The sequence below is a fragment of the Pseudovibrio flavus genome (assembly GCF_009711345.1).
Taxonomy (GTDB): Bacteria; Pseudomonadota; Alphaproteobacteria; order Rhizobiales; family Stappiaceae; genus Pseudovibrio; species Pseudovibrio flavus.
The window spans coordinates 1-57671 of record NZ_SMMA01000066.1 but is presented as its reverse complement, the minus strand read 5'-3'; the positions used below and the strand labels follow the sequence as shown (position 1 = coordinate 57671).

The window sequence follows — 57671 nt, the reverse complement described above, 5'->3', positions numbered from 1 at the left end:
CGGTTAAGCCAAGTCAATAAAGAATTTATTGATTAAAAACGGTTTTCCCGTTTAAGGACTTGACGCTGGCAAGCAGGCAGCAAAAATGCCTGCCATGTTCAAGCTCGCTCATATCTCTGACCCGCACTTGGGTCCTCTTCCGGCTGTGAAGCCTCACCAGCTGCTGTCAAAGCGCATTCTGGGCTACATCAACTGGCAGAAGAATCGCGCCCGCACCCTTACCAACACCTACTTGGAAGGGCTCGTCGGAGATATTCATGCCCACGCTCCCGATCATATCTGCGTCACAGGCGATCTGGTAAACATCGCCCTGCCAGATGAAATTGTGGCTGCGGGTAAGTGGCTTGAGCAACTTGGCACACCGGAAAACGTTTCCGTTATTCCGGGCAACCACGATGCCTATGTGCCCGGCTCAGTAAAAAAAGCGCAGGTGTCATGGTCCGCTTACATGAGCGGAGACCAAAACGACGACCTGCCTTCGCTAAACCAGCACCCGTTTCCCTATATTCGCTATCGCGGCAATGTCGCTATCATCGGCCTCTCCACTGCCCGTGCGACTGGACCGTTTATGGCAACAGGCCACATGAGCAACGCGCAACTGCGTGCGTTGGAAGACGCACTGAAGACATTGAAGGATCAGGGGTATTTTCGCATTGTCATGCTGCACCACCCACCAGTGGATGGCGCAACTAGCTGGTACAAGCGCTTTGCTGAGGCTGGCAAATTCAGAGCGGTTATTGCGCAGAACGGGGCTGAGCTTATTCTGCACGGCCACACGCACCTAGATACCAAGATGGGAATCGCAGGACCAAACGGAAAAGTGCCAGTCATCTGCGTTCCCTCAGCCTCCAACAGCCCCGGACATCACAAGCCGGCGGCTCGCTACAACCTCTTTTCCATCAGTGGAGAAGCAGGAAACTGGCAGTGTCAGCTTACCGAGCGCGGCTTTAAGGACGAACACTCCGGCGTCGTCACCATTGGCGAGCAAAGCCTAGCCATTCCCAACAGCTAATCATGGGCAGGCGAAAGCCCTGCCCTAAACAACAGCAGAGCGCTATCTACCATTGCAACATAGCGCTCTGTCGGCACGCCAAATAAGCCTCTGTGCAATACCAGACCATCCAGCATTGCCGCCAATGCACGACCTAGCTGCGATGGGTTATGCTGCTTCGACAGTGCCCCTTTTGTCTGCAAATGCGATAGGTGCTCGCCATAGCACTCACCCAGCGTTTCAAAGAACTTAGAAACCTGCTGGGAGAAAGCATCTGTCGTAAAGCTGGGCCCAAACACCTCGAAGAATACGGGAATAGAGCGTGCCTCTTCCTCTCCAAAAGAAAGTGCCGTTCGCAATCCTTCGATGAACTCGTCGAGGCTTTCTGCTGGTTGCTCCGGCATAAACCGCAGCTCAATTTCGCGAAAGTAACCTTCCGCCAACGCGGCCGTCATCTCTTCCTTGCTCGCAAAATAGAGATAGAGCGTGCCCTTCGCCAAACCAGCTTCGGTTGCCACATCGCTCATACGTGCGGCGTGATAGCCCTTGGCCTGAAACACGAGTAAAGCAGCCTGTAATATGGCTTCGCGCATAGCAGCTTTATCGACGATCTTTGGCACGAAATCGGCCCTTTCCTAGCTTTGGTGAAGCTAGACCTAGCAGGTCAACGCCAGTTTCTAAAGGCACTCCCACTTAAAAATGACTCGTTAGTCAGTAAAAAATATTATAAATGACCTAGCAGTCATTTTAAGGAGGGATTCGCCATGGCAACTACCATAACTACCGAAAGCAACCCGAGCGCTCACCAAAGTAGCGCATTCAAAACCGCATCCACCTTGCTCCTCATTCTTGTAGGCAGTTTCATAACGCTGGTCCCGGGCGGCCCAATCGAAACACGCAGTTTTGTTGATCTGGGGCCAATCGTTTTCTGGGGCTTCAATGCGTTTTTGATTGCCCTAGGCTTTGGCGCAATTGCATCTGCGCTCGTTATGAGGTCGGGGAACAGGGTAGCCGCGTGGGGCGCTATCATCGCCTCGTGGGGTTATATCTTCGTGGTTCTGCTAGACCTTGGGCACGTCTTCCCAACAACGCCTGACCCTATACCGCTTGCACTAGGGATAATCGAAATTCTCGACGCTATTCTTGCGGGTTACATCATCGTTCTCAGTCACCGCGCACTCGGGCATATCTGATTTCGGTAAATGCATTGAGGAGGGTCTTCGTTTGAGTAAGGCCCTTCCAAGGAGACCGCTTCGCATCTTGCAGACTGTAATGCTGGATTCCGGCTCAAGGCCGGAATGACACGCAGAGTATGCCGCCCAAGATGCTCTTAACGCCCCATGCCGTCATGCCGGACAAGCCGCAGGCGAAGATCCGGTATCCAGCCTACCCCCCCCTCAACTCACCAAGCTCAGTTGTAAGGATGAGCATTCCGGCGTCGTCATCATTGGCGAGCAAAACCTAACCATTCCCAACGGCTAATCATGGACAGGCGAAATACCTACCCTAAACAACTATAGAGTTTTTGCACCTAACGAACCGCTGTGACTGCCACCCAATGCGTCTGCCTCTGGTCGTACCCAGTACCTAGCCAGCTTTCCAGTTCCACTGCTGCCCAAGGAGCCGCCGCCGTCATATAACTCGCGAGACGCTCGTGACCAATGAAGTTGTAGTGCCGCCCATACCTGTCGTTGTCTTCACGGCAACCTGCTTTAAAACTGGCCCAAAATACCCCGCCCACTTTAAGTGAGGCGTAAACCTTGGAGAAAATGATAGGTAGTTCGCTTCTCGGCGCATGGGTGAGAGATGCATTCGCGTATACGCCGTCATAGGCTTGCACGGCGGATAACTCCATGAAACGCATTACCCTTACTGTCTGCCCAATACGGGTTGACGCAATTTTTGCAAGTTCAACGGACCCATCCGTGGCGTATAGCTTAAAGCCTTGGGATAGAATTTCTGCTGCCTCAACACCTGCGCCAGCACCTAGCTCTAAAATATCGCCTTCAGGTTTACACTTTCCCAGAAACGTCAAAAGCCTTGAACTCGGCTTACTGCGAAACATCGCATAACGCTCCGCATGCCGCTCATAGAATTCCAGTGTTTTGCTGCTCATACTACACCGTATCGCCAAAGCTGCTTCGCGAGAGCCAAAGTCAACGCAACTACGCATACTAAGCACCTCTAGACACCGGCTCAAGGCCGGAATGACGAAAGGAGAATACCGCCCAAGGCTCTCTTCACGCCCATGCCGTCATGCCGGACAAGCTAAAGGCGCAGATCCGGCATCCAGACATGTGCCGCGCAATATCGCAGAAGAAAGCGTTCAGGGAATGCCGAAAATATCACCGCTTACAAAAGCGGGTTAGCGAACCAAGCAAGGCCGATAAGCAGCAGCACGCCTACCAGTAGACCGAGACAGAACGTGAGAATACCGAACGGCGCAGAGCTGCGACGCTCCACCTTTTCTTTCTCTTTGTTCTTCTCAACAAGCGTGTCGATTGCTTTGGTGTGGCGATTGTCCTGCAAACGCAGGCGGCCAACCAACCAGTCGGCTTCCAGCGCTTTGTCCCGCTCCAGAATCCGCTCGGCAATGTACTCGGTAATATAGTCCGCCATATCGTCAACCGAGTTGCTTTCCAGCAAGGTTGCGCGGCCCAAACGGGTATCTTTCACAAAGCGGTAGGTCTGGCGGTCACGCGCCATCACCACATGGCTGGTGATATCAATCCAAAGGCGCGGTTGGGTGCCGGTAACGATCTGAAACGAGAACTGGTCGTCGTCCTCTGGCACTTCCTTGAAAACATCGATGAGCTCATCGCCAAGCATCTCTAGGCGGGCTCGCTCGCTTTCCTGCAAGCCCACGACCACATCTGCCCGCTCAACATCGGACATCCGCACTTTGCGGATCGCATCCCGCAGTGAGCGAACCCGAGAATGTGGAATTACGTTGTCGCGCGCTTCAGCCATAGTCCCCCCGGAGGTGCATCAGGTATGGCGTTTTCCGGCTGCTCCAGCCCTTCACATCAAGCGCAACCGTTGCGCATTGCGTGAATAGCGAGGAAAGTTAACGCGCCATACCCATAAATACATACAATTTTAAGTATTTTGATGCAACCGCCGCGAGCCCTATTACTTACGCAAACAACACATAAAATCAGGCAGATAAGATTTAGAGGAGCGGCATGTGTGGGCCAGCGCTCATTGGCAGAATGCCGGAATGGCGCGGGTCATCAGCAACCTCGATAGAGCGTTTGTAAGGCTTGTAGCCGCACTTCTGGTAAAACCCGAGCGCCTGCGGGCTGTCACCTGTGCAGGTGTGCAGCATCAAGCACTTGGTTCCTTCACGTGCAAAGGCAATCTCGATTGCCTGCTCCATCAACCAGCGGCCAGCACCGCCGCCAACAGCATCGGGAACCAAACCGAAGTACATCACCTCAACCTCACCGTTCTCAAGGAAGGTAAGCTGAAGGGTGCCAATGCGCTTGCCATCGCGGTTAGCGTAGAAAAGGCCGGTTTCCGGCGCGTTCAACTGGGCGTGCAGCGCATCACGGTCCTTAACAAGCTGGCCGAACCATAACCACGGGCTACCAACAGCGCGGAACATTTCCAGATACTCGTCCACGTCTGCGTTGCCGGAAACATCTTCCAGAACCAGATCATCCCGTTTGGATGCTGCCTCAAACGGTTTTTCATCCATGCGCAGGTGCGTAACAACAAACGCAACCTTGCCTGCTGGCAGCTCGGTATAGCCGTTGAGATCAAGCGAGATGGAGTTGGAGGCAGTTTCGGTCATCGGGTTCACTTCATAAAAAGGCAATTAAGGCTTACGTTTCTACTGAGCTAGCGACGCGCCTGCAACACCCCACCCTAGATAGAACTGATTGTTTTCAACCGAACCCTTGGGTGAACCTCGTTCTGGCTCATAACAAACGTCTGCGCGCGGAACCGTTCGACGATAGAGCGCACAAATGGCCGTGTCTGGGCAGAGCAAAGCAGCACCGGCACCTCGCCTGCTGCGCCTGCCTGTTCAAAGGCATCGCGCACCTTCTGTACAAACTCCTGAAGCTTGGACGGTGCCATGGCAAGCTGCTTGTCGTCACCATCACCGACGATGCTTTCCATGAAAGCACTCTCCCACTGGGGGCTAAGGCTGATGAGCGGCAAATACCCGCCAGCAGGTGAAAGGTGAGAAGCACAGATTTGCCGCGCCAAGCGGGTACGCACATGCTCTGCAATCATGTTCGGGTTGCGTGTGGTTCCAACAGCTTCTGCAACGCCTTCCAAAATCGTGCCAAGGTCACGAACCGAGATGCGCTCCTGAAGCAGAGCCTGCAATACGCGCTGAATGCCAGAGATGGAAATCTGCGTTGGCACAATATCTTCAACCAGCTTGGCCTGCTCGTCATTCAGCTCTTTCAGCAATGTTTTGACATTGGCATAGGAAAGCAGCTCGGCAATGTGGTTCTTGATGGTCTCGGTCAGGTGCGTGGAAAGCACCGTTGCAGGGTCCACCACCGTATAGCCCAGCAGCGTTGCCTCTTCCCTGTGCTTGCCCTCAATCCACGTTGCAGGAAGGCCGAAGGTCGGCTCCGTCGTGTGCGTACCCGGCAAGCGAACCTGCCCGCCGCGTGGATCCATAACCATGAAGTGTTCAGGATAGAGCGAGCCCATTCCCGCCTCTACTTCTTTCACCTTGATGGAGTAGTCGTTCGGCTGAAGCTGGATGTTATCGAGAATACGAACAGAAGGCATGATAACGCCCATATCCGCAGCGACCTGACGGCGTAGCGCTTTGATCTGCTCGGTTACCTGATCGGTCTCGTCCTTGTTGCGTCCGTTGATGATCGGTAGCAGCGCATAGCCCAGCTCTATCTTCAGCTCGTCCATCTTCAGGCTTTCGGCAATCGGCGGCTCTTTCGGAGGTTCTGGAGCTTCGGCAACCGCCTTTTCAGCAATCACCCGCGCCTCTTCCTCCACCTTGGTCTGCGATGCCCGCCGCGCCATGTAGCCAGCAAGGCCCGCAAGCGCCAGAAACGGCAGCATCGGCATACCCGGCAAGAACGAAAGCACCACCATCACAAAGGCAGACATGCCCAGCGCCTTCGGATAGCCGGAGAACTGCTTCACCAGCTCCTTATCAGCAGCCCCCTGCAAACCGGACTTGGAAACGAGAATACCCGCAGCCGTGGAAACGATCAGCGCCGGAATTTGCGACACCAAACCATCGCCAATGGTCAGCAGCGTGTAGACCTCAAGCGCCTCACCAAAAGAAAGGTTCTTCTGCATCACGCCGATGACGATACCGCCAATAACGTTGATGAACGTGATCATCAAACCGGCAATAGCATCACCGCGCACGAACTTAGATGCACCGTCCATCGCGCCGAAGAACGTGGATTCCTGCTCCAACTCCTTACGGCGTGTACGGGCTTCATCCTCGTCAATCAGACCAGCGGATAGGTCCGCATCAATCGCCATCTGCTTGCCCGGCATCGCATCAAGGGTAAAGCGGGCAGCAACCTCCGCAATACGGCCAGAACCCTTTGTAATAACGATGAAGTTCACGATAACAAGGATGGCAAAGACGATAATGCCGATAACAAAGTTACCGCTCATCACAAAGCTGCCGAAGGCGGCAATCACGTTTCCGGCTGCGTCCGGCCCCTCATGGCCATTGGCAAGGATCAAGCGGGTCGAAGCAAGATTGAGCGCCAGCCGCAGCATGGTCGCGATCAAGAGAACCGTTGGAAACGAGGAAAACTCCAACGGCTTTTGAATGAACAGGCCGGTCATCAGCACCATCACCGAAAAGATGATGGAGACCGCAAGGAACAGGTCCAGCATGACGGCAGGCATCGGCATGATAAGCATGACGAGAATAACCATCACGCCCAGCGCTAGGCCAATATCGCCCTGCTTTATTGTCTGCCACAGCCCTTGTGCGGAGATGTTAGAGATCGAGCCAAACAAGCCTCCACCGGCGGATGGACGGCCTGTGCCTCCCCCTCCTGACGGGTCTTGTGGTCCTGTTGGCTCAATCTGCGCCATGCCTTGCCTCTATGCTCCCTTATGCCGAGGCAGGAGAACGCGCATCCCCCGGCGCGGCAATCGGCACGCCCTCATCGGAATACTGGTTCAACTTGTTGCGCAGTGTACGGATGGAAATACCGAGGATCTTGGCAGCATGGGTGCGGTTGCCAAGGCAGTGGTCCAGCGTTTCAAGAATAAGATCACGCTCCACATCCGCTACTGTGCGGCCAACCATGGTGCGGTTCACCGCTTCCGCCGCAGAGGCTGCCCGTGCCACAGTCTGGTTTGCTGCCGCATTCCCGGTAATAGGCGAACCGTCAGGCATGCGGATCGCTTCCTCGGTGATCTCACCACCACCTGAAAGCAGAACTGCGCGGTGCATGGTGTTTTCCAACTCACGCACGTTGCCCTTCCAGCTATTAACGGTCAGTAGCTTGCGGGCGCCTTCACTCATCCCCATCGGCTTAAAGCCGTTCGCCTTGGCATAAAGCTCGACAAAATGAGCCGAGAGAGCCAGCACATCAGCAGGACGTTCCCGCAGCGGAGGCAGCTTCAGGTTCACCACGTTAAGGCGGTAGAGCAAATCCTCGCGGAATGTCCCTTCCGCCACAGCATCAGCCAGATTGCGGTTGGACGTTGCAATGATGCGGATGTTGACCGGAACAGGCTTGGAACCACCCACACGGTCGATCACCCGCTCCTGAATGGCGCGAAGCAACTTGGCTTGCAAACGCACATCCATTTCAGAGATCTCGTCCAGCATCAAGGTGCCGCCATCGGCCTCTTCAAACTTGCCGATACGCCGTGCAACTGCACCCGTAAACGCGCCCTTCTCGTGCCCGAAGAGTTCGGATTCCAGAAGGTGTTCAGGGATAGCTGCACAGTTGATGGAGATAAACGGTTGCGAAGCGCGGGAAGACTTGCGGTGTACGTGACGAGAGATAACTTCCTTACCCGTACCGGACTCGCCAGTAATCAACACAGAAGCATCAGATGGCGCGATTTGTTCGGCAAGGCGCACAACCGCTGCCATTGCCTGATCGCGGTAAATCAGGTCGTCCCTATCCTGCGTGACCGCTTCCAAAATAGCAGCAATCAGCTCAGGGTCCGGCGGCAGAGGAATATACTCTTTCGCCCCAGCGCGAATGGCATTCACAGCAGCGCGTGCATCGGCTTCCAAACCACAGGCAACCAGCGGAACGTGAATACGCTCATCTTCAAGGTGTGTAACCAGTGCGCCAATATCTTCGCGCACATCCACCATCACAAGGTCCGCGCCCTTTCCGGAACGCAGCACAGCCAGCGCCTCGGTAATACTTTGGGCATGCACAACAGCAGCACCGCGATCCATCGCGATCTTGCTAGCTGTTGAAAGCTGTCCGCCAAGCTGCCCGACAATCAAGAGGCGCATTTATTTAGTCTCCCGCTTTTCGCTCCGTGCACTGGGCGAAAACAAAGTATTAGCGTTCCGATTTGATGATTTCAGTCATGGTGACGCCGAGCTTATTCTCCACCAGAACCACCTCACCGCGCGCTACCAGCCTGTTATTGACATAGATATCAATGGCCTCACCAATCTTGCGGTCTAGCTCCATGACACTGCCTGTCTTCAAGTCCAGCAAATCGCTCACCTGCATCTTGCTGTGCCCAAGAATGGCGGAAATCTGCACCGGAACATCAAAAATCGCTTCAAGGTCGCCCGCTGTTTTGCCGCTGGCATTCGCGTTTTCATCCAGCGGGCTCTTGCGCGGCGCTCCGGCGTGCTCGTCAAAGACCAAGGAGTTGTCTGCATCATTACCGGTGCTCATGGCCTATTCTCCTTATTAAGCGCAGAACCCTCACCTGCGCCCTTCGCACTTGTGCGGGCAGCGAAGTGGGACTCAATGACTTTTTCAATCTGGCGGACCGTGTCTTTCTGATTGCGGATAATGCCCCCTTCCGGCCATTCAATCCGGCAGTCTCCGCGTTCCAGATCTTCAACCCCAACGAGGTGGATACGCCCTTCAAACGCATGCTGCTGGATCATCGGGGCAAGCAGCTCATCAAGCGCTTCCTTATCCTGCTCCGGAACCTCAATGCGTACCTGCACGGCTTTGCGCAGCGGGGTAAGACATTCTGAAAGCAGCGCGACAACTTCCGCCAAAGGCTCGCGTTTAATGAGATGGGCGCACAAACGGCGGGCAATCAAAAAACACAGCGCCACTTGGCGGTGTTCCTGCTCCACCTGTGTCTGGTCCATTGTAGAAATGATGTGTTGAAGCGAAGCACCAATCACTTGTGCTTGGGCCTGCAACTGTTGCTGTGTCTGGTCCTGCGCCTGTGCAATACCCTGCTGGCGACCTTCTTCCATGGCCTGAGCTCTGGCAACAGCAAGCAACGCCTCATGCTCGGCAACTGTTATGGTCGGCTCAGCTACTTCGACAACAGCAGGCGCAGTCTCTTCCTGCTCCGCCTCTGGCGCACTACCAAATCCATCAAACAAAAACCGCTGGGAAACTGCGCCCCTTTGCAGAACCGTTACCATGTTGCCCCCAACAGGTCACAGGTCGCATTATGGAGACTAATAGACAAGCTCTTCATCTCCCTTGCGTTTATTGATGGAAATCTCACCCGTTGCAGCAAGGTCCTTGGCAAGGTTGACCATGGCAGACTGCGCCGCATCAACATCATGCAGACGAACCGCGCCCAGCGTTTCCATATCTTCAGCCAAAAGCTTGGCAGCACGGGCGGACATATTGTTGGTAAAGAATGCCATCACCGGATCGCTCGCCCCCTTAAGGGCCAAGGCCAAACGGTCCTTATCGAAGCTACGCAACAAAGTCTGACAGCTTGCCGGGTCCAGCTTCAAAAGGTCCTCGAAGGTGAACATGAGATTGCGGATTTTCTCAGCGCTGTCGCGGCTGTCTTCTTCAAGCGCGGCAAGGAAGCGGGTTTCGGTCTGACGGTCAAAGTTATTGAAGATATCCGCCATCATCTCGTGGCTGTCGCGCCTGCGAGTGTGTGCAAGGTTGGACATAAATTCTACGCGAAGGGTCTGTTCCACCTTCTCCAGAATTTCCTTCTGAATAGACTCCATCTTCAGCATGCGGTTGATGACTTCTAAAGAGAGTTCTTCAGGGAGGAGCGCCAGCACTTTGGCGGCGTGATCCGATTGGATTTTGGAAAGAACAACAGCAATCGTCTGCGGGTACTCGTTCTTGAGGTAGTTCGCCAAAACGTTCTCCTGAACGTTGGAGAGCTTCTCCCACATATTACGGCCCGCTGGACCGCGAATTTCTTCCATGATGATGGAAACACGATCACCGGGCAAAAATGAATTCAGCAACCGCTCGGTCACATCGACGTTGCCAGTCAAAGCACCCTTAGTAGACAGGCGCTTCAGGAAGTCGATAAACAGCTCCTCAAGCATGCGCGGAGTGACAGGCCCAAGCGAAGCCATAGCCGCAGACACCTGCCGCACTTCGATCTCGTCCAGCCCTTCCCAGATCGGCTGGCCATATTCCTGACCAAGCGCGAGCAAAAGAACAGCAGCACGCTCTGCGCCATCCAGCTCCCGATGCTCAACCTCGGCAGAAACTTCCAGTTCTTTTGGTTCTTCGCTTGTTGCTAGTGCTGTTCCTGCCATTTACGCCGCCTCGTTCAACCAGCTGCGCACAATGTTCACGGCCTCTTTCGGCATCTCGTCAATCATGCCGCCAATCTCTTTAATGGAGTTGGCGTGAATGGCGGCCTCGTTCTTGGCATCCTCAATCCAATCAAACGCGGGAACCACAGGCGTACCATCCTCATTGAAAGTGAGAAGACCAGCAAGGCCACCAGTCGCAGCAGCGCCTTCGGCTCCAGAAACTGCACCAGCTTCTCCGGAAGCAGGAGCGCTAAGCAGCTTCTCTTCCTCTTTGTCTTTTGCAAGAACCTGCCTCATCAGCGGGCGCACAGCAAAGAGCAGCATCAGCAGCGAGACCACAAGCAAAACGCCGAGCTCGGCAAAACGCATGATATCGTACTTGGTAAAGGCAAGAAGATCGTTGGAAGAGGAGACCGCGCCCTCTTGCGGCACATCAACAAAGCGCATGTTGACCACTTCCAGCGTATCACCACGGCGATCATCAAAGCCAACAGCAGTGCGCACCAGCGCTGCGATACGGTCCAGCTCCTGCGGAGAGCGCTCTTGGTAAACCGGCGCGCCTTCCCCATCCGGCACATAGGACCCATCCACCAGTACGGCTATAGAAAGACGCTTAACGCCGCCCGCCTCTTCAATCATCGTAACGGTGCTCTTGGAAATCTCGTAGTTCACGAGTTCCTCGGCAATACTCGCGTTATCGCGATCACCGGTAAAGCCGCCGTCAGCTCCACCAGCATTTGGAAGCTGGTTGGCAACGGTAACCCCGTTATCAGCAGCCTGAGAAGACGAGCTCTCCTCTTTAGACTGGCGCGAGCGGATCACCTGCCCGTCCGGATCAAACAGTTCCTGTGTTTCGGTTTTGCGGTTGTAGTTGATTTCAGCCGCAACACGCACGCGGGCGCGGCCTGCACCGACGACATTGTGCAGAATGTCTTCCACCTGCTGACGCAAGCGGGTTTCCATTGCTAGGCGGCGCTCTTCCATAGAGGAGGAGCCCCAGCCCTGCGCTTCTTCACCAACCCCGCTGGCAAGCAAGGCGCCGCGCTCATCAACCACAGAAACGAAGTTCGGCTCCAAGCCCTCAACGGCGGAAGCAACCAGATGCTGAATTGCACGAATGTGCCCACCATCCAGCGAGCCACGCACTTTAAGGACGATGGAAGCGGTCGGCGGCTCCTGATCGCGCTGGAACAGCTGACGCTGAGGCAAAACAAGATGCACACGCGCAGAAGCTACACGATCAATTGCACGAATGGTGCGGGCGAGTTCACCCTCTAAAGCTCTTAAGTGGTTGATGTTTTGCACAAACGTAGTAGCGCCAAGCGTGTCAGTACGGTCAAAAATCTCGTAGCCAACGCCGCCACCAGTTGGCAGGCCCGCCTGCGCCATCTTCATACGAAGGCCGTGAACATCCTTCTGCGAAACATAGATAGAAGAACCGTCACCGCGAATTTCAAAGGTAGAACCGGTGCTTTCCAGCTCGGCAACAACGCTTGCGCTATCTTCCAGAGAAAGGTCGGTAAATAACGGAACCATCTGCGGCGCCGTTGCACGAAAAATAACAAAGCCGAAGATACCCAGCAGAATAACGGAGATACCCGCCATTGCTGCAAGGCGCGTTGGCCCTATTGCTTTCACGAAGTCATTGATCGCGTTCACTTGCGCCGCCTGCCGTTCCGCTAGAAGTCCCCCTCGCGTTAACAACCGCAACCGACACAAATACGTATTGTTAACTAGGTAAAAACTGCCTAGTAATGGTTAACAGAGTGTTAACGCTTAACAAAGTGTTAAGGAAGGCAGGAGCCGAATTCGCAGATTTCTGCCATTTCGATTCAGCTGGGACTCGCAACCAATCTGTGAAGATTTTGCCTAGCGGACGCAATTTGCGCAAATTACACGCTTATAACCTGCTGAAATTAAAAAAGGTCGGCGCAAGCCGACCCATTTTTAACGCCTGAAACAAATCAGATGTCTTTAGTTTCTATAGTCCTGAACACGAGTTGCGCGCAGTCCGGCAAGGCCGTGCTGTTCGATCGAGTTCTGCCAGGAGAGAAACTCTTCAACTGTTAGCGTGTAGCGGCTGCACGCTTCATCGAGGGAAAGAAGCCCCCCGCGAACTGCTGCAACAACTTCAGCTTTTCGCCTGATAACCCAACGCTTGGTAGACGTTGGTGGCAGGTCTGCGATCGTTAGAGGACTCCCATCGGGGCCAATAACGTATTTTACTCTTGAACGTATATGTTCGGCCATTTCACTCTCACACACATCATGACCAAGTCAGGTGTGACAGTACCCCAAGCCCTTTAAAAATTACCTAAACCGCTCTCAACCTTTCGGTAAGATTCATTACTGAAATCCTTAGTGGATATTAACCACAATTACCCCTGTTTGACGCTGGTTATATTTCCCACTGGAATGGTCAAGCCACCCACATGCAGCATGATCTCGCCGGTGCTGAAATCAACCTCATCGACAGTCCCCGACACGATGGTATCCAGCAGTGAACTGGTGCCAGTTTCATCAACAACGCTCATCTGCACTGAGTACACTCCATCAGGCGCTTTGCCGCCGGAGCTAAGGGTTCCGTCCCATTTATAGGTTCCCTCGCCCTCTGTGATGGACGTTTCGCCCGAGTAGACAACTGCGCCCTGCTCGTTGCGGATCTCGACACTTGCAGTTCCTATCCCGTCAGAAATATAGTTCCACCGGGCTTCGCCATTGGTAAGATTGGCACTGTCGCCATAGGCCGTCACAGTGTTGCCAATGTAGCCAACAAACAGACTCGCACTTTGCGTTTTTAACTGTTCCAGCAAAAGTTCCAAATTGTTGTTAGATGCAATTTGTTGCTCAACCATTGAATATTCTACGAGCTGACTCGTGTATTCCGCAGTGTCCATCGGGTTGAGCGGATCCTGATTCTGCACCTGCGTTGTGAGCAGAGATAGGAACAGATCGTAGCTGTCGCTGATTGTGGAGCTGATACCGGTCGTACTGTTACCGGTGTTCATGCTGGCGATATCGCTAATTGTTGTCATGGTTCTTTCGCCTCACTACACCTAAACCGAAATATCCAGCCCGCCAGCGGCGGATGCTCGCTGGTAAGCCATTACGCCAGCGCTGTTTTCAGTGATGTCTTCATCACCAAAATCAGCGTCCTGACGATTTGCAAGAGCATTGCCCTCGCCCGAATTATCGCGTCCGTTCTGACCACCCTCGCCCTTGAGGGAGAATTGAAGTCCGCCGCTGTCGCTCTTGTAGCCCGCTTCCTGCAGTGCCTTTTCGAGCCCGCGCGCGTCACGCTGCAACGCCTCTAGGGTTTCGGGACGCTCCACCACAAGATGAGCCCGCACATTTCCGTCCTTGGAAAGTTCAAGAGAAACGTCAATACGCCCAAGGTCCGCAGGATCTAGGGAAATCTCAAAGCGCGATGCACCTTTAGCAATTTGTCGGCTTATCTCCGGCCACACCGCATTTGCGACGCCGCGTAGATCACCCGCCTTCACTGGCAGGGACTGAACAGAGGCTTCCAAGCTGGAAACCTGAGAGCCACTGGAAGCGTTGCCACCAAAGCCGGTTTCAAAGAACGCCTCTTCGCCCGCGCCTAAAGCGCTTACGAAATCATCCGCAGTTCCAATCATTTGCGGCACATCTGAGTGTGCTGACTTACTAGCAACTGATGCTGTACCAAGGGCCGCTAACTGCTGAAGATTCTGTTTTTTATCACCACCTGCAGCCGCTGTGCTCACGTTGGCCGGATTTGCTGCCGGGCTCATAAGCGGAAGGAACCCACTTCGCAGCTCTGGCATTGTCGCTGGAACAGCGCCAGATGCACGTTCAGCAACAGGTGCAGCACCCTCATTATATTGTGCGGCTAGAATGCCCTCTTGCGGCACGTTCGGCTGCGCAATGCCACGCTCATTTATAACCGGCTGTGCTGCTAATGGAGATGCGCTCGGCAACCCCGCTTTTACACGCCCATTATCGCCAGTGGGACTTGGCGTCATAGGAGCGTCAATTGCACCATCAGATGCGTGACGAATGCTAACAGGTCTTAGGCCGTCCTGTGCAATTTGAGCAAACGCGCCAACGCGCTCTTTGCCATCAATGCGCATTTCACCAGAAACAACTGGCGGCACGGACGCTTCCACGGACGCGGAGCGGGCAATTTGAGGGGTGGCAGCGCTCTCGGGTTTAGAAGGCGCTTCGCTTGTAGGCGTCGATAGGCCTACACTGATCTGCGGTGCTTCCTGCTTTGCAGCTCCACTAACCTCAACACCCTTCGGGAAAAAAGAAGGTGTTATTTGCGCGACTTGAGCGACCGGCTTTGCGTCAGCGACCGGAACACTCACCTCACTATTAGCTTTAGCATTTGCAACAGCGGGCGCTGATGGAGGACTACCAACGGAACTCATCTGCGAAGGCGCAAACAACGTCGGCTTCTCAGAACCCACGACCTTGCCAGACACTGCGGCTGCCTCTGTCAGCAGTCCATTTATTTCTGGCGAGACATTTGTAGCCTTAGCCGGAAGAGTGCTCTCATTATATATAGGCGCAGCTTGAGGCTCTGGAACGGCCTGAGGATTTGGAGAAGAAGGTGCATTAAACTGAGCTACAGCTTGCACAGCGACACTACCATCACCCTTAGGAGCAGCTGTCTTGGCAGCTACAGGCAGTAGGCTCTCATCACCCTTACTTAAAGCAGCCTCTTTAAAAGGTGCTGCTTCAATTGCGGCCTCACCAACGGGCGGCAAGCCAGAGGCCCCAACTTGAGGAGTAGCAGCGTCACCCGTAGCGCCACTCGCCGCAAGTGAAACTCGCGGAACGCCAGCCGGATCAACATCCCAAAGACCGGAGTAGGAAGCTGGACGAGCGTCTTCCTTCAAAGTCAGAGCAGCAGTCGTAACAGGCTCCACGGAGGTCGCCGCAGGCTTCAACCCAACTGGTTCATTGCCATCACCACTTTCAGCGCTAACGCTCTGACCTGTTGCAACGGGGTGCAGGATTGCAGGAGCCTCAGCCCATTGCCCAAGCGAGGCGGCAGCTTCTGGCAATGCTGCCGCGATACCTTCTACTGGGGCGAATGCTTCGCTAAGTGTGTCATCGAGCTTGGCTTCCTTCTGTGCGGGCCGGCTCGCGCCATCCAAAACGTTGACCAAGGAAACCGCAGAGCCGTCAACATTATGTTTTTGCGGGACTATCGGGCTTGGACCACCTGCAAGAGGCCGATCAACGCGGGCCACCTGCCCACCTGTCGTTTGTACGTCTGCTTTGCCTCCAGCGAAAACAACCGGAGTTGGAGAAATACTCTGCGCTACCGGAGTTATGCTCCCGCCAAGCGCTGGAGATGCTGCGCCAACCGGCTGCTGCGTGTACCCACCGAGCATAGATGCGAAGGAACTGGCCGCCGAGCCGAACAAGGCGGAGTTTGCAACGGGCATATTACCTTGCAGCAAACCACCGGAGTTACCGTTTGTAACACCGGGCACAACACTGCTAGAACCTTGCAAAACGCCAGTAAACATCAAGCCTCTCAGATACGCAAAAACTCGCACCAAATCCAAAACGCGAAATTGGGCTCCCTTTAGAAAGCAAGAGACAAGCCAACCCTGAAAAATAAAATATTATGGAAATTCAACAGGCTAACCAATAGCGCCATACTCGGCACTTGCGCATCAGGTAAACCTTGCCTACTTACGGGCAAATATTGCCGGACCATAGCCAATACTTGAATTGGCCTTTGGGGAAAATTTGAGTATAGTCCGCAAGAATTCGAAGATGCGCAGTGAGCGCTAAGCGCCAACCTCCCTTTCATTGGTAGGGCTTAAGCGCCGGAAACGATCCGGCCGCGCTGTTAACTCGCCTGCGCTTTGTTAAACGAGGTTACTTGGAAATGTTGAACAGCCTTGGCTTGCCAGGTCGTCCGGAAGATACACGCGTCGTCGTTGCTATGTCCGGCGGCGTGGATTCCTCTGTTGTGGCCGGCCTGATGAAACGCGAAGGCTATGATGTTGTTGGCGTAACGCTGCAGCTTTACGATCATGGCGAGGCGATCCAGCGTAAAGGCGCGTGCTGCGCCGGACAGGATATTCATGATGCCCGCCGCGTGGCTGAACGCCTTGGCATCCCTCATTACGTGTTGGATTATGAGTCCCGCTTCCGTGAACAGGTAATCGAGCGTTTCGCAGACAGTTACATCAACGGTGAAACGCCAATTCCGTGTGTAACCTGCAATCAGACTGTGAAGTTCAAAGACCTTCTGGAAACCGCAAAGGATCTGGGCGCTGATGTTCTGGCGACCGGGCACTACGTGCGTGACAAGCTGGTTGGCAATCGCCGCGCTATGTTCCGTCCTGTCGATCTGGACCGCGACCAGTCTTACTTCCTGTTTGCCACAACACCTGAGCAGATGGATTTCATCCGCTTCCCTCTTGGGGGCATGACCAAACCGGAAGTGCGCGATCTTGCTCGCGAGTTCGGACTTGAGATTGCAGACAAGCACGACAGTCAGGATATCTGCTTCGTACCTCAGGGCCGATATACAGACGTGATTACAAAGCTGCGTCCACATGCGGCTGATCCGGGTGATATCGTTCACGTTGATGGCCGCATTCTGGGCAAGCACGAGGGCATTATTCACTACACCATCGGCCAGCGCCGCGGTCTTGGCGTTTCCACTGGCGAGCCGCTTTACGTGGTTCAGCTGGATGCGGACGGCCGCCGCGTAATCGTTGGTCCGCAGGAGGCACTGGCAACCCACCAGCTGCAACTGCGTGAGGTAAACTGGATCGGTCAGGGCAATCTGGAAGATATTCCGGAAGAAGGCTTGGAAGTCTTTGCAAAAGTACGCTCTACCCGTCCGCCAACACCCGGCCGCATTAAGTTCGTAGATGGTGAAGTCACCATGGAGCTCCATGCTGGTGAAATGGGCGTTGCTCCGGGTCAGGCCTGCGTGTTCTTTGATGATGATAGTCAGGATGCCCGCGTTCTGGGTGGTGGCTGGATCCACCGTGCAATTCGTGAAGAAAGCACCGAAACCGCGTTACACAAGCTTACCGGCAAAGCGTGGACAGCTGCAGGCTACTCCACCCGCTAAGCTTCCAAAATAGGTAGTTACAAACCGGAGCATGAAACACTGCTCCGGTTTTTTATTGCGTATGGGCATAAAAGACGGACTGCCACAGACATAGCTGGCAAGCTCAGCACCGGACATGCGAAGATTATAAAGCACCTCCCTACTCACCAAGTGGCTTGTAATCCGCCAATTAAAGCCCTTTTAAAGCCAGTTGTTACCTCAGGTAGACTTGCAGACCCACACATCTCTAGATAGGTTCTTTTCCTAGGGAACACCTTATTTTTTCACAGAGAAACCAGTTTCCACAAAGTTGAAAAAACACCGCTTGACGGAAACTGCTAACAACCTTATACACCCCTTCACAGCGCAAGACGCTGTACCGGATGGCGGGGTAGCTCAGTTGGTTAGAGCAGCGGAATCATAATCCGCGTGTCGGGGGTTCAAGTCCCTCCCTCGCTACCATCCTCCTCCCTGAAAGAGAATATCTCTTTGTTTTACTTCCGCTAGGAAGCAGGGAACGCAAAATTTGTGGCGGGGTAGCTCAGTTGGTTAGAGCAGCGGAATCATAATCCGCGTGTCGGGGGTTCAAGTCCCTCCCTCGCTACCACTTCTCCTAAGAATTCCCAAATCACTAAAAATCTATATCAGATGCCTATTTTGGCGTTTGTGCCGTTCTGTGCTTTGTCTATTTATGCCTATCAAAAAAGGCCAGGGACAATTCCCCGGCCTTTGATAGCTTCACATTTTCAAAAACTTAGCGAACTTTAGAATAGTCAGCAGCAAGCATTAAGCTGTACTTTTCTGCGGATGTTATCGGCTAAAGCGTTCCCTTCAGCACAACAACCTTAGCCGATACAGCTTCGCTTTTTGAACCTACATTTTCGCAACGAGGTTCAAGAATACGCCGGAATTTGTGTAGTTGAGATCGGTAAGATCTTCGGAAACATTGCCCCACTCATAACCAACACCAACCTTCACGTGTTCCCCGATATGCCGGTAAACACCGAGTAGCGCTCCCGTTGAAAACGTATCGGTTTCCTCGCCGTACATCAGTCGTCCTTCGACCATCGCGTCCCAATTTTTCACCACATGCCAGTCAAGCCGTGCAATGCCCAGGTGCGCTGTAGAAGCTTGGAAGTCGGTAGTGCCGCGTTCGGCCACTTCAGAGCGCCGATATCCGTATTTAGCACCCAGAGTCAAAGACTTGCTTAGGTCATAGTCCAGATCAACGGACAGAACATGGCTTCGCTGAGCATCCCCTCCCTTGTCCCCATGAACGGTAACCTGATCAGCTCCCGGCAGGTCATAGAGGTAGCTGTACTTAAACAGCATGTTCAGGCGCTCATGCTCAATCGGACGATAGGCATAACCAAGGCTCGCCTCTATGTACTCACCATCCCTGAAGCTATCGCCGGAGTTTTCTGAAAGAAGCGCATCGAAACTACCCAGAAGGCGGGCATTTTCATTGCGTTTATATTCAAAGCCTGCAGTTGCTGCCCACGTATCTGCATCCTGATTTGCACCATCTCCGGTTTCGGAACGGTACTCAACCCGAGAACGTGCTTTGAGAACATCAGCATCATTATAGACCACGCCAAGAGAGTAAGCGTTGCGATCCAAGTCGCCGTTATGTTTGTCTCTTACAACTCCGCTTTCCAACGCACCGCTAAAGCTCCACTTCTCAACCGGAGAGTAAGTGATGCCGTATGCACGGGTTTGAGAATGATGGTCTCCATAAAGGTCGAAAGCGTTTTCAGCATAGGAGGTTAGTTGGTCAGAGTGACGATAGCGGCTACCGACTACGACCTTGCCCATATCATCACCGACGAGATTGTAACCGCTTAGGGTACGTGTAGGATCAAGGCTGTAACCGAAGTAAACTTCACGATCTGCGCCTTGGGTATACGTTGCAGTTGCTGCCGCGCCTACGCCGTCAGTGCCATCAGAAACCTCACCGGAAAGAACCAGCTTTTCACTAACGCGCACTTCAGCGCCAATACCATAGCGGTCATCACGGCTCAGACCACCTGTCTTTTGCGCGGTAACCTGCCCAAAAAGCCAAGCCTTAGCGTCGTCACTCAGCTCATAGGTAAGCCGCGCACTGACATCAGATCGGGTTCCGGTGTCCTCAGGCTTGCCATCTTCAAGTTGGTCCAGATAGTTGTAGGCTCCTTCAACCCGCCAACTCTTGTCGATATCGAAGGCTACAGCAACTTCTGCGGAATTCTTATGGTTTCCAAGATCACTTTCAAAGTGCTCGCCAGATAGGCCCAGCTCAAGGCGGTCACTCACTTCAATGCGGGTACGCCCACCAATGAGAAACTGATCTTCCTCCACACTCTGGTTCAAAGTGGCAAAACCACCCTCGATCCGCTCCATATAGAATTCTGCAAATCCGTCTTTTGGTAGGTCAAGCTCACCAAAATCTACATGGCTATCAACGCTGTATGCACGAGCCTCCCGCCCTAAACTGCCGGCTTCATCTGTAAGGGTTAGGCCGCCGTCTGACGACACAGTACGCCCGAAACCCGGACCATCTGTCTGCGCGATTTCAGCTTGCAGGAAGCTGTTTTGCCCCATCTGAAACCGGAGGTCGGCACCCAGCATCTTCTGATCGGCCAGTCCGGTGGTTTCCTTCATGGCTGTGGCGCCTAAGCGCATGTGATCATTCACCCACGCCTCGGCACGCCCGCCAAATGAGTACCCATCTACATCCCCCGCTAAAGGAGTGTACTCGTACTGAACCACCAGATTAACATCGTAAGCGCCGCTGGTTCCTGAGGCTAAGCCACCATCAGAGGACGATGAATTCAATGGCTGGGCAAGCTTGATAACACCTTGCATATAGTCCAGCTCATAATCAGAGCCAGCAGCCAAGTTACGTGTCGCGATAACCCTGCCTGTATCCGGGTCAATCGTTTGAACCGAAACACTTTCCGAGCCACCGTTGATATCCTGTCTGGAAAGGAAATAGAGCGAACCGCCCGTACCTCTTAGGATATCGGTTTGAGGAAGGGTTCCCGGCTGCGCGCCGTAGACAACGCCGCTAAGGCGAGCATCGCCACTGGCGGTCGTCGCAGCTGTCGCGCTTCGCACTTCGCCGCCATATAACTTGCGGGTATTGTTCAGCAGCTCACTGCCTTCAACCTCTGCGGTGAAGTCTCCCCAAGTTGCTTGGGTCTGCCCTCTTTGGGCACGCAGATAAACGCGGCCAGAACTTGGGGTATCATCGTAGCTGCTGCTATCGTCCCCATAGGTTGGATATAGGTCATCCTGATCAAGACGAGCGATCACGGCACGAGGATCTTTATCATCAAGACGGGTAAGAATATCCTCAATATCACCCTCACCAGTATCGGCAGACGAGGTGATAGACCAACCGTTTTTTGTTATGCCGGAAACATAGTAAGCCAAACGGCCTTCGGCATAATTCTTTTCGAAATACGGGTCAGCGGACCTTTCTGTATCTTCCAGATGCCGCCCTACTGTAACATCGGCAATGGCAACGTAATGCCAATCAGATTCAGGAACCTCTACTTCCTTGATTAAGGAGCGTTCCTTGCCGTTGGATGTGTATTCAACATCGACGCTGTGAGAACCCGCGGGAATGTTTCTGCTGATAACAAATTCACCAGAAGCGGTAACAGGCACCGCCTCCCCCATCACGGTGACGTCTTGCTGCGGATCGACCTGACCTGAAACAACTACAACGCCGCCGATCACCGGAATAGCTCTTCTGCGTGTCCGGTCCTCACCCTCACCTGCTGCAACAATCTCGCCGCCAGTCGTCTCGTGACTCTCAAAAGCCGCAGTAGTTCTATCTAGCGGCAGAGCAAAGGTTTCATCATAGCGGCCGGAAGCATCATAAACCCGCAAAGCATAGGCGTAGTTTTTGCCTCCATCCACTGGCATAACCCACTGCGCTTCACCATTTGGCGCAACTGGCAGAACATCCAGAGTTTTTGGATAGCTACCAGAGAGGTCAATCACCCGCACCTCAGCCTTATCGATGTACGCGGGGTAGTTAGATGACGCCCGAAATGTAAGCGTCTCGCCTGCCTGATAGGCGCTTCTCAAATCACTGGTAGAAACATTCAATATCCGTGTCGGCTTCAGACCGTCATAGCGGATATCTATGCGAGCCGTGTCCGGTAACCCGCTGCCACGTTCGCCCAGTGATTGGCTGGACACAGCCTCCGATAGAGGCGCAGCGTCTAGCGATATAGCAAACCCTTTTCCATCGAGGCTTTGCGCTGCTGCATTTTGTAGAGGAACACCAACAACTGCGGTAATCGCAACTGCAGAGACGGAAAGGCAGAGTAAGGATGCCCTTTTCGATACATGCTGTTTTTTCATGACAGATACCGCAATCAATTGAAGTGAATAATGTTTTTGTCGAAGGTCAGCTCATCCTGCGGTCGCTCGGACCACTGATCGCGAATGCGCAGTTCAACCTGTTTCATCTTCTTGAAAGCGGCTTGGCGTGTAGGCCGCGAAGCTTTTTCAGGAAGATGGAAAACGAGGTTCAGGTGAACTGGCTCACTGTTGATCTGCAGGACAAGATTATCGAGCGCTTCTTCGAACTCTGGCTTCAGGAAGCCATCATTGAAGCCACTTTCACTCAAGTCGATGCGCACCACCCGAGGCAGAGTTGCGCCGAAGTTCAACTCTGTCATCTTGCCCGGAGTTAGGCGCACCACACGCGGGTTTTCTGTCGTGAGACGATAGCCTGCTGGCAAGGAGCGATGATCCAGCTTGAGAATAAAGTTGGAACCACGGTCCTTCGGAAGCATTGCGCAAGGCACATGGAAGCGTCCGTATTCGTCTGTCGTGATGATTGTTCCATCAACACCCGTTACACGGGCCGACGGAATACCGTTCTCAACCACACCATTTTCCGGCTTATTCTGATAGCCATCGCGGTTGAGATCGTTGAACACCTTGCCGTAGACATCGCCGCAGTCAAATACTGGCTCCGGAATAATCGTAACCGTGGCAGAGGCTTCAGGTGCCAGAAGTTGACCGGTTACGCTGTCTCGCAAACGCGCTCGGTTGACGTGATCTCCCACATCCGCTGAAACCAAAATCCTTGCTGAAAGCTTGGCGGTAATGGTTGCAAATGGCGAGATGTAGAGGTCTGGCAGTTTTACGGTATTACCGATCACCTCTACCGAAGTCGGCGCTCCATCGACACTGGCTGTATCAACGACATAAACGAAGTCTGCAGGCAGAATATCCAGCAGGTTCATCGGCCCCATTGTTCGGGCATAGTCGTTGGTGATCGTGATCGTGTATGGAACAACAGTTCCGCGCTCCACGACTTGTCTAGAGGTCGTTTTGGTGAGGCGTAGTGCCTGCTGGATCATCAACGGCTCAAGAGGATAAACGGTTGGATCATCGACCACATTGCCGTCTGTATCATCGCCGTCATCAGAAAGGTCACTGATCGGCTCTGGAGTTCCCGGGACGCCTGCCGGATATACCGGCAAACCAGAGGCCTCTACCTGATTGGAGAGCCCGCCTCCATCAACCGCCTCAACAGTCAGAACAAATCGCGCTTCGTAGTTCGCAATCTCTCCCGGCAGAAGATCTCCTTCCAAAGATCCAGTATCGGCAGATACGAAGGTAGGGCCGCTATCGAGCGTAATTGGAGTTGCAGTATCAAGGGTCAGGAATGTATCGGCCAACGAAACGCCGGACAGAGTTGTGTTACCGGTGTTTTGAACCGCGATTGTGTAGGTGATGGTATCGCCAACACCGTCAAGGCCATCCCCCTCGTCGGAGAACATCTGCGTCTTAGTTGCTTCAATACCGTCGATAGCACCCTGAACCACTGTCTCGGTCGCGGTATCACAAGCTGTCGGGTTATCACGGCGACAAATCTTGTAGGTCACCTGATATTCGCCCGACGGATTACCCGGAGCCAGTGTAATCAGCGCTGTGTTGGTATCCAGAGTGAGTTCTGGATCACTCGCTTCCACGGTAAGAATGACATCAGCCAGAGTGGCAGGCAGCGTTCCGAACCGGTCAGATGCCAGCATTGACGTTGTCGTTCCACCATCCGTCGTAAACGGAGGGAATACCTCTGCTACCGCCTCAATAAACACGATAGTGGTTACAACTCGGTCACTGTCATTAACGAGCAGCGGACTGCCGCCTCCATCGACACCATATTGACCAGAAACGCTCGCGTTGTTCTCGACATCCTCGCGAACAATATCTGCCGCTACAAGATTATAGGTCGCGGTGTAGGTGGATGTGTCAGTCGCACCTGGCGCAAGGCTCGCAATCGGCCCGCCGCTAAGGTTCACGCCAGCTAAGGCATCTGTAAGCGTCACGTTTGTGAGCGTCACAGTACCAGTGTTGGTCACCGCAAAGCTGTAGGAAATCATCTCCCCAACCTTGCCAATATCCTTGGAAAGAGCAGAGGTATCTGCGGTTTTAACAAGATCAATCGACGGAGCAATAGCGAGAGGAACAACCGTTGGGTCATCATTCGTCACAGTCGTACCGGACGTATCTGTAACCGTTCCACCAACGCGCGCCGTTCCTGTGACAGTGGCCGTGTTCTCGACCTTGGCGTTGTCGAGGTCGGACTGCTTGAGAATGTAGGTCGCCGTAAACGTGGAAGTATCCGTTTCACCCGGCGCCAGTGCCGCAAGCGGTCCCCCGCTTAACGCGATATCTGGCAAGGCATCGGTGATAAATACGTTTGAAAGATTGATATTACCGGTGTTGGTGACCGTGAAGCTGTAGGAAATCTGATCTCCCACCTGCGCCGGATTATTCACCAAAGATGCATCAGCAGTCTTGATAAGCGCAATCGAACGATCTTGAGCAAGAGCAGCAGACGTTATGGTGTCGTTATCTGTTGCTGTGCCCGATACATCCGAAACAACCGCAGCAAATGGATCGGTACCGGAGACAGTCGCAGTGTTTTCAACGTAGCCAGTATCGATATCGTCCTGTGTAACCGCGTAGGTACCGCTGTAGGCGACTCTATCTGTTTGCCCGGGAGCCAATAAAGGAATCGGTAAACCGCCGAGATTCAAACCATCCATCAAATCTACGAGTTCGACGGCCGACAGATTAAGGTTGCCCGTGTTGGTGATTGCGTAGTTGTAGGTGATGATTTCACCCGGCTGCACCGGATTAGACAATGCAGAGGTATCAGCGGTTTTTACCAGACGTACTTGAGGATCATAGGTAGGTGAGAAAACTGTCGGGTCGTTTTCTCCGGCATCTTCCGCAAATCCGTTTCCATTAGGGTCTGGGTTAGAGCCGTCGTCACTCAAGTCCTCCAGTAAGGAGTAGTTGGCATCGATCTGACCGGTATAGTTACCCTGAGCAGTTACACGTGACTGCGTCTGGAAGGTGAAGTTATGGGGCAGGGATACAGGTGCCGAAGGCTTCACCGGCATCACTTTAACCTGAACAGAGATTGTACAGGAGCTGTTTGCCGCTAACGTGCCACTGCTAATCAGAGAGCTAACGGTATCTCCGTTAAAGCTTGCATTAAGTCCGTTACAGGTTCCGCTTGGCGCAGACACAATCGAATAAGTGCCCTCTGTCACCGATGCAGGCAAAGAAACGAAACTACCCAAGCTTGGCGCTGCGCCGCTCAAAGTCTCGGTTACTTCAACATTCATAAGAGGGTCGGGAGAAAAGTTCTCGACGACATAGGAGAATGTCGCAGTAAACGAACCGTCCGCGTTGATTGTTGGGGCAGCAGAAACGCGCTGCGCCAAACCAACACGGGCCTGAGGAATTACAGAGAAGTCATAGGCGGTGGCATCTATTTTCTTAGCCAGACCAATCGTATTGACCTCGGTCGGAGATACTTGTGTGCCCCCCGATGTTCCTACAAAGCTGGAACCATCAAGCAGATAGCCTTCCGTGGTGGAGCCTCGGGTAATTGCATAGGTACCACTTTGCAGACCGTCAAACGTGTACGTGCCGTCTGCTGCAGTTGTGGTAGTCATATTGACCACGACGCCATCATAGGCAGTACCGGTAAGCGTCAACTCAAGCCCTTCAACGCCTGTGTCTACCGCCTCCTGAAGACCATTGTTGTTGAAGTCGTAATAGACTTGTCCTGAAATGCTGGAATCGACAACATCAACCGGACCAGAGCCATTGTTATTACCCTCGTTCATGTCACGAGAGCTGGTAATGATTTGGGCGGTATTGGTGAGCGTAACAGGGTAGGAAGCAGCACTAGTCACATTCACAGGAACTGTGATCGTGGCCTGACCACCACTTGATAGCGTTCCGAGCGTACATGAGAACGAGCGGTTATTTGCTGCATTCGTACAAGTGCTTTGAGAGATCGTGCCAGTAACAACCGCCACAGTAGGGGTTCCGGTCAAAACCATCCCCGTCGGCAAGCTATCAGTTACCTCAACGTCGTCAGCTTCACGCAGGTCCGCACCGGTGTTGTTGCGAACTGTAATCGTGTAGTTAAACGCTTCACGAAGTTCTACTTCAGACTTGTCAACGACCTTGCTAACCAGTTCAACGTCTGCACGGGTTCGAACCGTAGTATGCTCATCCTCGGTATTGTTAAGCGGCTGACTATCTGCCCCTTCACCAATGGCGACCGAACTCAAAGAGGCGTTGGTCTGAGCGGAACCCTTTTCGATTGCGCGGGCGGTGATGATAATCACCTGCTCCTGACCGGCATCAATGCGAGGGAAAGTACAGCTCAGCGTACCGCCGACAGAACCAATTGCAGGAACAGTTCCACAAGTACCACCAGCGGCCACATGAGACTGGTAGGTCAACAGTGCTGTTGGCATCGCATAGTTGACGGTGACGTTCTCGGCAAAAGACGGGCCGAGGTTGCGGGCTGTAACCGTGTAGTTCATGTCCGAACCGATATCGATCGGGTCAACATCATCGATATTGTTGATCAAAATATCGAAGGCCGGAGACGCAACATTCACATTCAATGCTGCTGAATTATTCGTAGCATCCAGCTCTGGGGTTGTTGTCGTAACACTTGCGGAAGCTGCCATTACACCGCCGCGCAAACTTTCCAGTGGCTTAACCAGAATGTTTACGCGCTTGGATCCACCCGTGGCCACCTCACCCAGATCACAAACAATCTGGTTGTTTGCAGCAGAGATAACAGCACCAGCTACAGGCACCGTTGTACAGGTTCCAGAGCTTGGAGATGCAGATACGAATACGACATCGCTCGGTAGCGTTGTTGTTACAATCGTATTCTGCGCATAGCTCAAATAGCGCGCATTGCTCGGGTTTTGAGCAGTAACTGTGTACGCGAGGTTCTGGCCCGCAATCGCTGGGTCGCGGCTAGCAGACAGAGAAACCGTAACATCGGTGCGCTTAACAACATTGTAGTTTGCAGTTGAAGAGCCATTGTTGAGATCAGGGTCGCCGACCCCAAGGGAAATGATGTTGGCTGTGTTGCTCAAAGCAACGCCATCGCTCACTCCGGCACCCGGACGTGTATTGACCGTAATAATCGGACAATCAGTCCCTGCCGTACATACCGGCAGGCTATCAATGTTACAAACAAGCCCCTGACTACGGCCATTGGGCGTTACAGTACAGGTAAAAGTGCTGGTAGCGGCCGCATTTTTACTGACCGAATAACCAATGAAACCAGCATCCGTTGGACCAGTCAAACCATTGAGAAGGTCCGTAAGGTTATCCGTCACCCGTACATCGCTCGATGTATCGGGACCGGCGTTGATCACTTCGATATTAAAGGTTTGGCTATCACCAATAATGACGGGATTGCTGACCGCAGTTTTGGAGATAGTTACGTCAGCAGAGGCTGGGACATCGAAAATCTCAAAACCGTAAGAGGCAGTTCCACCACCGTCAGGCCAACGCGTTGCAACAACATCGCCTTGGTTTACTCGAACGCCCGGACTAACAGCACGTGTCTCCAGAACCAAAGCCGGTGTAGTATCGCCCGGAGCAAGGAACTCGTTCGCGCCTTCGTCATAGTTTCGCGTACAAACAACAGGCGCGGGGCCGACAATTGGCGCCGCCGGACATGTCCAACCCGCACCGGAATAGCCTGTATACGTCAGCCCATCAGGAAGAGAGTCTGTGAGGGTTACTTCCCCAAAAAGCCGCGTGTTCCCGTTATTTGTGAAGTCTAATGAGAAGTTGTAGTCGTTGCCAACGACCATCAATGCTGGGTTAGGACCACTTTTGCTAAGGCCAAGGGTTACAATAGGAACCTCTGTAGTTCTCAGCGCGTCCGTATCTGTGTTGTTTGAAAGGTCTGGGTCAGTTGGACTGGTGGAAGTAATCGCAACAGAGTTTTGAACATCGGTGCCTGCTGCATTTACGCTCACATCTACAACGACAGAACCCAGTGATACCGCCTCGCCCGCAGTCAATGCATTTGACGGCCGACTGCATGAAATGACTTGACCAGCAACGTTACAGGTCCAGTCACCACTTATGCTTCGGGTATTTGTGATCGTGTACTCGGGAGCAATGGTCGTGCTGAACGATAGGCCTTGAGGCACATCACCTGTAAAGCCTGCGTTGATTGTCACATTTTCCGTATCACCAACAAGTGCCAAGTTACCCGCAGAGTTGGACATAGACACATAGACATCGCTGCCCGCAGTCACACTTGTGAGCTGACTGGCAGTGTTGTTGGAAGCAACGCTATCAACGGTGGATGTAACACCAACGGTACCGGCCACAGTAAAGTCTGCAGAAGGGCCACTTGGCAAAGTGACCTTCCCAGTCACGTTCACTTGCGTATTTGCCCCTGAAACAACCGAACCACTAACAGGACAGCGGTAACCACCAGAACCATTGGATCCGCAACTTGTAACTCTAAAGCCAGTGATCGCCGGAATATCGATATAGGCACCGGACAACGTATCCGGTCCATTGTTCGTGACCGTGAAGCTATAAGAAACGACAGAACCCGACGCTGCTGTTGCAGGGCCGGTCACACTAAGAGCAACATCGGTATCACCCGGTGGCGGTGGCACATCAGGAATGCCCGGGCCCGGTGTAATAGTTGTCGTCTCAGCTACGCTGTTATTGACCGGATTGGTGTCATTGGTGTCAGGAATGCGAGCCTTAAGCTCGATTACGCCCTCGGCCTTCGTTCGCAAGATCACCGCGAAAGAAACAGTTCCATCGATATCTAGCGCTGGAACTGTACATGTAACAGTGCTTGGACCATCAACGGGAAGAGCCTGATCACAGGTGAGCGTCGTTACTTCGCTCAGCAACGTATTATCCGGAACATCGATGATCAGGGATGTCGCGGGAGACGCGAGCGGGTTCAACTCATCAGCAGAGTTGGTGATGGTAACCGCGTAAGAGACGTAGTCGCCAGATGCAGATGGATCGCCACCAGCATCGGATACATCCAGCACCCAATCGTACTGGGATGCGTACCCGACAACGGGAGCGCCCAGCAAACCCGCCGACAACGTAAACCCAACTAAGAGCTTTCGAGCAAGACCTCTCCAACGACACTCAGACGTAATTGCCCGAGAAGAAAAACCGCTGGATTTGCCCGCACCAAACGCGCCCATGCCACCCCCTAGAGACGACAGGACCTAAACACTCCCGATAATTTTTGTCTTGAAGGCAGAACGCGATACTTGGCGCCTAATCAAGAAGACAGAACAACTGCTTTCTAACTAAACAGGGTAGGAAGATGAAAAGATCGCTGCCAGTTCCACTTTTTGAAAATTGATAAAAATAACAAAAACTACCTATCAATTTTTAATGTTAGTTAAAATACATAGTTAACGGAAAGGCGGGGATACTAACCTTCTGTTAATACTTACCTTTTCAGCATGAAAGTAGTGATTGATTAACTTCTACCCTGCGGGTTTGCGACCTTTTACAACCGAAGGCACAACAAAAAGCGCACAATATGCGCCTCTGGGACCTAATTTGATGAGCAAAGAAATTTGTTTGCCTCGACTAATTGTCAAGAAACAGTAAGGGGCCGCCCGAAACTAGGACAGGCCCTTAACCACCCTCTTTCCCTAGGGGTAAATGGCATTTACCAATTACTGCTCGGTCACAGTTACGTTGCGGGCATCAATGCCGTTTTCAATGTTGGAGCCTGAAACAGTAAGCGTTCCCTTAGCACCGCCTGTTTGGGAGGCCCGAATTCCGGCTTCTCCGTTATCAGCCGTTTCCGTATCACTGACTTGGATTGAGAAGGTTCCATCCCCTTCATGGTCGTACCGAGCGCCATATCTGCCGTTGCTCTGAGCTGTCACGTCCTGAACAAGAGCAAAAAGATCACCTGCACCTGACTCTTGTGCGCGGATGCCGTCGTCTTTGTTGTTGTTTACCGTTGAGCGAACAACGTTGATGGCAAGGCTACCATCATCTTCCTCGCCAACATCAACCCCTTCATCAAGATTGGAAAGTACGTCGGCTCCGTTCATATGAAGGGTAAGGTTCCCCTCTCCCGCTTCATCGATATCAATGCCGTCATCCAAGTCGATTGAGATTTCATAGGACTTGATAGAGCCAGACGGATAGGTCTCTACTTTCTTTTCGAAGCAGTCATCATCAGGCGAGCCGGTAATATCGGCTGGCACATCGGCATCAGTCGCCTTGCCGTCGTCAAATGTTGCAATCAGTTTTTGCGGCATGTACGTCTGCAGAACGACAGGATCGCAGTAGCCTCCATTGTCTACAAATTGGTTGCCAACAACACTGGCAAGCACGCTGCCAGCTCCACCTTCATCAAGCTCTACGCCATCAGCGCCGACATCTCGAAACGACGAGCCGTGAGAGATAAAGTAGATGCCGCCATCTCCCCTCTCATCAATACGAATTCCATCTGCATCAAACGCACCGTTCCCGACATCGGCAACAACTACGCCATTTGCTTGAACCGCGATGGACGCACTGGCACCATCGCCCCCACCACCGCTACCGCCGCCGCACGCGTCGGCAAGGTCACAATCTGACACATGGATACCGTGATAGGCTACGCCCGTGACTGTCACTCTATCCAGTCTCAGGAAAAGCGTGCCGGTTTGGTCGTCCCGCACATCAATGAAGATGCCTTTGCCGCCTGACCCGTCAGCATCGCCGCGCTTCATTACAGAGAAGCCACCCGGCCCTACAAACCGAAGGTCTGAAGCGGTGAGATCCGCTCCGGAAGTAAGTGCCAACAAAGTTACGTTCTCTTTGCTATGGATTGTCTGACCGCTGCCATAAAGAACCAGCGGCACCTCACCTGTGTAAGTAAGCGTGCTTCCAATTTCGATTACATCGTTGGTTACAACGTAAATCGGCCGCGCTTTGCTGCTTTCAGAGGCAATAGCCAGCGCCTCACGAAGAGATCCCGGACCGTCATCCGCACCGGTTGTTACTGTCAGGGGCAGCTCTGAGGCTGCTACGCCTGTTGCAAGCGATAGCCCGCAAACAACAGAGGCCAACAAATTCAAACGAAGACAAGGAACACTGGGGAAGCGCATTCTACCGATCCTTTGCTCTTATTTATTGGGCGAAGCATCTGGCAACAGTTCTCTAACAAAACCCATGCACCGCCAGTATCTAGACTATCGATAGACAGGAAGAATGGAAAGAAACTCTAAAATCGCTAGGAAACGACTGAGTTAAGAGGATACGCGGTTAACGCATTACCTAAACGGGATCGACAAAAGTTTTGTCTGACATGGCAAGCGGGAACAAGCGTCTTGAACGGACATTTCGTAGGCCGCCCTAATAGGACATCACCCTATTTTGCGCCATGCTTCCGCCACCAAACGAACATATCAACAGGCGAAATGGCCCTACCAAATGCATCTCCAATATATCAGAGAATTGTTCGCAATAGCGACAGATCAACTTACAGCAGCTCTAGAAACGCCAAAATCTATACTCGCAATATTCCGAGGTTATCGTAAACGTGATCTTGGCGAGAATTCTCTAAACCCTCATAAAACTGGCAGTTTCTCCCAATTTCGCTTTACTATGTCCAATTGCATTACACTGGGACATATTGCCTTCCTCGAAATTACCGAAAGGGAAGGCTCTCATGGCAAAACATGAGAAAACCAAAAGTAAACCGACCAAAATTACGTAGTAGTACTGTTAATAAAGTTACGGGTAACGCAACGAACAGCAATATTTTTGCGTTTCGGCACCCAATATACGCAATATTTCTATTCATGAAAAATTTATAATTCTGATAGCTTCCCGGCTTAGAGGCGAAGCCGATCTTCTGTGGTTTTGGTTGAATAGATTTGGTTCGCTCACTCCCTCGTCTTTGCAGGAACAAAAGCGGACATGGGAGGGGTGTGCCCGGGATGCGCTGTGCCATTGGCAACATGTCCCGATCCATTCAGTTCCAAAGGTGCTGATGAGCAGGCTGCTTCGTGTTTTGGATGAAGCTTGGATTGTAGCGTGAGTGAACTGTTAGAAGCCCGCAACCTAAATGTACGTTTCAACACTATGTTTGGCGTCAAACACGTGCTGAAAGACATCAACATTGGCATGGCTCATAACGAGATTCTAGCCATCGTTGGGGAATCCGGCTCGGGCAAGTCGGTCTTCAGCAAGTCGATTATGGGATTGCTCGGGGAACGTGGCACGACAGATGGTTCCATCTGGCTGCATAAAGGAAAGACTTCCAAGTCTGGAGAGAGCACCGGCTCTATCGACCTAGCAGGCATGAAGCAGACCGAACTGGAAGAAATCCGTGGTGACCAGATCTCCATGATCTTCCAGGACCCGATGACCTCTCTTAACCCGGTGATGACCGTTGGCAAGCAGATCGCTGAAGCCATTCGCATTCACCAGAACAAATCCATGAAGGAGTCGCTTGAAGAAGCTGGACGCCTTTTGGACCTTGTTCGCGTTCCAAGTGGTCGCAAAATTCTCGGCGTTTATCCGCACCAGCTTTCTGGCGGCATGCGTCAGCGCGTCATGATCGCGATGGCCCTTGCATGTAAGCCAAAGCTGCTGATCGCAGACGAACCAACCACAGCACTGGACGTAACCATTCAGGCCCAGATTCTTGCGCTTATTAAAGAGCTGCAGAAAGAACTGGACATGGGCGTGATCTTCATCACCCACGACATGGGCGTTGTTTACGAAATCGCAGACCGCGTTGCTGTTATGTACAAAGGCGAAGTGGTCGAGTCCGGCACTCTGGAACAGATCTTCACCGCGCCTCAGCACGCTTATACTCGCGCCCTGCTCGCTGCAGCTCCAAAGCTTGGCGAAATGACCGGTAGCGACCTGCCACGCTCCTTCCCTGTTTTGACTATGGAAGAAGAGCTCGCTGGCAAGGGCGGCAACGTTGCACAGATTGACGGCCACGCCGTTGACTATAACGAAGACCCGCTTCTGACTGTTCGCAACCTTCAGGTTATCTTCCCGCGTCGTCATAACTTCTTTGGTCAGGTAACCCACCAGATCCACGCTGTATCCGACGTCTCCTTCGACCTCCACAAAGGCGAAACCCTCGGCATCGTGGGCGAGTCCGGTTCTGGTAAGTCCACCATCGGTAACGCGATCCTTGGCTTGCTGGGCGAAGCAGAAGGTGATGTTCGCTATGGTGAAATCGACCTGCTGAACCCGACCCCTGAGCAGCGTGAACTGGTTCGCAAGGATATCTCCTTCATCTTCCAGGATCCTCTGGCATCCTTGAACCCGCGCATGACCATTGGCGCCGCAGTTGAAGAGCCGCTGATCATCCATTGCCCTGACATGAGCGCAGCGGATCGTCAAAAGCGTGCAAAAGAACTGCTCCAGCAGGTAGGCATTGCGCCAGACCTTTACCGTCACTACCCGCACGAATTCTCCGGCGGCATGCTGCAGCGCGTAAACATCGCGCGTGCGCTGACCACCAATCCGAAGATCATCGTAGCGGACGAGTCCGTTTCCGCTCTCGACGTGTCGGTACAGGCAACCGTTCTTAACCTGATGATGGAACTTCAGCGCAATCTGGGTGTTTCCTTCATCTTCATTTCCCACGACATGGCGGTTATCGAACGCGTTTGCCATCGCGTTGCAGTTATGACCAAGGGCCAGCTCGTGGAAGTTGGCCACCGTCGTGACATCTTCGAGAACACGCAGCACAGCTACACCCGTAAGCTGCTTGCCGCGATCCCGCAGATCGACTTCTCGACCCGCCAGCAGAAAACATTCGAACTGATCAACGATGAAGTGCCGGATCCTGTCTTCCCAGTAGGTGAAGCGCCGACACCAATTCTGATGAAAGAAATCTCTCCAAGCCACAAAGTAGCGACGGAGTGACAGGCCGGAAGCCCAATAACTAACAAGAACCAAAACCGTAGTGCCACCGTTCTCACCCTTGAACGCAATTCTCGAGTGATGTCGGAACGTCCAACGTGTGTTGAACGGTGACATAGCTACCGCGCAGACTGTGCTGTTTCACTTTGGCGAACGGGACAGCGAGCGAGTAACAAATCTAAAAGTAAGGACTGACAATGAACCTTATGAAATCACTGGTTCTATCAACCGCGCTGGTCGCTGGCATCGCCGGTCAAGCCATGGCAGAGACTAACGTCGTTATTGCGATCGAAAGCTCCGTTCGCACGCTCAACCCGCACAATGCCTCCATCACATTGGACATGTCTGTAGCAGGTGCTGCATACGAAGGCCTGTTCAAGTTCAACACCAAGATGGAAATCCAGCCGAACCTCGCAACTGGCTATGAAGTCAGCGAAGACGGCAAGACCTACACCATCACCTTGAACAAAGGCATCAAGTTCCACGACGGCACTGATTTCAATGCTGAAGCTGTAAAGTACAACTTCGAACACGAAATCAAGCACAAGCTGCGTCGCGCGTCTCTTCTCACCAACGTGAAAGAGTTCAACGTTCTTGCTGACGACAAGCTTGAAGTTGTTCTGAAGGAACCATCCAACAACTTCATCAACTCCATCACTCACCCATCTCAGGGCATGATCAGCCCTGCTGCTTTGGAAAAGTATGGTGAAGACATCCAGTCCAACCCAGTTGGTACCGGTCGCTTCGTATTTGACAAATGGACCCGTGGTAGCTCCGTTGCATTCACCGCTAACGAAAACTACTGGCGCGGCCCTGTAAAAGTTGACGGCATCGAGTTCCGCACCGTTGCAGAAGCTGGCTCCCAGCTCGCAATGCTGCAGTCCGGTCAGGCACAGTTCATCTCCACCGTAGCTCCAGCTATGAAGAAGGTGATCGACGCTAGCCCGAAAGCTGAAAACGTTCGTGTACCAACCATCATTGGCCGCTGGTACTCCCTGAACACCCAGAACGAAATCTTCTCTGACGTGCGCGTTCGTAAAGCTCTGAACTACGCATTCAACAAAGAAGCATTCGCTAAGGTTGTTTACAACGGCGACGCTGCTCCTATGACTTCTCCGATCCCTAGCGATCTGGAAACCTACGCTGAGCAGGAAAGCTACAAGTACGATCTTGAAAAAGCTAAGGCACTGCTTGCAGAAGCTGGCTACGCTGACGGTTTCAAGGCTGTATTGTGGTCTAAAAACAGCACCCTTTCCCTGCGTTCTGCTGAATTTATGCAGCAGCAGCTGGAAGCGCTCAACATCGAGCTGGAAATCATCCCACGTGACACTGCTTCCCACTACGCAGCAGGCGACACTCTGAAGGACGATCCAACCCGCCCGGTTATCTTTGATGCTGGCTGGTCTTCCTCTACCGGTACTGCTGACTGGGCACTGCGTCCAATCTACCAGACCGGCGCTGGCTCCAACTACGCTCTCTATTCCAACCCTGAGCTGGACAAACTGATTGCAGAAGGTCAGATCACTCTTGACCCTGCTCGCAAACAGGAAGTCTACGGTCAGATCCAAGAGATCGCATGGAACGACGCTCCTGTAATCTACACCACCGTTGACTACCGCACCGTTGGTAAAAGCAAAGCCCTCAAAGGCGTTGATTTCCTCCCAGATGGTTCTATCAGCGTCGGCGACGTAGAGCTGGTTAAGTAAGGTAAAACACCATAATGCCGCAATATATTCTCAAGCGTCTCCTCGGCACGTTGGGAGTAATGTTTGTCATTGCTATTCTGGCGTTCTTCTTTGTGCACATGCTACCGGGTGACCCTGTTCGCATGCTTGCCGGTGAAGATGCGACTCTCCAGGAAATGGAGATCATCCGTCAGAAGCTCGGACTCGATCTGCCCCTTCATCAGCAGTTCTACATCTTCCTTGTGAACCTGCTGCAGCTGGACTTCGGCAACTCGTTGATTTCGGGTGACCCGGTCTACGACGTACTGGCTGATCGTTATGTCCTGACAGCCAAGCTAACCCTCGTTTGCCTTTGGTTCATTCCTGCGGGGATTGTTCTGGGCGTCATTGCGGCAACCCACAAATCCAAATTTCTGGATCGGGCTTGTATGATCTTTTCAGTCTCGGGCATTTCGGTGCCCGAGTTCTGGCTGGGCCTCATTCTGATCCAGATTTTTGCGGTGAAGCTACAGTGGTTCAACCCGACTGGTTTCCAGTCCTGGGCTGACCTCACACTGCCAGCAATCACCATCGGTATGATGGGTACCGCGATTATCGCTCGCTTCACCCGCTCCGCGTTTCTTGATGTTCTTTCCGAAAACTACATCCAGACCGCGCGCGCAAAAGGCGTAAAGCGCTTCAACGTAACTTACGTTCACGCGCTGCGTAACGCGATGCTGCCTATCATCACTGTTATCGGTCTTCAGATCGGTTTCATTTTGAGTGGTTCCATCGTTGCGGAAGCAATCTTCGGTCTGCCGGGCCTTGGTTCCCTGCTTATCGAATCCGTAGTGGCTCGCGACTATCCAGTCGTACAGACCCTACTGATCCTCTATTCCTTCCACTTCGTCATGATCAACTTCATCGTTGACGTGCTGTATACCGTTATCAACCCGCAGGTCCGACTGAAATGAGCAGTACGACGACTTCCCAATCTGTATCGCCGTTTGAGCTCTTCCTTAGACGTTTCAAAAGGGAAAAGCTCGCCATTCTGGCAGGTTCAATTCTCCTTATCATGGTGTTGATGGCGATATTCGCCCCGTTCTTCCTCAGTCAGGGCCTGAACGACTTCGACTATGACAAGATCCTGATGCCTCCGTCCGCTGAAAACTGGGTGGGCACCGACCTTTATGGTCGTGACCTGTTCACGCGTTTGGTCTATGGCGCCCGTATTTCCCTGTCCGTCGGTTTCCTTTCTGTAACCTTCGGCGCGTTGCTCGGCAGCGTTCTGGGTATTATGGCTGCCTATAAAGGCGGCTGGCTCGACACTATCATCATGCGTGCAGCAGACGTACTGTTCGCATTCCCAAGCTTCCTGCTGGCAATTGCTATCGTTGCAGTGCTGGGTGGCGGTATCGTGAACGTTATCATCGCGATTGCTATCTTCAGTACGCCAACGTTTGCCCGTATTACCCGAAGCTCTGCTTTGGCTGTGCTGAACTCCCAGTACGTGCGTGCAGCAACCACCATGGGCGCAAGCCACTTCCGCATCATGTTTGTGCATATTCTGCCAAGCACCATCGGCGGTATTCTGGTTTACTTCACCATGCGTGTTGGCACCTCTGTTCTAACCGCAGCAAGCCTCAGCTTCCTCGGCATGGGTGCGCAGCCTCCATCTCCTGAATGGGGCGCAATGCTTGCTTCCAGCCGCGACTTCATCGCAGTAGACGGTTACATGTACCTCACCCTCTATCCGGGTCTGTGCATCTTCCTGACTGTTCTTTGCTGTAACGTTCTGGGCGACGGCCTTCGTGCTGCGCTGGATCCGAAGTAAGGATTGATCTCATGCAGCTTCTCATAAAAGGCGCTGACATTTTCGCTCCTGAGGCACTGGGCAAGAAGGACATCCTGATTGCTGCTGGCAAAATCATTGCTATTGAAGATGCAATTGATACAGCAAGTCTGGTTGGCTCTGTAGAGGTTATCGACGGCACCGGAAAGATTGCTATTCCGGGCCTCGTTGATACCCATCAGCATTTTATCGGCGGCGGCGGCGAAGGTGGTTACCAGACTCGCACCCCTGAGCTGACACTGACCCAGCAGACCCTGAACGGCGTAACCACCGCTCTTGGCCTTCTTGGCACGGACTCCCTCTCCCGCCACGTGGAGAGCCTCTATGCCAAGACCATGGCGTTCAACGCAGAGGGCATCACTGCCCGCATGATCACCGGTGCCTATCACCTGCCATCTCCAACCATTACCGGTTCTGTACAGCGCGATATCGCGTTTATCGATCCAGTAATCGGTGTGAAGCTGGCACTCGCAGACCACCGCGGCCCGTTCGTCACCCGTGAGGAACTCGGCCATCTGGTTAGCGAAGTGCGTGTTGCATCTCTGATCGCTGCAAAGAAGGGTATCATCACCGTTCACACCGGCATCGGTAAGGCAGGCCTCGATCAGGTTTTCGACATTCTCGAAATCAGCGACTACCAGCCAGAACGTTTTGTGCCGACCCACATCAACCGCGAAGACATCTGGCCGTCCGCTGTAAAGCTGGCCAAGATGGGTGCGTTTATTGATGGTACCGGCGTCCTCATCGACGATGGTAGCCGTGGCAAGATGACCTGCGCAGAAGCAACCCGCCTCAGCATCGAGGAAGGCATTGCAAATCGCTTTACCTTCTCTTCCGATGCTGGCGGCTCCATGCCTCGCTGGAACGAAGATCGTACCCGTATCGTTGGTATGGGCGTAGGCACCCCTGACAGCCTTCTTATCGAAGTGCGTCGTGGTGTTGAGAAAGGCCTCACCCTTTCCCAGATGCTTGCTCCTGTGACCGCGAACGCAGCACACCAGATGGGCCTTGAAGAAAGCAAGGGCCACCTTGCAACTGGCTTTGACGGCGACGTTGTTCTGCTCGACAACTCCACCCTCATGCTGACTGATACGATCGCAAAAGGCCGTATCATGGTCGCAGACGGTGAAGCTGTCGTAAAAGGCACTTTCGAATAAGATCTAGATTCTTGGCTAAGAGATATGAAAAGGCGGCTCATTGGGCCGCCTTTTTTGCATCCAAACGGGATCAGCCAACAGCCTATTAAGGCCCTGCATTTGTCCAGTTGATCGATGCTTCCCAGTTCTCCAGAAAGTTACTCTTTTTCAAACCATCAAGGTAAGTGAGCAGAGCTGGTCCTATTTTGATAGGCACAAGCGGTGTCGTATCTGCATAGGGCGCAAAGCGGGTCGCCGTGCTGTACTGGCGTGGCAAAAGGGCCGAGTTTTGCGCAAGCACTGTCTGCCCCTGCCCTGAGAGCAAGAACTCCAAAAACAGCCGCGCACCTTTCTTGTTCTGGGAAGAGTGATGAACAAACGCCGAGCGTGACATAGCCAGCGTGTAGTCTTTCAAAAACAGGATGCCCACATCGGGATTGCTCTCCACCGCAGCAAGGGCGTAGGAGCCGATCACGTTATAGCCAAGTATCAGCTCGCCCCGTGCGACTTTCTCGACAATTGTCGAGGTACAGCAGAATAGGCCCGCTCTAGCACGCCCCAAACTCTCTGTTAGACGGAACGCCTGCGCCCCCTGAATGGCATCCTGCGTTGCAAACAGATAGCCGATACCTGAACTGCGGATATCATAGGTGCCGATGCGCCGATCAAACATCTCTCCATAATCGCGGATCATGCTGGCCAAATCGGAGTGGGTCTCTGGCAACTCCATCTCCCTGAACGCCTCTTTGTTGTAAACAATCGCAGCAGGTTCCAGCGTAAACCCGAACAGTTCATCACGCCATTTCGCCCACGTCGGAAGCTCTTCAGAACCCACCATATTGAGCTTGAGCGCAAAGCCTGAGTTGACGAGCTTTACCTGTAGGTCCATCGCAGGACTGATAACAATATCAATCGGCTCTTCAGAGGACGCCTTGGTGGACGTGACGCGCTTGTAGAGATCGTTTGTATTGTAGTCGCTGTACTCAACAACGTATTCAGGGTAACGCGCCTCAAAGCCCTTTATAATCGGCAAAAAGGCCTCTGTGTCTGTCGCGCTGTGAATGTGTAGGGCTTTCCTGTCGATAGCGGAAGCGCTGCCAGTCAGCATCACAAGCACAGCGATAGAAGCGATTAGGCTACGCATGCATCCGCTCCCTTTTTAAAGCGCATTGAAACGCGAAGCCCGCCCAAAGGCGATTGTGTCAAAACCAACTCGGCACCATGGGTTTGCGCCACTGCAGAAACGATAGACAGCCCCAAGCCCGAATTGGCCCTTCTCTCACCAAGTGACCGGAAGCGCTCTAGTGCAGCAGCGCGCATATCCTCCGGAATACCCTCACCCGCATCATCAACGCACACGCTAACAGAGCCCTTATCCGCAGCCACTCTAAGTTCGATGTGGTTGATCTCCGGACCATGCTGAACAGCGTTGTGCAGCAAGTTTCGAAGAGCCTCTCGAATTGCTATCGGATCACCCCAAATTGGCGTCAGATCCTCTTCTTCTTCGCCCACACACGAGAATTCGAATTCGACCTTGCTCGCCATGTAGTCGCGCAGTGTTTGTTCCAGAACGTCCTTTGCAAGCTGGCAAAGATCTACCGCCTGCATCACCTGATTATCGGCGCGGTGAATGACCATCGCATGGGAAATAAGCTGGTTCGTCAGGCGGATCGTGCGCCTCGTCTGATCCTCAACGCGGCTAATGCGTTCGCGCATCTCAGGCAGGTTGTCTTGCTCCCTCGCAAGTTCCAACTGCCCTTGCAGCGTACTGAGTGATGTTCTGGTCTGGTGCGCAACATCAGCAATAAAGGTTTGGGAATGATCCAGACTCTTTCGTAGACGTTCAATAAAGCCATTAATCGAACCAATGAGACTGGCAACCTCTCTGGGCGACTGTGGCTTAAGCGGTGTCAGATCGGTCGTATCACGCTGGCGCAGTTCTGCTTCAATACCAATCAGCGGATGCAGGGCTTTGTTGATGCCAAACCATACAAAGATCAAACCGACGATGGTGATAAGCGTTGCAACACCAAGACCATTTTGTATGAGGTCAAACTCAAGCTCAGAGCGGGCCAATCGCGTTTGCCCCAGTTCCACAACAACCCAACCGGAATACCCCGCGCCGCGCAAATAGCGCGCCTGCACAATAAAGCGCATCGGCTCGCCAGAGTAGCTCCGGTCAAAAAACTCTGGCTCCGAGGACGGCTCATAATCATCAGGCAACGGGAGATCATCACTGCCTGTTATCGTGCCACCAGTAACGGTAAATACACGATAGAACACCCTGTCATTGGGGGCGAGCCCAAGTGTCTCCATCGCGGAATAGGGAATATCTACACTGGGCTTGCCGTGGGAAACAAAGCTTCGCTCCAAAATGGAAAGCGCAGCACTCTTTAAGAGACGATCATAAGACTGGTTGGCGCTCTCTTTCGCGTAGGTCCACAAACCAATGTAGATGATGGAGAGAATAACGACGAAGGCACTGCCCATTCCGATGAGCAGGCGACGACGGAGCGAGCGTTGTTTCACCGGTCTTCTGCTATTCTGTAACGTGCGCAATATAACCCAGCCCCCGCACGGTCTTGATCTGGAACGCCGAACCGTCAGTCTTGCGCCTTAGCCGCGTAACCATCTGCTCAACCGCATTGAGGCTTGGTACCTCTTCGAAAGTGTAGATCTTGTCTGCTAGGTCTTCCTTCGTCAGCACCCTGCCCAAGTTGCCAAGAAATACCTCCAGTAGCTGCACCTCCCTATTTCGTAGGGCACAGTCCACACCATCAATGCTTGCGGTCTTAGCTAGGCGGTCGAAAACAAAGTTGCCCGCTTTGAACTGGTTCGTAGCATCCCCCGCCTGCCTTCTTGCCAGCACACGGCAACGGGCCGATAGCTCGCGGAAATCAAAGGGTTTGGTGAGATAGTCGTCTGCCCCCGCATCCAACCCGATCAACCGGTCATCAACTTCAGAGCGGGCCGACAGGATGAGAACGGGCGTCGCATCGTTCCTTTGCCGTATGGTTCTCAAAACATCAAAGCCACTGCGATCCGGTAGATTGATATCAAGGACCACCAAGTCGAACTCTTTATGGCGCAGAAGGTCACATGCCTCCTCACCCAAAGCTTCGCGATCTATCGCATGACCTTCGCTTTTAAACCGCTCTACGATTGTCTCGGCTAGGTCGTCGTTGTCTTCTACTAGCAGCATCCTCATGACAACATATGATAGCAGAACGCATTTTTCTCACCACTTTTAAGAGTAAAAAACTGCGACGAGTCAGCGTGGTGTCAGGTTGCTGTCAACAGAGAGTCAGCTTTGTCGTTTATCAAGGATTGCAGGACGGAAATTAAGCTGTCGATCGAGAGAAGGTCCTTGGGGGAGGATTTAAGCAAAGGATCTCTTGGATGACAGTCTTGGAGAAAATCGCAGAAATTTCAGAGAATTGGAGCTTTCAAAAATTAAGAAAGCAACCCAATGACGCCTGTCATAACAGGTAGTGGATTTGACCGGATATGCCGAAAGTACAGGCCGGCATTGATGGCTAAACCCACCCTTGATGGCAGGCTACCTTTATGCCGGACGACGATGGCGGAACTGCACATATTGTGTTTAACACAACCCGTACAGATGACCCCACCCGCAAATGTCGCCATCTCGTCCGGCATACTTCTCTCTCGAAGCACTTAGACGCCGATAACGAACCCTGCAATTCGAATCATAATCGCTAAGTGACAGAGCCGTTTCTGCATCCCAAGTTACGACATACAGCCGCACCTATCGTAGTTTTGCTGAGCAGCCCGAGACTCAGCACAAGCAAGTCCTCTCCCAAGACTTGCACTTGGACACGAAGACGAGGAGTGAACCTTGTTAGAGGTCACCTTCGTGTCCGGGGCTAAGGCCCGCCAGGAAACCGCTTCGCCCCTCGGGCGGAGCGGTTTTTCCTTTTGGCAGTGGCGTTAAGTTCGGTATGACCCGAGGCCCAACCAAACAAAAATTACACCTGCGATAAATATTATAATCTCCATTAAATTTTGACTTAGAATAATCGCCACCTATCAATGCAAATATCTATATAAATTTAAAAACTATACGTGTTATTAATAACTATACCAACACCCCTGAATTAGGCACAGTTTACCCAGCACAGTGGATCTGTTGCATTTTAGGGAGACATAAAATGAAGATGCTTAAAGCGGCAATCATCGCTGGGGTAATGAGCGCCATTCCACTTACCGCAAGTGCACAAACCATATTGCGTTTGGCTGAGAACCAGCCAGAAGATAACGCCGTTACAATTGCAATGCACAAGTTCGCAGAGCTCGTTAAACAGAAGACCAACGGGGAGGTTCTGGTCGATGTTTATTCTGGCGGGCAGCTTGGTCAGGAAGTTGAAACCATTGAACAGGCACAGGCAGGCATCATCGACTTCGCCCGTGTAAACACTGTTCCACTTGCAAACGTCAGCCCAAGCATGGGCGTTGTAACGCTTCCTTACATCTTCAAGGACGCAGACCACAAATACCAAGTTCTCGATAGCGAAATCGGCAAGACCGTCCGCACCGATCTCGAACAATTCGGCCTCATCGGCTTCGACTTCATGGAAGCGGGCACCCGCAACTTCTACACCCGCTCCGACAAGCCAATTAACAGCATTGAAGATTTGAAGGGCCTGAAAATCCGCGTTCAGCCTGCACCGATCTCCATCCGCATGACCGAGCTGCTCGGCGCGACTCCAACGCCTATGAACTACGGCGAAGTATTCTCCGCCCTTCAGTCTGGCGTTATCGATGGCGCAGAGAACGATTACGTGAGCTACCTGACTTCATCCCACTATGAAGTTGCAAACGTGATCGTGGAAGATGGCCATCTTAGCCCTCCAGCTATTTTGCTGATGAACAAAGCACGCTTCGACACACTGCCTGCCGAACAACAGACAGCGATATCTGAAGCAGCCCGCGAAGCCGCCCTTTTCGAGCGTGAAGCAATGTTTGAAGGCAATCGTGTAGCGAAGGAAAAGGTAATCGAAGCTGGCGTGAAGGTCATCACCATCGACAACACGCCGTTCCAAGAAGCGGTTATGCCGCTCTACAGTGAATACCCGCACCTGAATGATCTTGTAGAAGACATCATCGCGTTCAAAACCAAGTAAGAACAATCAAACGGACGGATATGGAACCATATCCGTCCGCTTTTTCTAGCCGACATTACTACCCCTCAATTCGAGCAGACCCAAGCCACCGCGCAAGCACCTTGCCCGCGTGCTCAGGCTACCCCTTTCCGCCATCTCGAATGGAAAGCCGATCATGAAAGCCCTTCAAAGAACTCTCAAACTGATCGACACGATTATGGAGTGGACCTGCCACGCACTCCTGACTGGCATTCTGGCCGTAACCGTCATGCAGGTGTTTTTACGTTTTATCGTCAACAACCCGACCAGTTGGTCAGAGGAAGTTGCCCTCTTGATGCTTATCTGGTTTGGCCTGATTGGCTGCGGCATCATGGTTGGCCGCAACGGGCACATCGCCATTACCTATTTCAGAGACATCCTGCCAAGGGGCAACGGCATCTACCTCGACCTTTTTGCCGACGTTGCCGTTCTGGTTTTCTCGCTGTTTCTTGTTTCTGTATCTGGAGACCTTATCAAGCTCGTTGGCTACCAGATCATGCCAGCCTCCGGCCTTTCCCGCGCTTGGCTCTACTGGCCCGTTGCTGCAGGCGGCTGCCTGATGGTGCTGAACGGAACAGTGAACCTCCTAACAACGCTCTGCAAACTTAAAGAACACCTCCAGAAGGATAACGAGGCCTCCGCATGACCGACTATCTTGGCATTTTTATTCTTCTTGGCAGCTTTGGCGCCCTCATGGCGCTGCGTGTTCCAATCGCCTTCGCCCTAGGCCTTTCATCCATTACCACTGCACTTTATCTCGGCCTGCCACTGCTCATGGTGGCGCAAAAAATGGTGAACGGGCTTAACTCATTCACCTTCCTTGCCGTCCCGTTTTTCATTCTCGCCGGACAGATCATGACAGAAGGCGGCATATCCGAACGCCTCGTTCGGTTTGCCGATACGCTCGTGGGACGCGTTAGAGGCGGCATTGCACAGGTGAACATCCTCACCAGCATGCTCTTTGGCGGCATTTCCGGCTCCTCAGTTGCCGACGTTGCCTCTATTGGCTCTTTCCTTATTCCGGGTATGGTCAAACGCGGCTATTCGCCAAGCTTTGCAACGGCTGTAACCGTTAGCTCATCCGTTCAGGGTGTACTCATCCCGCCTAGCCAAAACATGATCTATTACGCTCTGGCTGCAGGCGGCTTGCCAATCAGCAAACTCTTCCTTGCCGGATATATTCCGGGCGTTTTGATCGGCACCACCATGATGGCTATGTGCTTCGTGATAGCACTGATTGAAAAGCACCCGCGCGGAGACCGCTACACCTTCAAAGAAGCCTTGAAGACAACAGCAGAAGCATCCATCGGCCTCTTCACAATCGTCATCATTATCGGCGGTATTGTGCTTGGCGTCTTCACAGCAACAGAGTCCGCAGCTGTTGCAGCAACTTACGCTCTCGTCATTTCGTTCTTTGTCTACCGCACAATGACAGCGGGCAAGTTGCTAACCGTAATGCGTAGTTCTCTTGAAACTCTGGCAATGGTCATCGCAATTATTATGACCTCTTCCGCCTTTGGTTTCTTACTGTCATTCCTCAAAGTGCCGTCAGCCCTTTCCTCAGCAATCTTCTCGCTGACATCAGACCCAATCGGCGTTCTGCTGTGCATCAACCTGCTCCTTCTGTTCCTTGGCATGTTGATGGACATGGGTATTCTGATCCTGATCCTCACCCCTATCTTGCTGCCTGTAGCAACAAGCATTGGCGTGGACCCAATCCATTTCGGAATGATCATGCTAGTCAATCTGGGTATCGGTCTGATAACCCCACCTGTGGGCACATCACTCATCGTGGGCTGTACCATCGCCAGAATTCCGGTAGAAAAGTCATTAAAGAGCCTGCTACCGTTCTATGTGCTGATGTTCGTAATCCTGATGCTGATCACATATGTACCCCAGCTATCGCTCTTCCTTCCTAACCTCTTAGGCTAGAAGCTCGATGTCGGTTCCTATGAAAAGCAATCTTGGCAATTCCCCAGCGCTGGATATCTTCAATCTGGTGCTTCAGGGCAAAGCAAACTCCCGAAGGGATATTGCCAAGATACTAAGCATGCGCCCCAATACTGTTTCTGATTGCGTTTCTCACTTAGTGGAGAAGGGAATAGTTTGGGAACATACAGAAAAAGGCGGCGGAAGAGGCAGGCCGGTGGTAACGCTGGCCCCGAACGCCAATAAATTCCTCTGCATTTTCATACAGATCATTGGCCTGTCGGCAGTCGTCACCAATATCAATATCGCAGGACAGGAACTCTGGTCGCAGACCTCAGAATTGCCTGCAGAAAGCAGCACCGCCGACATCTTGGAGGCCTTCAAAAAGCTACATCAGCAGGCCCTTCAGCAAGTCCCGTCTCAGTCTACGGTAGCCGCGCTTGTCTTTTCTCTCGGCGGCATTTTGGACATCAAAAACAAGGTCTGGCAGTTCTCATCGCGCTGGCCGAACATGCAAGACCTTGATCTAAAACAGGTCCATGGAGCGGCACCCTACTCGCTCCACCTTTATAAGAATATCAATCTGGAGCTATCTGCCCACGATCTGAAAAGGACTGGAAACGAAGAAACCACACTGCTCGTTCACTGGGGCCAAGGCATCGGCTGCGCTGTAAGCCCAACCCCAGCAGAAACCAATCAAAACGCAGGACGATTTGGCGAGATCGGCCACTGGAAGCTATCCCGCACCGCAAACGCTAGATGTCATTGTGGCAACGCTGGCTGCGTGGAAACCATCGCAGCCCTTTGGGCCTTACAGCCGCATCTGAAAGCGAAGTGGCCGGATATTGCCGATGATGAGCTAACCATCGCTCCGGACCTTCAATCTCTCGACCTATTGGGGCTACCGGTGTTCACTGACGCTCTGAATGCAGTCTCGAACGTCATAACCAACCTCAACTTCCTTCTCTTTCCGCAGACTATTTTGGTCTCTGGCCCCTTCGTCCAAAACCCTTTCGTTTGGGCGGAGCTGAACAGAACGTTCCTGAAGGATGCGATGATATCGGGCGTAGATACCCCGAAACTTCAAGTCGCCACCCGAAGCTCGGAGCTCGAACGACTTGGCGCTCTGGGAAAAATCATGCCGGATGTACTATTCCGGCACCTTTCAGAGATCCGGCAGGATCCCGGTTGATGCGGCCTTTTTCATCGATTTTCGCATTTGCTTTCAATTTTCCACAGACTCAGAAATAAATATCGGCAGACCCGTAACGTCATAGAACTTTACCCACCTTTTCAGCAAATAAATATAATATCGTACTCGTTATTAATATATTGACAGCCACACCCTTCCATGTTCTTCTGAGCCTACAAAGGCTCCCCAAAAGCCCACCCAAACAAATAGTTAGATCCTGATCACAGACCCCGGAGATCCTCATGGAAATTATCAAAGCATCAAGCAAACTCGAGCTTGGCAAAATGGCTGCCGAACTCGGCGCAGCAGCCCTCAAGAAAGTGATTGAAGAGAAAGGCCATGCAAACATCATCGTTGCGACCGGCGCCTCTCAGTTTGAGCTGCTAGAAGCTTTGACTGATAAAGCTCAGGGCATCGACTGGACGAAAGTCACAGCATTCCACTTGGACGAATACGTTGGTCTGCCAATCACCCACCCTGCAAGCTTCCGCAAGTACCTCAATGAGCGTTTCGTAGACCAGACAGACGGTGCTGTTGAGTTCATTCCGGTCAATGCCGATGCAGACGACCTTGAAGAAGAGCTGAAAAAGCTGAGCGACCGCGTAAGCCAGATTGAAATCGACATCTGCTTTGCAGGTATTGGCGAGAACTGCCATCTGGCATTCAATGATCCGCCAGCAGACTTCGAAACCGAAGTTCCTTACATCATCGTTGAGCTGGATGAAATCTGCCGCAAACAGCAGTTTGGTGAAGGCTGGTTCGAAACAATGGAAGCAGTTCCAACCAAAGCTGTATCCATGAGCATTCGCCAGATCATGAAGTCCAAGAAGATCATTCTCTCCGTTCCTGACGAGCGCAAAGCTCAGGCTGTAAAAGACGCAGTTGAGGCGGCTGTTGATCCGAAGTTCCCGGCTTCCATCTGCCGTACGCACGCTGACTGCACCTTGCTGCTGGACCCTGAGTCCGCATCCCTGCTCTCATAATTAGGGAGGCAACCAGTTCTATTGTGTCTGACATGGTTTTCACCGCCGATGATGGTCTAAACCATCTGCAACTGACCTGTGATGAAAGCGGCTTTATCCTGAACAAGGAAGCCGCCACACCGCAGTCATCAGATGGCGATAACTACATCACTCGCGGGCTTATCGACATTCAGGTAAACGGCTTTGCCGGTGTCGACTTCAACAGAGATGACCTAACCAAGGACGAACTCGAAACCGCGCTTACTGCCATGTTGAAAGCGGGTGTTACAACCTGCCTTCCAACTATCATCACTGGCACACCAGAGCAATTGCTTAAACGCTTTACAGCTCTTGATCGTGCAATCAGCGAAACGCAGTTGGGCGACCTTATGGTTCCCGGTTACCACTTGGAAGGACCATTCCTCAGTCCGCTTGAAGGCTTCCATGGCGCTCACCCGCCTGAAGCTATGTCAGATGCAAACTGGTCCCTGATCGAAAAGCTGGAAGAGAACCTTACCCGCCCGATCCTGATCATCACAATCGCCGCAGAAGTTGGCGGCGCTGAGGCCTTTATCAAGGAAGCTACATCAAGGGGTAAGATTGTCTCCATTGGTCACTCCAATGCAGATGCCGCTTCCCTTGAGCGTGCTGTTGCCGCTGGCGCTAAACTCAGCACTCATTTAGGCAACGGCCAACCACAAATGTTGCCGCGCCTTGATAACCCTGTGCTGCGCCAATTGGGTGAAGATCGCCTCAACGCTTCCTTCATTCCAGACGGCATCCACATTCCGCCTACCACTCTCAAGTCATTCCTGAGAGCAAAGGGGCTGGAACGGTCGATTATCGTCACAGATGCATCAACAGGTGCCGCATGCCCTCCGGGCATCTACCAGTTCGCAGGTATGGAGATTGAAGTCGTTCAAGACGGTTCCGTTAGGAAGCCGGGCGAGATGAACCTTGCCGGTTCTGCCCTTGCTCTGGACCAAGGCGTGAGAAACCTCATCGAATGGGGCTTTGTAACACCGAGAGAAGCAATCAGATTGGCATCCGCCAATCCCGCCGCTCTACTCGCTCCAGCGTTTGCAGCTCACGGTATAAAGGAACGTCTCAGCTTGGTGGAATGGTCGAGCGACTGGAAACCTCAGTCCGCCCGCATTGGAACACAGGCCTTCAAGCTTTGAGAGACAAGCATCGGCCTTGCGAGTGCACCAAGGCTCATCCAAGCAACAAAAAAGGGCGGAAATTTCCGCCCTTTTTGCTTTAGCATCGCCATGCCCTTATTGAGCAAAGAGATTGAGGTTAAGCTGCGTCGCAACAGATCGCACCGCAGCCTGACCGCGAATACTATTACCACTTGGATCAAGCGGTGGAGCAAATCCGGCAATAGCCATCTTGCCCGGCACAACGGCCAGAATACCGCCACCAACACCGCTTTTACCTGGAAGGCCAACCTCATAGGCAAAGTCGCCAGAAGCTGTGTAGAGCCCTTCCATCATCATCTCAGCAAGGATGTGCTGGGTGTTTTCCTTCTTGATGACGGTTTTGCCGGTAACAGGGTTCACACCATGATTAGCCAGTGTCGCACCCATGGTTGCCAAGTCCACCGCGCTAATAAGCGTGGAACACTGACGGGTGTAGATATCCAGCGCTTCCAGTGGATCAGAGTAGCAAGTTCCAGCGGAATAGAGGATCCAAGCGATCGCTCTATTGTGGAAGTTGGTTGTCTGCTCAGACTCGTTGACTTCGTCACTCAAAGAGATGCCTCTGCCAGCGAACGCAGACTGCATATCTAGAATTCTCTGCCAACGGGCCTCGGTATCACTGCCAGTCACCAGACTTGCTGTAGCAATAGCACCCGCATTGACCAATGGAGACAACGGCTTGCCTTTTGCCAGTTCCAGCGCAAGCACGGAGTTGAACGGCATACCGGTTGGGTTCGCGCCCACTTTGTCACGAATAGCCGGAGCGCCAACCTCATCCATCACCAGAGCCAGTGTAAACACCTTGGAGATGGACTCGATTGCAAATTCAAACCGACTGTCACCAGCTTCAAAGACCCGGCCATCTGCGGTGACGATAGCGGCACCGCAGAGGTTGGAGTCGACCGAAGCCAGATAAGGAATGTAGCTGGCATTTTCGCCTGCAGTTTCCTTGAGTGCCTCTTTGTGGGCAGTTCCTACTGCCTGTTTAAGCATGGCATCTGAATAGTTCTCAGACATAGGTCTCTCCTGCCATCCCTTTATTTAGCTTCGTGGCTCTTTGCTGCAGCATCTGCTGCCGCATCGGTCTGCCATGTGAACGGTTCTAGATCGCCTTCATCAGATGGAATTTTCCAGCTTGGTTTACGCAGGGCGTAGATGATGAAAGGAATGGACACGAATACAACGTTGCCGAGGATCAAGAAGCCAATCCACTCTGTGCTGCTGCCGATTTCGATCTGAGCAGGAGGCAAGAAGCTTAGGCCATAGGCAAGGAGCGCACCCACAAGACCAATACCGCCTACGATGATGATACCGAACTTGCCACCAGGAACACGGTAAGGGCGTTCAAGGTCTGGCTCTCTGAAGCGCAGGTAGATCGCAGCCGCAAACATCAACATGTACATGATCAGATAGAGCATGATGGTGAGCTGTGACAGGATCTGGTAGGCAGCCTGTACGGAAGGCAGAACAACAAAGAGCAGGACGAGAAGGGTTACAACACTACCCTGAATGAGCAGGATGTTTACCTGAACGCCATTCTTGTTGGTTTTCTGCATGAATGGAGGCAGATAGCCAGCGTGACCAACGGAAAGAAGACCACGGCTAGGACCACCGATCCACGTAGACACACCAGCCAAAACACCAACTGCCAGGGCAACAGCCATAACAGGGGCAAGGAAGCCAATGCCTAGGGCATCAAAATAGTCAAAGTAGGCAACCAGAAGACTCTGGGTCAGGTTGATTTCACTTTGAGGAATAATGAAGCCGATCGCCAAGGTACCAAGCACAAACAGTACAACGGTGATGATTGAGGAAAGGAAGATCGCTTTAGGATAGTTCTTGGTTGGGTTTTCAATTTCACGAACGTGCACCGCACTCATTTCCATACCTGCATAGAACAGGAAGATACTGGAGGCGAGAACGAGGTTGTTCAGGTTGGTTAGATCCGGGAAGAGATCTGCTTCGCGAATTGGCATCTGGATTGGCTTACCCATAACCACCCAGAGAATACCGAAGAGAATAATGATAGCACCCGGAATAATGGTACCGATCATGGCGCCATATTTACTGAGCTTTGCAAGAGCGCCAACACCGCGAAGGTTGACCAGCGTTGCACCCCAGTAAACAACCAGACAGGTAATCAGCACATACATTTTGTTGGCTGACAGCGCCTGATCCCATGTTTGGTCGGGACCAATAAAGGCTAGGGACACAGCCGCAAAGGTAAGAACGGTTGGGAACCAGATTGTACTTTCAATCCAGAGGAGCCAGATAGCCAGGAAACCCAGCTTTGGCCCAAACGCCTCGCCCACCCAGCGGAACACACCACCTTTCTGGGGGAGCGAGGACGCGAGCTCCGCTGCAACCAGGGACACTGGGATCAGGAAGAACACCGCCGCAAAGAGGTAGTAGAAAATGGAACCAAGCCCGTATACCGCCTCTGCTGGCAAGCCTCGAAGGCTTACCACCGCCGCAACGTTCATAATTGCCAGTGTAAAGACCGAAATCTTGACTACACCAGCCGCACTGGGTTGCTGAGTCTTGCTCGTAGTTGCATCGGACATTCTATTATCTCACAAGGTTATTGTTTTAGTTATGCTTGTAAGAGCCGCGTTCTTTTTCGGTGAGTGGAACGCTGACTGGGTGATTTTCAAAGTGCGCAATCGCTCTTTGCATGTCTTCCAGAAGAAGCGCAGCAAGGTCACGGCTAACGCCCTGACGAACCATGATGCGGATCACATCAATGTTTGCCACGTTTGCTGGAAGTTTGAAGGCAGGAACCTGCCAACCACGTTCAAGCAGTTTTGCACTTAGATCGTAGAGGGAGTAAGGGAGCGTCACGCCATCCTTCACCTTGAAGCAAACCGCAGGAATACCTTCCTTCGGATCACCGGTATTGATGAATTCAAACGGACCAAGCTTGGCGATTTCCTCCGAGAGCCACATGGTGGTGTCGTAGCAAGCCTGCTGGACACGACGGTAGCCCTCACGGCCCAAACGGTTAAGCAGATAGTACTGGGCGATCACCTGACCCGCTGGACGGGAGAAGTTAATGGCCAATGTACCCACTTCACCGCCAAGATAAGGCACGGAGAAGATCAGATCCTTGGAGAGTTCTTTTTCATCACGCCAAACAACCCAACCTGCACCAAGTGGGGCAAGACCATATTTATGGCCGGAGGTGCTGATGGATTTTACGCGAGGCAGGCGGAAGTCCCAGATAACTTCTGGTGCGCAGAACGGAGCAAGGAAACCACCGGAAGCCGCATCAACGTGAATGTCGATACTGATACCGGTCTTCTTTTCGTATTCATCAAGCGCTTTGGCGATTGGTTCAACGAACTCGTACTGGCCAGTGTAGGTAACACCGAAGGTTGGAACAACGCAGATGGTGTTTTCGTCAATTGCATTCAGCATGGCTTCGGGGGTCATGTGGAATGCACCCTCTTCCATCGGCAATTCGCGGATTTCAATATCCCAATAGCGACAGAATTTATGCCAACAAACCTGAACGGGACCACATACGAGGTTCGGCTTGTCGGTAGACTTACCTTCAGCGCGACGGCGTTCTCTCCAACGCCATTTCGCAGCAAGACCACCAAGCATACAAGCTTCAGAGGAACCTACAGTCGAGGTGCCGATCGTGGTTGTTGCTTCAGGGGAGTTCCATAGATCAGCGAGCATATGTACACACCGCATTTCTAGCTCAGCGGTCTGCGGATACTCACTCTTGTCGATCATGTTACGGTCAATCGCCATATCCATGATCTTGTGAACCTCGTCTTCCTCCCAAGTCTGGCAGAAAGTTGCTAGGTTCTGACGTGGGTTCCCGTCGAGGTACAGCTCATCAAGAACAACCTGCATGATTTCGCGTGCATTTTGCTCTTGCTCAGGGAACTTGTATTTGGGTAGAGGCTTGCTGACATCACTGCCAGCAAACACAGAATCCAGAATGCTGAAACGCAGCTCGTCCCGCTTATTAACGCTCATGGACTATATCCTTATTTTTGTAGCGTGCTTATTTTCGTCAGCGTGTTGGATTAGCGTGTAGGGGTCTTACACCTCCTGAAGAGCGTTAAGCATCCAGAGAGCTTTCTCATGGAAAGCAAGGCGGTCTGCCATCAGATCGTTGCTGACATAGTCATCGGCGTCGTCAGCGACATCGGCTGCAAAACGGATCTTACGAATAAGGCGCTGGTGGTCTTCAGCAAGGTGAGCAACCATTTCACCAGCAGCCGGTGGACTATCAGGAAGGGAGACGAGCTTGTCGCCTTTCAAACCATCCTTAGTAATAATGACGAGGTGGCCAAGAGCCCGGATACGTTCAGCAATATCATCGACAGCATCGAAAAGGTTCTTGTACTGCTCTTCTGTTAGGAGGTGGAAGCTGCGGAACATAGGGCCCGTAACATTCCAATGGTAAAGGTGGGTCTTGATGGTAAGCATATAAGTGTCGATGAGAATTTCGTTCAGCTCATCGCAAACTGCTTGTCTGTTCTCTTCACTCATACCGATATGAATGTCAGAGTTTTCAGGCTTCCAACCGGTGATATTCTGGTTCATTTTCAAGTCTCCACATGCACTCAGCTTTTGATTTCTGATTCAGGGTGATCTTTGATGTGCTGCGCTAGAGCTTTGCGCAGTTCTTCTTCTTTGGTGTGGTCAAGCGAAGTCTGCATAACAACACCACCGGTGCCTTCCAGACCGGCGAGAACCTTGTCCAAAGTAACCTGATTGATCAGGACGAACAGAGCTGCACCGCCAGGCTGCAAGCTTCCGGCAACCTCTTTCATGAACTTGTCGTTGATACCGAAGTCTGTCAGCGCGCCCATCAAAGCGCCAGAAGCGGCGCCCACAGCAACACCTGCGATAGGAACAAAGAAAAGAACGCCGATCAGAAGACCCCATAGACTTCCGGTAGCAGCGCCTGCAGCAGTGGTACTGAAAATTTGATGTAGCTTGATGTGTCCGTTTTCTTTCTTTTCAGCGATTACCGCATCACCCATCTGAATGAGATACTCTTTCTGATAGGTGAAAAGCTGTTTCCGGACTTCTTCAGCTTTCTCATAACTAGGGTAGGAAATTACAACAAGGTTCGACATTTGAAATAACTCACTGTTCTTCAGTGTTTTTATTATAGAATCCAGCACCACCTTCCCAAAAGGAATGGCAAGATTACATGCAGTTAATATGGAGGATAGCCTCGAAAGGTCAACCACAAACGTCGGTATGTAGTTAAAGATGATACTACCTAGAATCTTTCAAAAACGAGCAATCTGACTATGCCAAGTTAAAAATTTACTTCAAAAACCCGATAAACATGCATGGCAGAGAATTAGAACAATAGAACGCGTCGAAAAACGCAGGAGGTCGCGTTTAAGTTGCCGGCGGGAAGTATAGAATTCACCGTTAGTCATCTGAGATATCAGAAAACACGTAATGTCCAGGGAGTTAATCGAGAGGCTGCAAGAAGAAATGAACGCAGCCTGAATAGAAAATAACCCAAAACAAATAGATCCGGTTAGCCACACAGAGTCACTAGTATATTAGCCGCTATTAGCAGTAACAGGATATACAGACACAAAAAAGGCGCAAAGCGCGCCTCAGGTTACTTAAAAAAGCTGTATTTTCTTATATTCAAAATTACCAACAATTCCTGTCCTTTTACAGTGTACACATTACCGCACCCCCTCGATTCTGCCGCATTATTTTGGTTCGACACGCCAAACCTTCCAAACACCAAGCTCAGTACAACAGCGTGAGTCCGGCATCAGATAAAAACAGCCGCCAAATAGCAAAAAGGTGACTTCCACCCCCAGCAGTTTCCACTAGATTAGGCGGAATCAAACGAAGCACACCAACACGTTTCGTGAATGATGAAGGGAACAGACATGCCGAAGGTGGGAATGGAGGACATTAGAAAGTCCGCAATCATTCAGGCAACGATTGAAGCCATTCACGAGCATGGGTACGCCAAAACAACTATGGCCGAGATATCCCGCCGCGCAGGCGTCTCAACAGGCCTACCCCACCACTACTTCGGCTCGAAGGATGCCCTTCTTAACGCGACGATGATCTCGCTGCTCAAAGACCTTCGGCAGCAAGCACGCGATAGACTGGATGGCTCAAAATCACCGAGAGAGCGCATCCTTGCCATCGTACAAGTGAACTTCACTGAAATGCAGTTCACGGCGCCAGTTATCTCTGCATGGCTTGCCTTCTACGTTCTCGCCAGAACAGACCCGCGAACACGCCGCCTACTCACGATCTATCATCGCCGTCTAATTTCAAACTTGCTGGCAGAGTATTCCAAGCTCGGAGACAAAGCCTCGGCTGAGATGGCAGCACGTGGAACAGCTGCGCTTATAGACGGCCTGTGGCTCCAATGCGCCCTTACATCGAATAGCCCAGCCGATGGGCCTGCAAAGGCCCTTGTGCAAGACTATGTAGAAAAATGCCTCGACAGCTTCAGCACCATCAAAACTTTAACTTGACTCAATTACTCATATTTAAATATACAAGAGACATCGGAGCTGATTTGCAATTCGCGTCCAGCAACTCAGCTCTTCCCATTGTTGCTCAAAGCCCCTTCTCTCCCTCTTGGGGCCTCGAGCAGTCATTCCTGACTAAAAAAGCCCGCGCAATTTGCGCGGGCTTCTTTTTTCAACATTTCGAGAACTTTATACAGGCTCGGCGTGAGAAAGGTGCAAGTACTGAAGGTAACGTTCGTACTGGGTCACAACATCAGCAATAATCTGCTCTTCGGTGTAGCCCATAACGTCGTATTCCTGACCCCCCTGTTCAAGGAAGACCTCAACGCGGAAGTAGTAGGTACCATCGTCCTGATCTGCCTTCTCGTTTTCTTCTTCCTCGGTCTCTTCGTCGATCACAAGACCACCCGGCCCCATCGCCATAGAGGTAGTGAAGTAACGTTTGCGCAGCGCATAAACAAAGCTGTCACGGTCGTTCTGCTTAATTTCCAGACGCAGGTGCGAAACACCGCTCAGAACCACCTCAAAGCCCTGCCCTTCGAACTCAGCACGCACACGCTCCAAAGCAGGCTTTGCAACGTTGCGCATGAACTCGTTTGCATCACGACGCGTCGGCTGGGAGTTGAGGGTCTGGATACGCTGTCGCCAGTCAACACCGGCCTTACTATACTGAACAGCAGTATGGTGAAGCTGCAAGTTCTTCATACGAAGAGCATCATCCTGCAACGCCTTATAAAGGCCCACGCACATCAGCATCATAACGAGAATGAACGGCATCGCACTGGCGATGGTCGCAGTCTGCAACGCAGCAAGACCACCAGCCCACAGCAGCACGATAGCAACAACACCCTGAAGCAAAGCCCAGAACACACGCTGCCAAACTGGACTATCCATCTCACCGCCAGAGGTCAGACTGTCGATAACGAGAGAGCCAGAGTCAGAGGATGTCACAAAGAACACCACAACCAGAACAATCGCGATACCGGATAGAACGCTCGTCAGCGGCAGGTATTCAAAGAACTTGAAGAGCGCGACGGACACATCCGTGTTAATGGCGGTAACGAGAGACTCGCCACCATGGTTCATGATGAGTTCGATACCACTGTTACCAAATACGGTGAACCAGACGAGGGAAACACCGGTCGGCACAAACAAGATACCGATCAGGAACTCACGAATGGTACGGCCCTTGGAAACGCGGGCGATAAAGGTACCAACGAATGGCGACCAGGAAATCCACCAGCCCCAATAGAGCAGCGTCCAACCGCCAAGCCATTCATCCTTACGCTGGTATGCATACAAGTTGAAGGTTTTATCGACGAGGTCGCTCAGGTAAGCACCGGCGTTCTGAACCAAGGTCTTCAGCAGGTAAACAGTCGGACCAACGATTAGCACCAGAGCAAGAAGGCTGAATGCAAGAACGAGGTTGAGCTCACTCAGTCTTTTAACGCCGCGATCCAAACCGGAGAACACAGAGCATGTCGCCATCAAGGTGATGATGCCGATCAGAACAATCTGAACTTCGGTAGATACAGTAATTCCAAACAGATAGTTCAGACCAGAGTTCACCTGCATCGCGCCGTAACCGAGCGATGTTGCAACACCCAGCAGCGTACCAACCACAGCAAAGATATCGACTGCATGACCGATCGGGCCGTAGATGCGCTCACCGATCAGCGGATACAGAGCAGAACGTGGCAGCAACGGCAGATGGTGGCGATAGGTGAAGTAAGCCAAACACAGCGCAACAACGCCGTATACAGCCCAACCATGCAGACCCCAGTGGAACATGGTGATCTTCAACGCTTCCCGTGCAGCCTCGACAGACTGAGGATCCCCAGTCGGCGGCGCTAGGAAGTGCATCACCGGCTCACCAACGCCGAAGAACACAAGACCAATACCCATACCAGCAGAGAACAGCATCGCGAACCAACTCGCGTAGCTATAATCCGGCACAGCATGGTCAGGACCAAGCTTGATGTCACCAAAGCGGCTCACCATGACAAGGAAGATGAAAATCAAGAAAACGGCAACGCCGAGTACATAAAGCCAGCCGACATTGGTTTCGATCCAATGTTGAATGGATTTATAGAACTCTGCAGAAGCCGTTGG

40 protein-coding genes and 2 tRNA genes are annotated in these 57671 nt (G+C 52.4%); 17 read left to right on the top strand and 25 right to left on the bottom strand.

All coding sequences use genetic code 11. The annotated features are described in order from the left end of the window. Nucleotides 1–85 precede the first annotated feature (85 nt). A complete protein-coding gene (locus E1162_RS17235) occupies nt 86–1012 on the top strand; it encodes a metallophosphoesterase family protein (protein ID WP_257099089.1) in 927 nt (308 codons plus the stop codon). Here the strand turns inward: E1162_RS17235 and E1162_RS19620 are convergent. Further along, nucleotides 1009–1611, bottom strand: a complete 603-nt coding sequence (locus E1162_RS19620; RefSeq protein WP_371312001.1) for a TetR/AcrR family transcriptional regulator — start codon at nt 1609–1611, stop codon at nt 1009–1011. The genes E1162_RS17235 and E1162_RS19620 overlap by 4 nt on opposite strands. A gap of 144 nt (nt 1612–1755) precedes the next feature. On the opposite strand from E1162_RS19620, the gene E1162_RS17225 reads away from it, so the two are divergent. Beyond that, on the top strand, nt 1756–2184 hold the full coding sequence (locus E1162_RS17225; RefSeq protein ID WP_257099088.1) for a DUF8051 family protein: 429 nt from the start codon (nt 1756–1758) through the stop codon (nt 2182–2184). A gap of 338 nt (nt 2185–2522) precedes the next feature. Here E1162_RS17225 and E1162_RS17220 read toward each other — a convergent pair whose 3' ends face one another. From E1162_RS17220 to E1162_RS17160, 12 genes are all read right to left on the bottom strand, one after another. After that, a complete protein-coding gene (locus E1162_RS17220) occupies nt 2523–3107 on the bottom strand; it encodes a class I SAM-dependent methyltransferase (protein ID WP_155133939.1) in 585 nt (194 codons plus the stop codon). Nucleotides 3108–3343: 236 nt separating this feature from the next. Then, nucleotides 3344–3961: a hypothetical protein gene (locus E1162_RS17210; protein WP_155133933.1), complete on the bottom strand. Its 618-nt coding sequence runs from the start codon at nt 3959–3961 to the stop codon at nt 3344–3346. Nucleotides 3962–4163: 202 nt separating this feature from the next. Further along, nucleotides 4164–4787, bottom strand: coding sequence for a GNAT family N-acetyltransferase (locus tag E1162_RS17205; RefSeq protein ID WP_155133930.1), 624 nt, complete (start codon nt 4785–4787; stop codon nt 4164–4166). A 74-nt stretch (nt 4788–4861) separates the two neighbouring features. Next, nucleotides 4862–7042, bottom strand: coding sequence for a flagellar biosynthesis protein FlhA (flhA, locus tag E1162_RS17200; RefSeq protein WP_155133927.1), 2181 nt, complete (start codon nt 7040–7042; stop codon nt 4862–4864). A 19-nt stretch (nt 7043–7061) separates the two neighbouring features. Further along, complete coding sequence (gene flbD / locus E1162_RS17195) at nt 7062–8435, bottom strand: sigma-54-dependent transcriptional regulator FlbD (protein ID WP_155133924.1); 1374 nt, start codon at nt 8433–8435, stop codon at nt 7062–7064. A 49-nt stretch (nt 8436–8484) separates the two neighbouring features. Further along, a complete protein-coding gene (fliN, locus tag E1162_RS17190) occupies nt 8485–8832 on the bottom strand; it encodes a flagellar motor switch protein FliN (protein ID WP_155133921.1) in 348 nt (115 codons plus the stop codon). Continuing rightward, nucleotides 8829–9548: a FliH/SctL family protein gene (locus E1162_RS17185; protein WP_155133918.1), complete on the bottom strand. Its 720-nt coding sequence runs from the start codon at nt 9546–9548 to the stop codon at nt 8829–8831. Before E1162_RS17185 ends, fliN begins: the two co-directional genes overlap by 4 nt. A gap of 36 nt (nt 9549–9584) precedes the next feature. Continuing rightward, a complete protein-coding gene (gene fliG / locus E1162_RS17180; RefSeq protein ID WP_155133915.1) occupies nt 9585–10649 on the bottom strand; it encodes a flagellar motor switch protein FliG in 1065 nt (354 codons plus the stop codon). Continuing rightward, complete coding sequence (gene fliF / locus E1162_RS17175) at nt 10650–12308, bottom strand: flagellar basal-body MS-ring/collar protein FliF (RefSeq protein WP_371312000.1); 1659 nt, start codon at nt 12306–12308, stop codon at nt 10650–10652. Nucleotides 12309–12623: 315 nt separating this feature from the next. After that, nucleotides 12624–12899, bottom strand: a complete 276-nt coding sequence (gene sciP, locus E1162_RS17170) for a CtrA inhibitor SciP (protein WP_155133912.1) — start codon at nt 12897–12899, stop codon at nt 12624–12626. A 128-nt stretch (nt 12900–13027) separates the two neighbouring features. Then, nucleotides 13028–13684 carry a flagellar hook assembly protein FlgD gene (locus E1162_RS17165; RefSeq protein ID WP_155133909.1) on the bottom strand — a complete coding sequence of 219 codons (657 nt, stop codon included), beginning with the start codon at nt 13682–13684 and terminating at the stop codon, nt 13028–13030. 21 nt (nt 13685–13705) lie between these two features. Continuing rightward, nucleotides 13706–16171: a flagellar hook-length control protein FliK gene (locus E1162_RS17160; protein ID WP_155133906.1), complete on the bottom strand. Its 2466-nt coding sequence runs from the start codon at nt 16169–16171 to the stop codon at nt 13706–13708. A 368-nt stretch (nt 16172–16539) separates the two neighbouring features. Between E1162_RS17160 and mnmA the strand changes: the two genes are divergently transcribed. The 3 genes from mnmA (at nt 16540) to E1162_RS17145 (ending at nt 18328) form a co-directional block, all read left to right on the top strand. Further along, nucleotides 16540–17742 carry a tRNA 2-thiouridine(34) synthase MnmA gene (gene mnmA / locus E1162_RS17155; protein WP_155133903.1) on the top strand — a complete coding sequence of 401 codons (1203 nt, stop codon included), beginning with the start codon at nt 16540–16542 and terminating at the stop codon, nt 17740–17742. A 364-nt stretch (nt 17743–18106) separates the two neighbouring features. Then, nucleotides 18107–18183 (top strand) — tRNA-Met (locus E1162_RS17150). A gap of 68 nt (nt 18184–18251) precedes the next feature. Next, a tRNA-Met gene (locus E1162_RS17145) sits at nt 18252–18328 on the top strand. Nucleotides 18329–18594: 266 nt separating this feature from the next. On the opposite strand, the gene E1162_RS17140 is transcribed toward E1162_RS17145, so the two are convergent. The 3 genes from E1162_RS17140 to E1162_RS17130 all read right to left on the bottom strand — a co-directional run bounded on the left by E1162_RS17140 (nt 18595) and on the right by E1162_RS17130 (nt 31184). Further along, nucleotides 18595–22077: a TonB-dependent receptor gene (locus E1162_RS17140; protein ID WP_155133900.1), complete on the bottom strand. Its 3483-nt coding sequence runs from the start codon at nt 22075–22077 to the stop codon at nt 18595–18597. A 14-nt stretch (nt 22078–22091) separates the two neighbouring features. Then, nucleotides 22092–29267 carry a CLIPPER-2 domain-containing protein gene (locus tag E1162_RS17135; RefSeq protein ID WP_155133897.1) on the bottom strand — a complete coding sequence of 2392 codons (7176 nt, stop codon included), beginning with the start codon at nt 29265–29267 and terminating at the stop codon, nt 22092–22094. Between the two features lie 486 nt (nt 29268–29753). Continuing rightward, complete coding sequence (locus E1162_RS17130) at nt 29754–31184, bottom strand: hypothetical protein (protein ID WP_155133894.1); 1431 nt, start codon at nt 31182–31184, stop codon at nt 29754–29756. A gap of 931 nt (nt 31185–32115) precedes the next feature. Between E1162_RS17130 and E1162_RS17125 the strand changes: the two genes are divergently transcribed. The 5 genes from E1162_RS17125 to iadA all read left to right on the top strand — a co-directional run bounded on the left by E1162_RS17125 (nt 32116) and on the right by iadA (nt 38642). Continuing rightward, complete coding sequence (locus E1162_RS17125) at nt 32116–33972, top strand: ABC transporter ATP-binding protein (RefSeq protein ID WP_371311999.1); 1857 nt, start codon at nt 32116–32118, stop codon at nt 33970–33972. A gap of 194 nt (nt 33973–34166) precedes the next feature. Beyond that, nucleotides 34167–35675: an ABC transporter substrate-binding protein gene (locus tag E1162_RS17120; RefSeq protein WP_155133891.1), complete on the top strand. Its 1509-nt coding sequence runs from the start codon at nt 34167–34169 to the stop codon at nt 35673–35675. Nucleotides 35676–35689: 14 nt separating this feature from the next. Further along, on the top strand, nt 35690–36607 hold the full coding sequence (locus E1162_RS17115) for an ABC transporter permease (protein WP_155133888.1): 918 nt from the start codon (nt 35690–35692) through the stop codon (nt 36605–36607). After that, nucleotides 36604–37467 (top strand): ABC transporter permease, encoded by an 864-nt coding sequence (locus E1162_RS17110; RefSeq protein WP_155133885.1) that lies wholly within the window; start codon nt 36604–36606, stop codon nt 37465–37467. Before E1162_RS17115 ends, E1162_RS17110 begins: the two co-directional genes overlap by 4 nt. Before the next feature lie 11 nt (nt 37468–37478). Then, nucleotides 37479–38642, top strand: coding sequence for a beta-aspartyl-peptidase (gene iadA, locus E1162_RS17105; RefSeq protein ID WP_155133882.1), 1164 nt, complete (start codon nt 37479–37481; stop codon nt 38640–38642). Nucleotides 38643–38727: 85 nt separating this feature from the next. On the opposite strand, the gene E1162_RS17100 is transcribed toward iadA, so the two are convergent. From E1162_RS17100 to E1162_RS17090, 3 genes are read right to left on the bottom strand one after another with little or no spacing between them, the layout of a single operon-like run. Beyond that, nucleotides 38728–39765 carry an ABC transporter substrate-binding protein gene (locus E1162_RS17100; RefSeq protein WP_155133879.1) on the bottom strand — a complete coding sequence of 346 codons (1038 nt, stop codon included), beginning with the start codon at nt 39763–39765 and terminating at the stop codon, nt 38728–38730. Beyond that, nucleotides 39753–41150, bottom strand: coding sequence for a sensor histidine kinase (locus tag E1162_RS17095; RefSeq protein WP_155133876.1), 1398 nt, complete (start codon nt 41148–41150; stop codon nt 39753–39755). Before E1162_RS17095 ends, E1162_RS17100 begins: the two co-directional genes overlap by 13 nt. Nucleotides 41151–41160: 10 nt before the next feature. Continuing rightward, a complete protein-coding gene (locus E1162_RS17090; protein ID WP_306455049.1) occupies nt 41161–41823 on the bottom strand; it encodes a response regulator transcription factor in 663 nt (220 codons plus the stop codon). 970 nt (nt 41824–42793) lie between these two features. On the opposite strand from E1162_RS17090, the gene E1162_RS17085 reads away from it, so the two are divergent. The 6 genes from E1162_RS17085 to E1162_RS17060 all read left to right on the top strand — a co-directional run bounded on the left by E1162_RS17085 (nt 42794) and on the right by E1162_RS17060 (nt 49047). Continuing rightward, the gene (locus tag E1162_RS17085; RefSeq protein WP_257099087.1) at nt 42794–43765 is read left to right on the top strand and encodes a TRAP transporter substrate-binding protein; all 972 of its coding nucleotides are present in this window, start codon (nt 42794–42796) and stop codon (nt 43763–43765) included. A gap of 154 nt (nt 43766–43919) precedes the next feature. Beyond that, nucleotides 43920–44429 (top strand): TRAP transporter small permease, encoded by a 510-nt coding sequence (locus E1162_RS17080; RefSeq protein WP_155133870.1) that lies wholly within the window; start codon nt 43920–43922, stop codon nt 44427–44429. Beyond that, nucleotides 44426–45715, top strand: a complete 1290-nt coding sequence (locus tag E1162_RS17075; protein WP_155133867.1) for a TRAP transporter large permease — start codon at nt 44426–44428, stop codon at nt 45713–45715. Before E1162_RS17080 ends, E1162_RS17075 begins: the two co-directional genes overlap by 4 nt. A gap of 19 nt (nt 45716–45734) precedes the next feature. Then, entirely contained in the window at nt 45735–46904 is a 1170-nt protein-coding gene (locus E1162_RS17070) for an ROK family transcriptional regulator (protein WP_257099086.1), read from the top strand. Nucleotides 46905–47146: 242 nt separating this feature from the next. Beyond that, nucleotides 47147–47887 (top strand): glucosamine-6-phosphate deaminase, encoded by a 741-nt coding sequence (locus E1162_RS17065; protein ID WP_155133861.1) that lies wholly within the window; start codon nt 47147–47149, stop codon nt 47885–47887. A 32-nt stretch (nt 47888–47919) separates the two neighbouring features. Beyond that, a complete protein-coding gene (locus tag E1162_RS17060) occupies nt 47920–49047 on the top strand; it encodes an N-acetylglucosamine-6-phosphate deacetylase (protein ID WP_155135027.1) in 1128 nt (375 codons plus the stop codon). Between the two features lie 96 nt (nt 49048–49143). On the opposite strand, the gene glsA is transcribed toward E1162_RS17060, so the two are convergent. From glsA to E1162_RS17035, 5 genes are all read right to left on the bottom strand, one after another. After that, a complete protein-coding gene (gene glsA / locus E1162_RS17055) occupies nt 49144–50085 on the bottom strand; it encodes a glutaminase A (RefSeq protein WP_155133858.1) in 942 nt (313 codons plus the stop codon). A 20-nt stretch (nt 50086–50105) separates the two neighbouring features. Then, nucleotides 50106–51632, bottom strand: a complete 1527-nt coding sequence (gadC, locus tag E1162_RS17050; RefSeq protein WP_155133855.1) for a glutamine/gamma-aminobutyrate antiporter GadC — start codon at nt 51630–51632, stop codon at nt 50106–50108. A gap of 25 nt (nt 51633–51657) precedes the next feature. Beyond that, nucleotides 51658–53058 (bottom strand): glutamate decarboxylase, encoded by a 1401-nt coding sequence (gene gad / locus E1162_RS17045; RefSeq protein WP_155133852.1) that lies wholly within the window; start codon nt 53056–53058, stop codon nt 51658–51660. Nucleotides 53059–53124: 66 nt separating this feature from the next. Beyond that, entirely contained in the window at nt 53125–53631 is a 507-nt protein-coding gene (locus tag E1162_RS17040; RefSeq protein ID WP_155133850.1) for a Dps family protein, read from the bottom strand. 20 nt (nt 53632–53651) lie between these two features. After that, the gene (locus E1162_RS17035) at nt 53652–54170 is read right to left on the bottom strand and encodes a DUF1269 domain-containing protein (RefSeq protein ID WP_155133848.1); all 519 of its coding nucleotides are present in this window, start codon (nt 54168–54170) and stop codon (nt 53652–53654) included. A 789-nt stretch (nt 54171–54959) separates the two neighbouring features. On the opposite strand from E1162_RS17035, the gene betI reads away from it, so the two are divergent. Continuing rightward, nucleotides 54960–55562 carry a transcriptional regulator BetI gene (gene betI / locus E1162_RS17030; protein WP_155133846.1) on the top strand — a complete coding sequence of 201 codons (603 nt, stop codon included), beginning with the start codon at nt 54960–54962 and terminating at the stop codon, nt 55560–55562. Nucleotides 55563–55748: 186 nt separating this feature from the next. Here the strand turns inward: betI and E1162_RS17025 are convergent. Further along, the coding region (locus tag E1162_RS17025) for a BCCT family transporter (RefSeq protein WP_155133845.1) at nt 55749–57671 on the bottom strand (1923 nt) is incomplete at its 5' end.

Bases quoted from the DNA above. Each gene is read 5' to 3' on its own strand.
- E1162_RS17140 (WP_155133900.1), bottom strand. From the start codon at position 22,077: ATGAAAAAACAGCATGTATCGAAAAGGGCATCCTTACTCTGCCTTTCC.
- E1162_RS17085 (WP_257099087.1), top strand. From the start codon at position 42,794: ATGAAGATGCTTAAAGCGGCAATCATCGCTGGGGTAATGAGCGCCATT.
- E1162_RS17120 (WP_155133891.1), top strand. From the start codon at position 34,167: ATGAACCTTATGAAATCACTGGTTCTATCAACCGCGCTGGTCGCTGGC.
- fliG (WP_155133915.1), bottom strand. From the start codon at position 10,649: ATGGCAGGAACAGCACTAGCAACAAGCGAAGAACCAAAAGAACTGGAA.
- E1162_RS17075 (WP_155133867.1), top strand. From the start codon at position 44,426: ATGACCGACTATCTTGGCATTTTTATTCTTCTTGGCAGCTTTGGCGCC.
- E1162_RS17225 (WP_257099088.1), top strand. From the start codon at position 1,756: ATGGCAACTACCATAACTACCGAAAGCAACCCGAGCGCTCACCAAAGT.
- E1162_RS17220 (WP_155133939.1), bottom strand. From the start codon at position 3,107: ATGAGCAGCAAAACACTGGAATTCTATGAGCGGCATGCGGAGCGTTAT.
- gad (WP_155133852.1), bottom strand. From the start codon at position 53,058: ATGAGCGTTAATAAGCGGGACGAGCTGCGTTTCAGCATTCTGGATTCT.
- flbD (WP_155133924.1), bottom strand. From the start codon at position 8,435: ATGCGCCTCTTGATTGTCGGGCAGCTTGGCGGACAGCTTTCAACAGCT.
- E1162_RS17185 (WP_155133918.1), bottom strand. From the start codon at position 9,548: ATGGTAACGGTTCTGCAAAGGGGCGCAGTTTCCCAGCGGTTTTTGTTT.
- E1162_RS17065 (WP_155133861.1), top strand. From the start codon at position 47,147: ATGGAAATTATCAAAGCATCAAGCAAACTCGAGCTTGGCAAAATGGCT.
- fliN (WP_155133921.1), bottom strand. From the start codon at position 8,832: ATGAGCACCGGTAATGATGCAGACAACTCCTTGGTCTTTGACGAGCAC.
- sciP (WP_155133912.1), bottom strand. From the start codon at position 12,899: ATGGCCGAACATATACGTTCAAGAGTAAAATACGTTATTGGCCCCGAT.
- E1162_RS17160 (WP_155133906.1), bottom strand. From the start codon at position 16,171: ATGTTTACTGGCGTTTTGCAAGGTTCTAGCAGTGTTGTGCCCGGTGTT.
- E1162_RS17040 (WP_155133850.1), bottom strand. From the start codon at position 53,631: ATGAACCAGAATATCACCGGTTGGAAGCCTGAAAACTCTGACATTCAT.
- glsA (WP_155133858.1), bottom strand. From the start codon at position 50,085: ATGTCTGAGAACTATTCAGATGCCATGCTTAAACAGGCAGTAGGAACT.
- E1162_RS17090 (WP_306455049.1), bottom strand. From the start codon at position 41,823: ATGCTGCTAGTAGAAGACAACGACGACCTAGCCGAGACAATCGTAGAG.
- E1162_RS17035 (WP_155133848.1), bottom strand. From the start codon at position 54,170: ATGTCGAACCTTGTTGTAATTTCCTACCCTAGTTATGAGAAAGCTGAA.
- E1162_RS17100 (WP_155133879.1), bottom strand. From the start codon at position 39,765: ATGCGTAGCCTAATCGCTTCTATCGCTGTGCTTGTGATGCTGACTGGC.
- E1162_RS17070 (WP_257099086.1), top strand. From the start codon at position 45,735: ATGAAAAGCAATCTTGGCAATTCCCCAGCGCTGGATATCTTCAATCTG.
- E1162_RS17165 (WP_155133909.1), bottom strand. From the start codon at position 13,684: ATGACAACAATTAGCGATATCGCCAGCATGAACACCGGTAACAGTACG.
- E1162_RS17135 (WP_155133897.1), bottom strand. From the start codon at position 29,267: ATGGGCGCGTTTGGTGCGGGCAAATCCAGCGGTTTTTCTTCTCGGGCA.
- iadA (WP_155133882.1), top strand. From the start codon at position 37,479: ATGCAGCTTCTCATAAAAGGCGCTGACATTTTCGCTCCTGAGGCACTG.
- flhA (WP_155133927.1), bottom strand. From the start codon at position 7,042: ATGGCGCAGATTGAGCCAACAGGACCACAAGACCCGTCAGGAGGGGGA.
- E1162_RS17080 (WP_155133870.1), top strand. From the start codon at position 43,920: ATGAAAGCCCTTCAAAGAACTCTCAAACTGATCGACACGATTATGGAG.
- E1162_RS17115 (WP_155133888.1), top strand. From the start codon at position 35,690: ATGCCGCAATATATTCTCAAGCGTCTCCTCGGCACGTTGGGAGTAATG.
- E1162_RS17235 (WP_257099089.1), top strand. From the start codon at position 86: ATGCCTGCCATGTTCAAGCTCGCTCATATCTCTGACCCGCACTTGGGT.
- E1162_RS17130 (WP_155133894.1), bottom strand. From the start codon at position 31,184: ATGCGCTTCCCCAGTGTTCCTTGTCTTCGTTTGAATTTGTTGGCCTCT.
- E1162_RS17210 (WP_155133933.1), bottom strand. From the start codon at position 3,961: ATGGCTGAAGCGCGCGACAACGTAATTCCACATTCTCGGGTTCGCTCA.
- mnmA (WP_155133903.1), top strand. From the start codon at position 16,540: ATGTTGAACAGCCTTGGCTTGCCAGGTCGTCCGGAAGATACACGCGTC.
- E1162_RS17205 (WP_155133930.1), bottom strand. From the start codon at position 4,787: ATGACCGAAACTGCCTCCAACTCCATCTCGCTTGATCTCAACGGCTAT.
- E1162_RS17110 (WP_155133885.1), top strand. From the start codon at position 36,604: ATGAGCAGTACGACGACTTCCCAATCTGTATCGCCGTTTGAGCTCTTC.
- betI (WP_155133846.1), top strand. From the start codon at position 54,960: ATGCCGAAGGTGGGAATGGAGGACATTAGAAAGTCCGCAATCATTCAG.
- gadC (WP_155133855.1), bottom strand. From the start codon at position 51,632: ATGTCCGATGCAACTACGAGCAAGACTCAGCAACCCAGTGCGGCTGGT.
- E1162_RS17060 (WP_155135027.1), top strand. From the start codon at position 47,920: ATGGTTTTCACCGCCGATGATGGTCTAAACCATCTGCAACTGACCTGT.